This window comes from Arthrobacter sp. P1_B11, assembly GCF_056406715.1.
Window position 1 is genome coordinate 1 of the sequence record NZ_JBFTZQ010000035.1, and the last position, 46,308, is coordinate 46,308.

Sequence of the window (46,308 nt, forward strand, 5' to 3'; positions counted from 1 at the left end):
TCCGGGTGGAAGCCTTCGAGGCCTTCGAGGCCGAGCAGGATCGCGGTCATGGTGCCGTGGCCGTGGCCCGTGGCCGCCAGCGAACCGTACAGGTCCACCCGCAACGACGCCACCCGGTCCAGGTCTCCGGAAGCCTTAAGCTCCTCGGCAAACACCGCGGCAGCACGCATGGGGCCCACCGTGTGTGAACTGGACGGGCCTATTCCGATGGAGAAGAGGTCAAAGACTCCAACAGCCATTGTCGGTTCCTAACTAGGTCTTGCTGTGGCCCGGCAGATGGTCCTGCCGGATGACTGAGTGGCCGCGGGTCGCGGCTTGCAGCCGGTCAGTACGGCAGCGGGCGGCAGCTAGTGGCGGCCGCCCGCCGCCGTGCTGTTTTAATCCACGCTACGCGGTTTTTGCCGCGGCGAGGTCGAAGCGCTTACAGCTCGCCGCCGTTCTTTGAAGCGTATTCCTCGGCCGACAGCAGCGGGCCCTCCGATTCGGCGGCGACCTTGAACAGCCAGCCGGCGCCGTACGGATCGCTGTTGATCAGGGCCGGATCGTCGACGACGGCGGGGTTGATTTCCGTGACCTCGCCAGTCACCGGCGAGTACAGGTCCGAGACGGATTTGGTGGACTCCACCTCGCCGCAGGTTTCCCCCGCCGTCACCGGGAAACCAACCTCGGGCAGGTCCACGTACACGATGTCGCCGAGGGCGTCCGTGGCCACGGCGGAGATGCCGATGGACACAACGTTCCCGGCCTCGCGCGCAACCCACTCGTGCTCGTCGGAGTACTGCAGTTCACGGGCAACTTTTGCCATGTGTTTTTCCTTTACTCTTGAAATCTTGGTGCTAAATCAGTTGTGCTGGGCTGATGCGGACAGTGGCCGGGTTGGGCGGCGGATGAGCGAATTCCTCCGCGTGCTCGGTCGCGAGGGCGCCCGCTGAGCGGACGCGACGCTCCCTTAGACGCACGCTTCCGGAATCCCCTCACCCGCCGACCAGCACTTCAGTTTGGGGGCCAACAGTTCTCCGGAAAGAAACAGTGGCTCTACTAGATCGATCGGGTCCGAGCTACTTGTGGGCCTAAAGAGTTTCGACAGGCTCAAGCAGCGCTAGGTGACTTGCCCTCGAGGGGCCGGCTGGCCGGGGTTTTCGAAAGCGTGCGTCAAAGCGACGAAGGAGCAGCACGCGTGAAAACCGGGGCCAGCCGGCCACGGAGCCAACCACGGCCCCGGGACCAGGGGTTTCGACAAGCTCAACCAGCGGAGACGGGCCTACTTTGAGCGCTTGTAGAAAGGCAGTGCGACGACTTCGAACGGCTCCGTTTTGCCGCGCAGGTCGATGTCCAGGGCCGTGCCGGGTTCGGTGAACTCGACGTCGACGTAGGCCATCGCGACCGGGTAGCCGAGGGTGGGGCTGGGCTGGCCGGAGGTGACTTCGCCTATGACGTTGCCGTCCTTGAGCACCGGGTAGTGGCCGCGGCCGGCACGGCGCCCGAGCCCCTTGAGGCCCACCAGCTTACGGCCAGTGGTGGAACCGGTGCCGGCTGCCTTGAGCGCGCTCAGCGCCGCCTTGCCCACGAAGTCGCCATCCTTGGACAGCGCGACGACGGGGCCCAGGCCGGCGGCGAAGGGGTCCCCTTCGAGGGAAAGCTCGTTGCCGTACAGCGGCATTCCGGCTTCGAGGCGGAGCGAATCGCGGGAGGCGAGTCCCGCAGGCGTCAGCTCCCCTTCGTCCGCAATGGCGACGATGGCCTGCCAGAGGGCGGCGGCGTCGTCGTTGTTCACGAAGATCTCGAAGCCGTCCTCGCCGGTGTAGCCCGTGCGGGCGAGCAGAAGTTCCTGGCTCGCACCGCCCACCAGGAAAGGAACTTCCACGGCGGCGTAGTACTTCAGGCCGGTGACGAGCTCGTGCTGCGCGGCGGGAACCAGGCGGAGGAGGATTTCCTCGGCCTTGGGACCCTGGACAGCGATCAGCGACGTGGCGGCGGAGACGTCCTCAACCACGGCGTCGAACCCGGCGGAACGCTCGGCGAGGGCCTGGGCAACCACCTGGGCGTTGCCGGCGTTGGGCACCACAAGGAACCTGTCCGTACCGCCTTGTGCGGTGTCCGCAGTAGCGGGCCGGCGGTACACGATGAGGTCGTCGATGATGCCGCCGTCTTCCTTACAGATCAGCGAGTACTTGGCCTTGCCGACGGCCATCGCCGAAATCTTGCCGACGAGCGCGTAGTCCAGGAAGGCTGCGGCGTCCGGGCCGGTCACCCAGACTTCACCCATGTGGGACAGGTCGAAGATGCCTGCCGCGCTGCGGACGGCGCGGTGTTCGGCCAGCTCGGAGCTGTACTTGAGCGGCATCTGCCACCCGCCGAAGTCGGTGAAGGAGGCGCCGAGCTTCTTGTGCTCTTCGTAAAGGGCGGTGTAATTCTCAGACATCGGCGGATCCTCAGTTTTCAAATTCGGAAAGCGGCGGGCAGGAGCAGATCAGGTTGCGGTCGCCCAGAGCGCCGTCGATCCGGCCCACGGGCGGGAAGTACTTGTCCTGCTTGAGGGAGTGCACCGGGAACACTGCCTGTTCGCGCGGGTATTCGCGGGCCCAGTCGGAGCTGATGACGGCGGCGGCGGTGTGCGGGGAGTTGCGCAGCGGGCTGTCCGCCACGCTGAAGTCGCCGTTGGCCACCTGGTCGATTTCAGCCCGGATGGAGATCATGGCCGTGATGAAGCGGTCGATTTCGTCCAGGTCTTCGGACTCCGTGGGCTCCACCATCAGCGTGCCGGCAACAGGGAACGCCAGGGTAGGTGCGTGGAAGCCGTAGTCGATGAGGCGCTTGGCAACGTCCTCCGCCGTGACGCCGGTCCTGGCGGTGAGCTCGCGCAGGTCCAGGATGCACTCGTGGGCCACGAGCCCGCCCTCGCCCGTGTACAGCACCGGGAAGAAGTCGTTCAGGCGCGCCGCAATGTAGTTCGCGGCGAGCAGCGCGGACTTGGTGGCGTCGGTCAGGCCGCTGCCGCCCATGAGCTTCACGTAAGCCCAGGAGATCGGCAGGACGCCTGCTGATCCGTAGTTCGAAGCGGAGATGGGCACGTCATTACCTTCGGTCCAGGTCGCGGCGTTGCCGGGCATGAACGGCGCCAGGTGGGCCTTGGCAGCGACCGGACCGACGCCCGGGCCGCCGCCGCCGTGCGGGATGCAGAAGGTCTTGTGCAGGTTCAGGTGCGAGACGTCGCCGCCGAATTTGCCCGGCTGGGCGAGCCCCACGAGGGCGTTGAGGTTGGCGCCGTCGATGTAGACCTGCCCGCCGGCTGCGTGTATGGCGTCGCAGACTTCCCGGACATCGGCGTCGTACACGCCGTGGGTGGACGGGTAGGTGATCATGATCGCGGACAGTGCGTCCTTGTGCAGCTCGATCTTGGCGTTGAGGTCGGCGTGGTCGATCGTGCCATCTGCCGCCGTGGCCACAACAACAACCTTCATTCCGGCCAGGACGGCCGAGGCCGCGTTCGTGCCGTGGGCGGAGGCCGGGATCAGGCAGATGTTGCGCTGGTCATCGCCGCGTGAACGGTGGTAGCCGCGGATGGCCAGCAGGCCCGCGAGCTCGCCCTGGGAACCGGCGTTGGGCTGGATGGACACCTGGTCATAGCCGGTGATCTCGGTCAGCTGCGCTTCAAGATCTGCAATCAGTTCGCGCCAGCCCTCGGTCTGGGAATCCGGGGCAAACGGATGGATGGACGCGAACTCCGGCCAGGAGATCGCTTCCATTTCGGCCGTCGCGTTCAGCTTCATGGTGCACGAACCCAGCGGGATCATGGTGCGGTCCAGCGCGAGGTCGCGGTCGGACAGCCGGCGCACGTAGCGCAGCAGCTGGGTCTCGGAGCGGTGGGTGTTGAACACCGGATGCTGCAGGTACTCGGAAGAGCGTTCGACGGCGGCGTCCAGGGAAAAAGCGTCCGTCGCCTCAACGGCCGTGGCACCGAAGGCGCCGAGGACGTCCTCGACAATTGCCGCCGTCGTCGTTTCATCGGTGGAGATGCCCACGGTGTCCGCGTCGATGCTGCGGAGGTTGATGCCCTTGGCCTCGGCCGCGGCGATGATGTCCGCCGCCTTGCCCGGCACAGACACGCTCACGGTGTCGAAGAAGCTGGTGTGGAGGACGACCAGCCCGGCAGCCTTCAGCGAGGTGGCGAGGGTCCTGGCGTGGCGGTGAGCGGTTTCGGCAATCGCTTTCAGCCCGTCCGGACCGTGGTACACGGCGTACATCGAGGCGACGATGGCCAGCAGGGCCTGCGCGGTGCAGATGTTGGACGTCGCCTTTTCGCGGCGGATGTGCTGCTCACGGGTCTGCAGGGCCAGACGGTAGGCCGGAACTCCTGCAGAGTCCTTGGAGACGCCGACGAGGCGGCCCGGCATCGAGCGCTCGAGGCCTTTCTGGACTGCCATGTAGGCGGCGTGGGGTCCGCCGTAAAACAGAGGCACGCCGAGGCGCTGCGCCGAGCCGACGGCGATGTCCGCACCCTGCTCGCCCGGAGGGGTGATGAGCGTCAGTGAAAGGAGGTCCGCGGCAACCGTCACCAGTGCACCGCGCTCCTTGGCGGCAGCGATGACCTCGGAGTGGTCGAAGACGCGGCCGGAAACCCCGGGCTGCTGGAGGACAACGCCGTTAATGACGCCGTCAGGCAGTCCTTTGGAAAGGTCGGCGACCTCCACCTCAAAGCCGAGGGCCTCGGCGCGGCCCTTGACGATGGCGATGGTCTGCGGCAGGCAGTCGGCGTCGAGCACCGTCTTGCCGTCGTGGGCGGCCTTGTTCTTGTTGGCCCTGCGCATCATCAGCACGGCCTCGGCCACGGCGGTTGCTTCGTCCAGCAGCGAAGCGTTGGCGATGGGCAGCCCCACGAGGTCCTGCACCATGGTCTGGAAGTTCAGCAGCGCCTCGAGCCGGCCCTGGGAGATTTCCGGCTGGTACGGCGTGTAGGCCGTGTACCAGGCCGGGGCTTCGAGGATGTTGCGGCGGATCACCGGCGGGGTCACGGTGTCGTAGTAGCCCTGGCCGATCATCTGCACGGCCGTCTTGTTCTTCGCGGCAAGCTTGCGCAGCTCGGCGAGGGCTTCAACTTCGCTCAGGGCCGGGGCAAGCTCCAGCGGGGAGTCCTGCCGGATGTCTTTGGGAACTGCGGTATCAACCAGAGCATCAACGGTGTCGTAGCCGACAGCCTTGAGCATGGCGTCGACGTCGGCTTCACGGCGGGCGCCGATATGCCGGTCAACGAAGGACGTGGAGGCTGAATTGACAGTCAAGGGAACTCCATAACTAAGGCGGCGCAGGGTACGCCACATCGATCGGGTTCCTCCCCGCTCTGTATTGGACCTGAGAGTTTCCGCGTTGCTGTGGTTTGCGCACAGCCCCGCTTGCACCGTCGGTGAGCACAGCATGTCCTGATGTTTCGGGATGATCCCGGGACTCCAGACGGACAGCCTGCTACTTTCCAGAGTTGCCTTGCCGCGGCGGTACATGGGCCTGAGAGATTCCTGGGGAGGATTTGCTCCTACGGCGCCTGCTTGTACCTACTTGCAGAACTCTCCCGCCGCAGATCAAAGGCATATTCAGTTTGCGGTGACAACAGCCACAGAGGCTATTCTCCTATGTCCGGAACGCGTCCGCAAACTGTCTCGTAGCGGCCGGATGGTACTGCCGCCGGCGCTTTCAGCACCGGCCGGTCAGTCCCGGAGCCGCTCCAGCGCGGCAAGCAGGCTTTCGACGTCGGCGGCCGTCTCGGCAGCTGTCGCGGCCGGCCCGATCGACAACATCGCATTGAAATACAGGCCGTCCCCCATGTACAGGACCGCCTTCGCGAGCCCGGGCCCCACATCCTTGGCGATCTCATTGAGCCAGCGCTGCTGAATATGGGCGAAACGCCGCCGGGTCTCCTGATGGGCCACCTCTGCGAGCCGCGTTGCCGCCACAATGACGCGGTCCAGAGGGGTGTCTGCCCACACTGAGGATTTGATGAAGTAGGCGGCCGCACCTTCGGGTGCCGTGGCCATGGCCCGGGCATCGGCCTCGGCATGCTCGTCCAGGCGGTCCAGCAGGACCCCGATCAGGGCCTCCTTATTCGGGAAGTGGTAGAGCAGGCCCCCTTTGGAAACCCCAGCGCGCCCGGCCACGGCATCCAGGGTTGCTGCTCGCTCCCCTACTTCGATGAGGAGTGACTCAAAGGCGTCGAGGACGGCACTGCGCGCTACTGGTTTTCTGGCCATGGCTCCCATCATGCCTGTTCTGGTCATTCGCTTGATAACTATACCGTCCAGACGGTACAGTTAAGGCATGACCGCGTCCGCAGACCTCCAGCAGCAGAAGCCCATCACGCAAGCAGCAGCACAGCCCTCCCCCGCCAGCGGCGGAGCCCGCGACTGGCTTGCCCTGGGTCTGCTCATGTTTCCGGTCCTGCTCGTGGCCGTGGACAACACCGCACTGACCTTCGCCCTGCCGGCAATCGCGCGGAGCCTGGATACGTCCGGAGTGCAGCTGCTGTGGATCGTGGACGCCTACGCCCTGGTCCTGGCCGGTCTTCTGGTTGCCATGGGAAGCCTGGGTGACAGGATCGGGCGCCGCCGGCTGCTGCTGATTGGCACCATGGGATTCGCCGGAGTCTCGGCCGCCACAGCGTTCGCCCCAAGCGCCGAATGGCTAATTGCCGGCCGTGCCGCACTGGGCTTCTTTGGCGCCATGCTGATGCCGTCCACGCTCTCGCTCATCCGCAACATTTTTCCGGACCCCAACAGGCGCAGGCTGGCGGTCGCAATCTGGGCGGCAGGCTTCTCCGGCGGCGCAGCCCTCGGCCCGATTTTCGGCGGCTGGCTCGTGGAGCAGTTCTGGTGGGGCGCGGTCCTGCTCGTGGCCGCGCCCATCATGCTGCCGCTGCTCATCTTCGGCCCGTTCTTCATTCCGGAGTCCAGGGACCCCAGGCCGGGCCGGGTGGACATGCCCAGCATCCTGCTGTCAATGCTGACCATGGTGCCCATGGTCTACGGAATCAAGGAACTGGCCACCGAAGGACCGGGCGCACAGGCCCTGTCCATCATTGCCTTTGGCATGGCCATGGGCTTCGTCTTCGTTCGTCGCCAGCAGCGGCTCGCGTCCCCGCTGCTGGACCTGTCCCTGTTCAGGAACAGGGTGTTCAGCACGGCCATCACAGCCAACGTGCTGGCGCTGTTCTCCTTCAACGGCTTCATCCTCTTCCTGGCACAGCACCTGCAACTGCTGGAAGGGATGTCGCCCTCGGCGTCGGGGACCGCCATGCTGCCCGCACTGACGGCCACCGTGGTGGCGGGGCTTCTGGTGGTGCCGCTGGTCCGGAAGATTCGGCCCGGGTTCGTGGTGGCCGGCGGCCTGTCGCTGAGCGCGTCGGGCTACTCCCTGGTGGCTTTTGGCGACCACTCCGCCGGACCGGCCCTGCTGCTTGGTGCACTGCTCCTCCTTGCCCTCGGCGTGGGTGCCGCCGAAACAATCTCCAACGACCTGATCCTAGGCGCCGTGCCGCCCGCGAAATCCGGGGCCGCGGCGGCGATTTCCGAGACGGGCTACGAAGTGGGCTCACTGCTCGGTACGGCCGTTCTGGGATCGATCCTGACCGCCTCCTACCAGAGGCAGCTTGCACTGCCCGCAGCCGTAACCCAGGTGGCGCCCGCGGACTCCACGGACCGGGCCCGGGAAACCCTGGCGGGGGCCATGGAGCTTGCGGGAACGTTGCCGGCGCCGCTGTCCGAAGCCCTCGCCGCGGCCGCCCGGGCGGCCTTCGACTCGGGCGTCCACATCACGGCGGCCATCGCGCTGGTACTGATGGCGGGAGCGTCAGTCCTCTCCGCCGTCGTTCTCCGCCGGGTGCCGAGGGCCCGCTAAGGGACCGGCCGGTGGGCTGCCGAGGCCGCCTGCCGCCGGCCGGTCCCGCCGCCGGAAGGGCGACGGCGGAGGAGCGATGGCGGCCTGCCGCGGCCGCTGCTCAGTGGCCTTCGACGAAGGCCTGCAAGGCATCGAGCAGGCCGTCGGTTCCTTCCTTCCTCCCGGCCACCTGGTCAACCTCCGTGAAGTAGGCGCCCTGTTCGGTCAGCGTCAGCAGGGTACCGTCGCCCTCAGCCTGAAGCTCCACCGTGCTGAGCGAAACGGACGTGCGCTGGCCGTCCAGCAGCATCTCGTAGGTATAGACGATCCGCTCGTTGTCCACGATGTCGTAATAGAGGGCCTGCATGGTCGAAACGAAACCGCCCTCGGGCCCTCCGACGTCCGTCTCACGGCCGCCCTCCCGGAACTCGAGGCTTGATTCGCCCTGGTTCCACTCCGGCGGGCCGCCAAACCACTTCTTCTTGCTGGCGAAATCCGAGAACGCTTCAAAAACGCGCGACGGCGGGGCGTTGAGCGTGCGTGACAACGTGAAGCTGGCATGCGTGATGGGGGTGCTCATGGCGTACTCCTGGTTGTTGTTGTGGGTGGATCATCTGAATCAAGGAACGACTCGAGCCGGTCGAGGCGGCGTTCTTCAGCCGTCCGGCGCGCGCTGAGCCAGCCCTCCGCACGGCGGACGGCAGCGGGGACAATGGTGCAGCTGCGCACGCGTCCGATCTTTTCGCTGCGGACCAGGCCACTGCCCTCCAGGACCTGCAGGTGCTGGAGGATTGCCGGCAGGCTCATGGCAAACGGTCGGGCCAGCTGCGAGACTGACGCCGGGCCGTCGCAGAGGCGGATAAGGATCGCCCTCCGGGTGGGGTCGGCGAGCGCCTGGAACACGGAATCCAGGTCCGGATCCTCCGGCAGCTGATTGTTAAGCACATGCTTAAGTATTCTCCGCGGCGCCGGAAAGTCAAGGGTTCAAAGCACAAAACAGCCCCGGAGGAACTCCGGGGCTGTTCTGTCGGTTCCGCGGGCGTCGGCCGCCTGCGGATCTCAGATTTTTAGGCTGCGGTTACTTGCTGTCGGGCTGCGTGACGCTGGCCGAGGCCTTCATGTTCTCGGCACCCACCATCCAGGCGTACTGCTCCAGCTTTTCAATGAAGGCGTGCAGCAGGTCTGCGGTGGTGGGGTCCTCTTCATCCACCTCGTCATGGACCTTGCGCATGGTGCCCACTGCGGCCTCAAGCGCGGCGACGATCCGGTCGATCGCGTCCTTGGTGTTGATGAGGCCTTCCGGGAACTGGGCCAGGCTGGTGGACTTGGCCACCGTCTCGCTGCGGCCATCGGGCAGCGCGTGCAGGGCGCGCATCCGCTCCGCCATGTCGTCAGCAAACGCCCTGGCGGCATCGACAATCTCGTCCAGCTGCAGGTGAAGGTCCCTAAAGTTGGTCCCCACAATGTTCCAGTGCGCCTGCTTGCCCTGGATGTGCAGTTCGATCAGGTCCGCAAGCACGGCCTGCATGTTGTTGGTCAGTGTCGGTGAAGCTTTCATTCGTCCTCCTCGAGTGGTCCAGTAGCTCCGACGCTACCGCAGGCCGGGTCAGGGCAGGCAGGAGCAGGCCCAAAATTTCACGATCAGCTTACTTGCCATTTCTGTCATATATGAATGCTATTCAAATTGACCCTTGCCAGCCGGCGCCGGGCTGTGCATACTAAATGAACGTCATTCATTTAGTGACGGTCGTCTCTCTGGAGTAGTCATCATGATTGAAATCACCTGCCTCGATTCACCCTCCTCCCTGGCCCGGACAGTGCCGTCCGCGCGTCCGGCACTGCGGATCGGCGTCGTCCAGCACCGTTGGCACAGCAACGCCGCGGCTCTTCGCGCCGAACTGAACGACGGCATCGAGCGCGCAGCCCGCCTCGGCGCCACAGTTGTCTTCCTGCCGGAACTTACGCTGTCCCGCTATCCGGCGGACCAGATTCCGGACAACGATCTGTCCCTCGCCGGACAAACCAGGCCACGCCCCTCTGACGCGGCCGAGGACCTGCTCACCGGCCCCACCTTCCGCTTTGCCGCCGAGGCTGCCCGCAGGCACGGCATCTGCGTCCACGCCTCGCTCTACCAGCGGGCGGACAACCCCGACGGCTCGGACGACGGCTTGGGACTGAATACTTCCATCCTCGTGTCCCCCGGCGGCGAACTGCTCGCCAGCACGCACAAGCTGCACATCCCCGTCACCGCCGGCTACTACGAGGACCGGTTCTTCCGCCAGGGCCCGCCCGCGGGTGACGCCTACGAAGTCCACTCGCCTGCCGAACTCGGCGGCGCACGCCTCGGCATGCCCACCTGCTGGGACGAGTGGTTCCCCGAACTGGCCCGGCTGTACTCGCTCGGCGGGGCGGAACTGCTCGTCTATCCCACGGCCATCGGGTCCGAACCGCTGTTCCCGGAGTTCGACACCCAGCCCCTGTGGCAGCAGGTGATTGTGGGCAACGGCATCGCCAACGGCCTGTTCATGGTGGTCCCGAACCGCTGGGGCCAGGAGGGCAGCCTCAACTTCTACGGAACCTCCTTCATCTCCGACCCCTACGGCCGCATCCTGGCGCAGGCTCCGCGGAACGAGTCAGCCGTTCTCGTCGCGGACCTTGACCTGGACCAGCGCCAGGACTGGCTCACGCTGTTCCCGTTCCTGACCACCCGCCGCCCGGACACCTATGCCCGGCTCACCGAACCCGTCCGCCACGATGCACCGTTCGGGGACGAGGCGGGTCCCGCGATTTCGACCAGTTCAATCAGTGGTTATGCGCCTGCCGAGGTGACCGCATGAGCGCGTGGCGCATGCCCGCCGAAACGGCACGCCAGGACCGGCTCTGGATGGCGTTCCCCACGGGCGGCTACACCCTGGGCGACACAGCCGAAGAGGCGCACGCCGCGCGTTCCGTCTGGGCCGCCGTCGCCAATGCCGCCGTTGAGTTTGAGCCGGTCACCGTGGCGGTGGCCCCCGACGACGTCGATACCGCCGCGCGTTACCTCGATCCCGCCGTCGAGGTACTGACGGCGGAACTGAACGACGCCTGGATGCGGGACATCGGCCCCACCTTCGTGCTGGACGGCGCCGGCCGGCTTGGTGCGGTGGACTGGGTCTTCAACGGCTGGGGCGCCCAGGACTGGGCGCGGTGGGACAAGGACTCGCTCCTCGCCGCGGAAGTGGCCGGCCGGTCCGGCGCCCACCATCTCGTGTCCCGTCTGGTTAACGAAGGCGGCGGCATCCAGGTGGACGGCGAGGGAACCGTGCTGGTCACCGAGACCGTGCAGCTGGACCCGGGCCGCAATCCCGGGCTCACGAAACCGGAGATCGAAGCGGAGCTGGCCAGGACCGTCGGCGCCAGGCACGTTATCTGGGTTCCGCGCGGCCTCACCCGTGATTCGGAGCGGTTCGGCACCCGCGGACATGTGGACATCGTGGCCGCCATCCCCTCGCCAGGCACACTGCTGGTCCATTCACAGCAGGACCCGGCGCACCCGGATTTCGAGGTCAGCCGCGAGATCGTCAGCTTCCTGTCCACCACCCGGGACGCGGCCGGGCGTGAATGGAACATCATCGAGGTTCCGGCTCCCACGGTCCTCACGGACGCCGAGGGCTTCGTGGACTACAGCTACATCAACCATGTGGTGGTCAACGGCGGAGTCATCGCCTGCACCTTCTCCGATCCCAACGACGAGAAGGCCCTCCGCATCCTTGCCGACGCCTACCCCGGGCGCCGCGTGGTGGGCATCGACGCCCGCGAGCTCTTCGCCCGCGGGGGCGGCATCCACTGCATCACCCAGCAGCAGCCCGCTGCGTCCTGGAAAGGTCAGTCATGAGCCAAACCACCCGCGCCAGCGCACCGGCGGGCGATCCTGCCAGCGGCGCCGGCACAGACGCCCCGGGAACCGTGCACGGCATTACCGGGAAGGGACTGAAGGGCGGGCAGCTGGGCCTCCTCGCCGTCGTGGTTCTGGGCATTTCCACCATCGCGCCGGCCTACACGCTGACCAGCGCGCTGGGCCCCACCGTCAACGAGGCCGGGCTTCAGCTGCCGGTCATTTTCCTCATCGGCTTCATCCCCATGATCCTGGTGTCCCTCGCCTACCGGGAGCTGAACGCCGATTCCCCCGACAGCGGCACCACCTTCACCTGGGTGACCAAGGCCTTCGGCCCGTGGGTTGGCTGGATGGGCGGCTGGGGCCTGCTGGCCGCCAACATCATCGTGCTGTCCAACCTGGCCGGCGTGGCGGTGGACTTCTTCTATCTGTTCCTGGCCCAGCTGACCGGATCGCCGGAACTGGCGGACCTCGCGGCGAACAAGCCGCTGAACGTGGTCACGTGCTTCGTGTTCGTGGCGCTGGCGGTGTGGGTCAGCTACCGGGGCCTGCACACCACCAAGGTGGTCCAGTACGGGCTGGTCGGATTCCAGCTCCTGGTGCTGGGCCTGTTCGTGGGCATGGCGTTCGCGAACTGGTCCTCGTCCGGGACCGCCATCCCGTTCAGCTGGGAGTGGTTCGACGTCACCAAAATCGAGACGTTCGGCCAGATCGCCGCCGGCATTTCCCTGTCCATCTTTGTCTACTGGGGCTGGGACGTGTGCCTGACGGTGAACGAGGAGACCGCCAACGGCAAGAAAACGGCCGGGCTGGCAGGCACGCTGACCGCCGTCGTCGTCCTGGGCATCTACCTGCTGGTGACCATCGCAACCATGATGTTCGCCGGCGTCGGGGACACGGGCATCGGCCTGAACAACGAGGAGAACCACGCCAACGTCTTCACGGCCCTGGCCTCGCCCGCCATGGGTCCGTTCGCCATCCTGATGTCGCTGGCCGTGCTCTCCAGCTCGGCGGCCTCCCTGCAGTCCACGTTCACCTCGCCGTCACGGAGCCTTCTCGCCATGGCGCATTACGGCGCGCTGCCGGAGCGGTTCAGCCACCTCAGTAGGAAGTTTTCGACGCCGGGATTCGCCACTGTCGCCGCCGGCGCCTTTTCGGCGGTCTTCTACGCCGTGATGCATGTGATCAGCGAGAACGTCCTGAATGACACCATCCTGGCGCTGGGCCTGATGATCTGCTTCTACTACGGGCTCACGGCGTTCGCGTGCGCCTGGTACTTCCGCAACAGCGTCTTCAGCAGCGCACGCAACTTCGTCTTCCGGCTGTTGTGCCCGCTGCTGGGCGGCCTGGGGCTGTTGGTGGTCTTCCTGCAGACCGCCGCGGACAGCTGGGCGCCGGAGTTCGGCAGCGGTTCCGAGGTCTTCGGCGTGGGGCTCGTGTTCGTCCTCGGGATCGGCATCCTGGCCCTGGGCGTGGTGTTCATGCTGATCATGGCCAGGCTGCGGCCGGGGTTCTTCCGCGGCGAAACCATCCGCCAGGACACGCCGGCACTCGTGGTGCCCGACTAGGCGTGGCAGGAGCCGAGTGGTGCCAGTGGCCGGGTTCCACCCTCGTTCGGGCTTGGCGGGCACCGACGGAATCCGCTTAATGCGGGCTTCGGAGAAGGCAGGGCGGCGTTACAGCCACCCTGCCCTCTCCCCATGGGCGCTCTTCCCACGCCCGACTTTCGGGCTGCCTGTTGCGACGGAGTGCGGGAAGAGCGCCCATCTGTGCCGGTCATAGGGCCGGCGGTCGGTGATGATGGTCCAATCGGGGACCAGTTGTTCGTCCCTGGAACGCTAGTCCCGGGGCCTATCGCAAAAAGTGCAGTGAACCGTGCCCTACGCCAGGACTCCGGCTCGCCGCCCGAAGACACATCCGGCAGCAAGTCCGGTGCCGCCGGGGTAGTTGACGCTGAATAGTCCGCCGAGCATTTCACCTGCCACGAACAGGCCTTCGATGTGCTTGCCGTCTGCGTCCAGGACGCGGCCGTGGGTGTCGGACTTGATGCCACCGAAGGTGAACGTGATTCCGCAGGTGACGCCGTAGGCGTAGAAGGGTCCGGTTTCGATGGGGGCGGCCCAGTTGCTCTTGACCGGTTCGGTGGCGGCCTTCCGGCCATCCTTAATGTTGGGGTCGAACGGGATGGAGCGCTCGATCGAGTTGTTGAAGTCCGTCACGGTTTTGGACAGGCTTTCCGGGTCGATGCCGATTTTGACGGCCAGGTCCTCGAGGGTGTCGGCGACCTCAACGGAGATGCCGGGCATCTCGTATTCTTCGCTGCGCAGCATGGGCCGAAGGCCGGCGTCGAAGATCTGGTACGCAACCGAGCCGGGCTGCTTGAGGATTTCCTTGCCGTACTTGGCGTAGGTGTAGTTCCGGAAGTCCGCGCCCTCGTCCAGAAAACGCTTGCCGTCGGTGTTGACGATGATTCCAAACGGGTAGCTTTGCCGGGTGAGGCGGTTGGTGAGTTCGCGGTTGCTTTCGTTGGTGGCGGTGAAGGCATCCCACTGGACGCTGTGGCAGGTGCCCCAGTCTCCGCCCTTGGTGGCGCCGATCTCCAACGCTGCGGCGATCATGTCGCCGGTGTTGTAGGGCGTGCCGCGTACCTTGGCGTTTTCCCAGCCTTCGCCCAAGTACTCCCGCCGACGCTTCGGGTCGGCCTCGAAGCCTCCGGCGGTGAGGATCACGGATTCTGCCGTCAGGCGCAGCTTCCCTTCAGAGGTGTTGACGACGACGCCGGCTACACGGCCGTTCTCAACGATGAGGCTTTGGGCCGCGTGGCCGTACCTGACTTCGATGCCCAGCTCTGCAGCTACCCGGGTGTGGTCTTCGATCAGGCCTTCGCCGCCGCCCACGTTTCCCACGTGCAGGCCGCCCCAGAAGAGGTAGGACCCGTCGGCACGCTCGAAGGCCTGGCGTTCGTACATCAGGCGGTACTTCAGGCCCAGCCCGTTGAGCCAGCGAAGGGTGGACTGGCTCTCGGCAATGAGGACTTCCGTCAGTGCCGGGTCGTTCCGGCCTTCGGTGACCTTTGCCAGGTCTGATGCGTATTCTTCAGCACTGTAGGGCGGAACGACGGTCCGGCTGTGCCGTTCGTCCGGTTCCACGAGCCCTTGGAGGTCATCCAGGCCGTTGTGCACGATGCGAGTGGCGCCGGCGGTGTAGAAGCTGTTGCCGCCAGCCATGTCTTTGGTGCCCTTTTCGAGCAGGATGACTTTTCGTCCGCGGACGGCAGCGGCGTGGGCCGCTGTGAAGCCGGCGTTGCCGCCACCGACGACGATCACGTCGGCCTTTGTGAGGTTTGCAGCTGCGGATTCGTTCTGATCAGCCATTGTTCTTTGTCTCCTTAATTTGTGAATTCATAAGTATTCGTCTGTATACAGAGCCGGCCAAGCGTACTTGGCCCGTGTGTGGCGACATCGGGGTGTCAGCGGCGGGCCGGCACGGGGTCTGGTTCTGCTGCCGTTACTGGCAGCGGTTCCTGCTCGGCGAGGCGGTTTTGGCGGCGCTCCAGGGCCACGGCCAGGGCGCCCAAGGTGACGTTCACCACCAGGAACCCCAAGGCGGCAACAAACTGCGCCTGCAGCAGCGACCGGGTGTAGTACTGGCCGATGACGGTGGTCGACCTCAGCAGTTCCATGTAACCGCCGAGCACAAAGGCCAGCGCCGTTCCTTTGAAGAGGATGATGAGCTGGCTCACCAGGGCGGGACTCATGGACCTCAGGGCCTGCGGAAGCAGGACCAGGCGCAGCGTGCCGACCTGGGAGAAACCCAGCGCGAGGGAGGCCTCGGCCTGTCCCGGTGGCAGCGCGAGGATCCCGGATCGCAGCAGGTCACCGATGACGGCCCCGCTGTAGAGGGTCAGTGCGATTACCAGGAACCAGAAATCCCCGAGTTTAAGGCCATAGTTGGGCAACACCAGCGACGTGAAGTAGAGCAGCAGGAGCAGGGGGATGCTGCTGAAGACGTCCGTGTAGACCCGGCAGGTCCTGCGGATCAGGGTGTGGGTGGAGACCAGCCCGAACGCCAGGAGGCACCCGGTGATCATGGACAGCACCATGCCGACCGCTGCGGCCGCAATGTTGTTCCACAGGCCTTGGCCGAGAAGCGCCCAGAGCCCCGGCTCGGCGAACGGAGCCCACGCCGCAGCGCTCAGCTCGCCTTTGTCGTAGAGGACCCTGAAGACCAGATAGGCGCCGGCGGTCACGATGACGGCGGTGAAGATTTCCAGTAGCAGGTGGCGGCGTTTGCCGCGCGGACCGGCCGGGTCAAAAAGCGATACGGTACTCATCGGCTGAACGCCACCTTCTGATCGACTGCGGATACGAGCCGGCCGATGACCAGCCCGATAACGAGGTAGCAGACGGCGGCCCCGCCGAAGATAATGAACGGTTGTGCCTCATCCACCGCGATCTTGTCCGAGAGGAACGTCAGTTCGGATACCCCCACCAGGGCAGCGACCGATGTGTTCTTGACCATGGTGATGAAGACGTTGCCCAGCGGTCTGGTGACCGTGGCGAAGGCCTGCGGGAGGACGATGAGCTTCAGGGACGCCATTGGCCCGAAGCCCAGGGCGCGCCCGGCTTCAAGCTCGCCGCGGTCTACGGTGTTCAAGCCCGAACGCAGGGTTTCGGCCACGAACGGCGCCGTGTAGAGCACCAAGACGATCGCGGCCGAGGCGTAGAGCGAGTACTGGATGGCCAGGACCGGGAGGCCGAAGACAAACAGCACCATTTGTACGGGAAGCGGCACGTTCCGGAAGATCAGCACGTAGGCCGAGGAGACCGCCCGGGCCGTCCTGACGGGGCTGGTCCGTAGTGCAGCGAGCAGCGTCCCCAGGATCATCGAACCGGTGGCGCCCAGGAGAACGAGTCCCAGAGTCACCAGCACGCCCTGACCGAAATCGACGAGATGATTGACAAGGAATGACATAAGCCGATCCCTACAGGGTTACTTTGGGCGGGGTAACGTCGCCGGGCTTGACCTTGCCGATCGTGGAGTCGTAGGCCTTCTTCCAGTCCCCGTCCGCGATGGCCTTGTTCAGAAGCTGATCAAGGTAGTCATGGAATGCTGCATCGTCTTTCGCGGAACCGATGGCAAATTCCTCGGCATCGGCCAGATGGCCGTCCGCGATGCGGTAGGCGTCCGGATTCTGGGACTGGACACCGAGCAGGATGGCCTCGGTGGTGGTCACCGCATCGACCCTCTTGTCCTTCAGTGCCTGTGCGCATTCACTGTAGGTGCTGAACAGGACCACGTTGGCCGCGGGCACGGCCTCACCGATCAGCTGGGCAGCGCGGGCGCCGGTGGTGGAACACACGGTTTTGCCCTGGAGATCCTCGGGTTTGTTTACTGAGCTGTCGTCCTTGCGGACCAGCAAGGCCACGTTGCTCTCGAGGTAAGGTCCGGCGAAACTGACGACTTTCTTCCGCTCTTCCGTCACGGCGTAGGAGGCGATCACGACGTCGACCTTGTTCTGCTGCAGGAACGCTTCGCGGTTTTTGGTGACCGCTTCCACGAACTCGACATTGTCTGCACTGCCGGTGAGGTCCTTGGCCAGGATTCTGGCCATCTCAATGTCCAGGCCTTCCATCTTGCCGGTGACTGGATTTTTCACGCCAAAGAGCGGCTGGTCGAATTTGACCCCGACGATGACTTTGCCGCGTTTCTGGATCTTGTCCATCGTGCTGTTGGCCGGGAAGTTCTGGGCGGGCTGGCTGTCGGCGGCCGGGGCGGTGCCGGCGCAGGCTGTGGTGCCCAGGATCAGGGCGCCGGCGATGGCCAGTGCGGGCAGGAAGTGCTGGCGTTTCATGGTTACTCCTTAAGGTGGGTGCGTCTTTGCACAGGCGCTGTTAGTGGACCGAGGAGAGGAAGGCTTTGGCCCGGTCGCTGGAAGGGGAGGTGAAGAATGTTTCAGGCTCGGCAATTTCGACGATGGCTCCGGCGGCCATGAAGACGATCCGGTCGGCGAAAGCACGGGCGAAGGACATCTCGTGGGTCACGACGATCATCGTCGTGCCGCTCTGCGCCAGGTTCCGCATGGTTGCCAGAACCTCGCGGGTGGATTCCGGGTCGAGCGCGGACGTGGGTTCATCAAAGAGCAGGACCTTGGGTTCCATGGCCAGTGCACGGGCGATGGCTGCGCGCTGTTTCTGGCCTCCGGAAAGCTGGGACGGCCGGCTGTGTGCCTTGTCGGCGATGCCCACCATGGCCAGCAGCTCGAGGGCCCGGGTCTCTGCCGCCTGCTTGTTCAGGCCCAGGATCTTCCGTGGAGCGAGGGTGATGTTCTCGAGGATGGTCTTGTGCGAGAAGAGGTTAAAGGACTGGAAGACCATCCCCACCTCGGTACGGAACTTGTACAGGTCCCTGCCCTCGACAGGCTGTTCGTGGCCGTCGATGAGGATGTGACCCTCGTCGATGGCTTCCAGCCGGTTGATGCACCGGCACAGCGTCGATTTGCCCGACCCTGACGGGCCCAGTATGACGACCACCTCGCCACGGCGCACCGACAAATCAATGCCGGTCAGGGCCTGCATGCTGCCGAAGCGCTTGCCGACCCCGCGGAACTCAACGACGGTGTCCGTCTCTGTGATCGCTGTCATGATCTATCTCCTTTGATGGAATACGACTGTATACAGTGAAGTACAGTGTTGCATAGTGGCCGCAATCACGGCAAGTCTTGGGAGTCTCCGGTGGGTGCTCACGCCTGCACCCGCCCCGGCAACGGATACGAGAGCCAGCGGCGCCGCGGGCAATACTGGCATGCCAGGGGGACACGGACGGCTGGTACTCCGCGGAAGAAGGTTTAGCGGGAGAGCCGCTGGGGAATCTTAGTAGGAGGCCGATTTCCGCAGCAGGTCGAGCCTGATCATGCGGGCTGTCTCCATGTGTTCGCGCGCGGTGTTCCGCGCACCGGTTTCGTCGCCGGCGGTGATGGCCGCGACCAGCTTCGCGTGCTCGGCCAGGGCCTCATCCCAACGCTTTCCTACCGACAGAGTCGAGTGGGGGGTGCGAATCAGGTGGGTGGAAAGCCGCTGCAGGAGATCCTGGAGGACCGGATTATGCGCGGCCGCCCAGACAGCGGCGTGAAACTCCAGGTTCGTCGACGCCCGGGTCTGGTCATCCGGACCCGAAAGCGCGCGATCACGCTCCACCAGGCCTTCGAGCTGCATTATGTCAGTGATGCCGCGGGACAGGGCTGCCTGCCCGGCCGCCTCCTGTTCCAAAAGAATCCGCACGTCGTATACCTGGATGACCTCCTGCGGGGTCGCCTGATGGACTTGCAGACCGCGGGCGCCACGGTCCAGAAGCCGGTCGTGCTGGAGACGGCGAAGAGCTTCGCGTACCGGAGTGCGGGAGACGCCGAAGCGTTCCCCCAGGGTAACCTCCCGTAATGGAGTCGCCGGAGGAATTGCGCCGCCCAGGATTTCAGAGCGCAGCTGGGCATAGATCGAATCTCCGTCGTGCCGCATCGGTGCAGAACCAGTTGACACAGCATTCCTTCCACAGAGGCAACTTCGGATGGGAGACTTGTCCTGCTACTCGATCCCGCCAGGTTTCACAGACCTGAAGTCGTCGCCCGGGCACCTATTGTATTCACACGGACACGGCGGTGTCCAAGATGTGGCGTCCTTCCCCATCCTGGATGGTGCTTAGTCAGGCCGACGGTCCCACGCCGGGTCCGGCGTGGGACTTCGGAAACTAATCACCGTTGTACCCGGGCACGGCCGGCCCGAAACGCCGTCCCCTCGAAGCACAGCCCTTCTAGAACAGCAAAGCGATGCCCCGTTCCCGGGTTGCCGGGGGCGGGGCGTCGCTTGGTTAATCGGCGATTCGCGAGTTCAGGGTTTCAAGGGTTTGAACAACCCGGCTCGTCACCAGTGGTGGGCAACGTCGATGACGAGCCGTGTGCCCGAGCCCGGTCCGGCGAGGGTGAAGACCTTGTACGGCAGCCGGGCGCGGACGCCGAGTCCAAGGGTGGTGTAGCCCTCGAAGCTGCCTGCCCAGGCCACCTGCCTGAAGGTCTGGTATCCGGATACGTTAGTCACCTCTGACCGGTTGGCCGGAATGAATGTGGCCTTCCCGGTGACGTTGTCGTAGGCCGGTGAATGGACGGTGACCTGAAGGAACGCGCCGCCCCTCAGCTTGACGGGCAGGCCGGAGCCGTCCTGGACCACCTTGGAGACGTAGCGGACGTTGTAGCCTCCCGCTTTCCCCTTAATATCGATCACCATCCGGTCGAAGCAGTAATGCTGCCCCGTCCGAACGTTGGTTACTGCTGCGGTGCTCATGGCCTGGTTGGTTTTTGCCAACGAGCCCCAGACGAGTCCGCAATACGAGGCCGCGGAGGCGGACCCCGGAACAAGAAGGCCTAGTCCGACAGCCATAAGGATAGCTGTCAGCCAAGCATAGATTTTTTTCATTTTGGCCACCCCCTCGAGTGATTGGATAGCTCAAGCGTAGGAGTGCCGGAACCCCAAAACGAGGGTTGTATCCGGTTCGGGGCGGAACCGTTAGTCTCCTCGGCAACCGATTACGGGAACGTGATTCCAGGCTCGGAATTGGGGCGTTTGAGAGCTGTTCGTGCCGCTACCTCCATATTCCTGTTACCGCTGATAACGGCCGATATCAGCGGAAGCGGAAGCAGTATTTTCCGGCCGGTCCGCCACGTCCGGCAGATCGGCTGTGCGGGCGGAAAGGGCACAAAAAAGCGAGGCGCCAGCTTCCCTGTTGGGCTGCCGGCGTCTCGCGTTGCTTTGCTATGAAGAGCGCGCGCCTAAGGGCAGTATTAGCCTTCGCAGTCGCGGCAGTACTTCATGCCGTTCTTTTCGCGTGCGACCTGGGACCGGTGACGGACCAGGAAGCAGGAGGAGCACGTGAATTCATCGGACTGCTCGGGAACAACAATGACCGTCAGTTCTTCGCCGGAGAGATCTGCGCCCGGAAGGTCAATGCCTTCAGCGGTGTCGTTCTCGTCGACGTCGATAACAGCGGTCTGGGCGCCGCCGCCGCGGGACGCCTGAAGGGCCTCCAGCGATTCGGAGGGAGACTCTTCTTCTGTCTTGCGTGGGGCGTCGTAATCGGTAGCCATGTGGTTGTTCACTTTCGTTGCTGCGCAGCGCCATTTCAGGCACCTCAGTGAAGCAGTTTAGGTCATTATGCAGCAAATGGAAGACTAGTGTGTGCGACGCGACATCTATCGCCGATGTGAGGCTATTCCGCGGCCGCCCGCACGGCGGTTTCATGGGCCCTGCGGGCGTGGTCCCCGGACACGGCAACGCCGCTCAGGGCAGGCAGCCAGGCCCAGCGCGTCACCTCGCGCAGGGCGTCGGTGGCTTGCTCCGCGGTGCTGGGCTGGGCGGGGAACAACGCGTCAACGATGCTGTCGCGGATCCTGGCCATGGCTTCAAAGGTCATGCTGCCAAGCTAGGCACCCATTGTTGTGGAAACGTTTCGGCGGAGTCTCCGCGGGGTAAATCCCTGGGGCCGGATGGAAAACCGGGAGTCATCAGGCTGAGCTTGCCTCGATACTGGCGGGCCGCCGTCGACGGTTCTAGCCTAGAGATGGACTCGGCTCTGCCCGCCCAGCCCAACACCGGAACCCACTGCGGAGGCACCAGATGGCCACGAAACTGAACCGCAAGGCATTGGAACTCGCCCGCGAGCTCGTAAAACAGGGGAAGGTGCAGCAGGACATCCGCGATGACTGGAGCGAACACGCGCCGTCCACCGATGATGAAAACGCGTTCATCGACAAGCACGGGTTTGCTGAATTCTCGAAGTGGCACCTCGGCATTGACAAGGAACAATCCGAGGGGACCAAGGGAAGCGTCAGCTTTCCGTTCGGCGACTTCAAGAAGGTCCACCGCTGCGCGATCATTTCGCTCGAGAGTCGTGCGGCGCAGCATGATCACGAGGACATCCGCAAAGCGGCAAAGGATCTGCTGGAGGAAATCGACGCGGAGTAGCTTCCGCTTGCATGTTCAGGCCAGCTTCCGTTTCCCCCTCCAGGAGGAGGGGGAAAGACAGGTTCGAGCCCACTCCCTCCCCCAGCGCGGCGGCCCACTCGCCTCCTCATCCATCAACGGCCATGTCCCTTACCCAATGACCGGAATCTGGACACCCGAGGCGAGTTCCGCCGTCGTGCGTTGAAGAACGTCACTCACAACGCAACCTCATAATTATTTACGCCCGCCAGGTCGCGGCCGGCGATGTAACCGAACGTCAGCGCCGGGCCAAGGTTGATGCCGCCCGCCGGGTAGTGGCCACCCATGACGTTGGCTTGGTCATTGCCTGCGACGTACAGACCGTCGATGGGCTCGCCGTCGTTGTTGAGCGCCCGGCCAAGGCCGTCGGTGTCCAGGCCCGCGAACGTCCCGAAGCTGCCCGGCACTACGCGCACCGCATAGAACGGGCCCTTCTCGATAGGCCCCAGCGAGGGGTTGGGCTGGTTGCCGGCGTCGCCGCCGTAGCGGTTGAAGGCCGTCTCGCCACGGCCGAAATCAGGATCGACGCCGGAACGGGCGTGCGTGTTGAACGTCGCCACGGTTTCGCGCAGCCCGGCAGGATCGACGCCGCATTTCCTCGCCAGTTCCTCCAGCGTCTGCCCCTTGATCAGGTATCCGGAGCGCAGGTACGGGAAGAGCGGAACTGGCAGCGGCTTGGCCATGCCCAGCGGGAACTTGCGAACAAACCGGCTGTCAGCGATCTGCCAGGACTCCACGGTTTCACCCTCGGGCGTTGCTGCCAGAAGCGCCTCGACGTAGTCGTGGTAGCCGTTGGCCTCGTTCACGAACCGCTTCCCGTCTGCGCGGACGCCGATGCTGCCCGGCTTGGCGCGGTCCATGATGTGCGGGAACACGCCGGTCCTGCCGTTGCCGTATGGCACCAGCGACACCGGGCACCACGCCGCCGCCGACTTCACTGTTTTGAACCGGGCTCCCACGGCCTGGGCCAGGTTGATGCCATCACCGGTGGTCTCCCCCGGAGCGAGGGTCCAGTGCTCCCGGCCGGTAGGCGTTTTGGGGAACAGCTCCTTGCGCCGCTGCACGTTGTTGGGGAAGCCGCCCGAGGCGAGCACGACGCCGCGGGCAGTGTTGATCTGCAGCTCACCTTCAGAAGAATGTACGACGGCGCCCGTCACCTTTCCCCTCTCATCGGTAAGCAACGCTGTGGCACGCGTGGAGACGCGCAGATCGACGCCAAGATCGTCCGCGGATTTCATGAGCCTGCCGGTCAGGGCCGTGCCGTTGACCAGCTGCATGTTGCGGCGATGCATCAGCAAATCCAGCAGGTGGAAGCCGAAGCGCCAGCCCGCGTGGAAGATTCCGTGGAGATTGCCTTGCGACGCCGAAAGGAATTTGGAAAGGTCCGGTCCGGCCATGATGCCCATGCCCAGGAAGGAGGTTTCGTAGAGCTGGTGGCGCATTTTGGCTCGCAGGCCGGGCTTGATGTTGCGTGCATTGAAAGGCTTCGGGCCCACGGAGCGGTTGCCTCTTCCGGCGCCGGGAAGCTTGCCGTAAATGTCGTTGATCCGGCTGCCGGGGACAAACTGCAGGGAGGTCTTTTTGTGGAAGAAGTCCACCATGTGCGGAGCGGATTCGAGAAACGCGTCCACCTTTTCGGCTTGGTAGTCATCGCCAAGGACCTCGCGGAGATAGGTTCGGAACGTTTCCTTGTCCTCGTTGACGCCTTCCGCCTTCGCCAACGGGTTGCCCGGCGCCCAGGCCCAACCGCCGGACCACGATGTTGCGCCGCCGCAGACTGGAGCCTTCTCCACGACGATGACTTTCAGTCCGTGATAGGCCGCGGTCACAGCTGCGGACAGGCCGCCAGCGCCGGAGCCTACTACCAGGACATCGCAGTCCAGGATCCGGCGGGGGCTTGCAGTGGTGTTCAATTCTCGCTCCAACTAAGTGTTGTGGTGTCCTGGACGGCGCTGTTCAGGGTGGAATCGGCGGCTGCCTTGAGGTGTCTGGCCCACGCCAGTTCGCCCATGGCCGCCACCCGGCTGTCCGAGGGCGTTTCGACGCTGATGGGGGTACCCTCCGGGAACGCCGAGATCAAGGCTGCGAGATCAAAGTCGCCTTCCCCTGGAACACCGCGCTCTGAACGGGACTCGGCCACGAGTCCGTCCCTGTTGGCAGGTGCATTCGCCGGGCCGTCGCAGAGTTGGACCAATGGAACGACGTCCGCGGCTGCTCCCAGTTCCGCCAAGGTGCCGCCGAAACGGTTGAAGTGGAGGGCATCCACAACCACCTTGCAGCCGGCTCGGCGGGCCAACAAGGCTGCTTGGGGAATCGAGCGGACGGCTTGGTAGGCGATTGGCTCCAGCGCAGGCATGATGCCGTAAGCCTTGCCGTCCTGGGTCATCTGCGCGAGGTGGTCCCCGAATCTGTCCATGTCCGGATCCGAGCAAGCGACTGTCAGTGTGGAAGCCCCCAGCGCTTGGCCGGCCTCCATCATCTGCAACCAGGCGTTGCGTTGATCCTTGCCGTTCTGCAGGCCCGTTCCATCCAGGAGCAGGAACTCGATGTCTTCAACCGTGATTCCTGTGTCCTCCATTCTCACCAAGGTTTCCTGGAGCATGGGCGACCCCGGCTGGAGGTTGTAGGGCCGCTCCATTGCCGTGACGGGCCTGACCCGTGCACCGATGAAATCGAAGCGGGCCTCCGCTGCGATGGTGACCAGGTCCGGCGGCGCTGTGCCCACGAGGCATAGCTGTGCGAGGCCTAGGCGTCGGGCTTGTGCTGTCACTTGCGGGCTCCGTTCGGGGTGGGGTTGTTGCTGGCGTTCGTGACGGGGGCCAATGCGGCTGCGATCCTTTGCGCTGCGTCGTAGCCACTCTTAACGGCGTTGGACACGATGGCGGGATTCTGATCGACGACGCTTCCCGCAAGTGCCACGGGAAAGCCGGCTTCGCGGCCCAGTTCGGCCTCGCGCTCGGTGAGCGTGGGCGTTGCGTCAAGTGGCAGCAGCGAACGCGAGACCAACAGATCACCGGGCGCATCGATCCATTCGTCTGCAAGTCCCGTCCGGCTGACCCGTACCCGGCCGCCGTCGAATTCCTCGATGGTGCTGGACAGGAAGATCCGCACCCGCGGGTTTGACTCCAGCCGCGGCACGGCAAGAATCTTGGCACGGCGCCCGGACTCCGGAGCCAACGCTGCCTGCGGACCGACGATCAAGACAGCCGTGCCTTTGGCCGCGAGGGTGTCAGCCACGGACATGGCCACCGAATCTGCGCCCCAGATCGTCACGGCGGTCGGCACGGACGGTGACGTCCCGGCGTCGAGGATCTCCGGATGGGCCGCGAGCCAGTCCCGAATGTCGCTGACGCTCGGTGAGTCACCGCCTTCGACATCAGGGAAGTCGAACTCCATCGCCGGCCGGCGCCCACCGGTGGCAATCACCACGGCGTCGGCGCCGAAATCTCGGGCCAGCCTGCCGGCGTCGGACGTGTCAATGTGCGCTCCGACGCGGACCTCCACGCCCAAGCGGGCGTTTTCCGAACCCGACCAATCGGCGAAACGGTGGAAGTCCGGCGTGGACTTCATGCGTTCGGCGAGGGTGAACTGCCCACCGGGCCGCGCGCCGTCGTCGATCAACGTCACGCGGGCACCGGCCTCGGCGAGTTCGCGGGCGGCGGTGAGGCCCGCAGGTCCGGCACCGACCACCAGCACGCTGGAGTCGGAGCGGACGGTGGGCGTGGGCACGGTCACGCGGGAGCGGCCGACGGCAGGGTTGACGGTGCAGGTGACCTGGCCGAGGCCGAGGTTGTCGATGCAGACATTGCACGCGATGCAGGGACGGTAGCGTTCGCCGCGCAGCACGCCGCCCACGAACGCCGGATCGGCGTGGATGGCGCGGGCCAGGCTGACGAAATCGCAGGTTCCTTCGCTGAGGACTTCCTCAATGACCTGCGGGCTGTTGAGGCGCCCGGCCATGCCCAGCGGAAGTCCGAACTGGCGGTAGGCCTTGGCGTAGTCGGACAGGACTCCGGGCTTCCACTCCCCCGACTGCACAATCCATTCGCCGGCGTCGTAACTGCCTGCGGAAAGGTCCAGGAAGTCGAGCTTGTCCAAGTCGGCCTTGGCGACGATGGCCACTTGCTGCTCGGCGTTGATGCCATCGGCGGGGCCTTCCACCACGGAAACGCGCATGCCCAGGATCGTGTCCGGCACGGCCTCGCGGACGGCGTCGATCACGAGGTTCATGAACAACTCCGGCGCTGCGAACTCGTCCGTGCGGTGGTTGGAAATCGGCGACATGAACTGGTGAATCAGGTACCCGTGGGCGCCGTGCAGGTTGATGACGTCGAAGCCGGCTGCCACTGCGCGGCGAGCCGCCTGCGCGTAAGCCTCCACGAGTTCGTAGCACTCGGCGGCGGTGAGTTCCTGTGGAACTTCACCACCCGCCGTCGCGCATGACACCGGCGATGGCGCCACATTCCTGAGTCCGGACACCGAGGACTGCGCGGTGCGGCCGCCGTGATTAAGTTCGACGGCGGCAAGCGCGCCTTCGGCGTGCAGGGCATCGGTGAGGCGGCGGAGACCGGGAATCATGTCATCCGTATGCAGGCCCAGTTGGTGGGTGCGGCCTTTGCCGTCGGCCCGTATATAAGTGGCTTCGGTGGTCACCATGCCGAGGCCGGCCTTGGCCCTGGTCACCAGGTAGTCGATGTATTGCTCGGTGATGTAACCGTCCGTGGTGCCGTAATTGCGCTCCATCGGCGCCGAGGCGAGGCGGTTGCGTAGCGTCTTCGGGATCCGGCCGTTGCGGCCAAGGGTCAGGGGGCGCTCCGCGAAGCGTGAGTTGGCAACCATCGCTTAACCTGCCACCTTCTGGCCCACCCGCAGTTCCGGGATGCTCGTATGAGCGGCGTGGACCGGCGCGAAGCGAACGGGCTCGCCGGTGCGGGAGGACTCATAGACGGCCAGCAGGATCCGCAGGGACTTGAGTGCGTCCTTGCCCGTGATGGCAGGTTCGGTTCCGGTCTCCAAGGCACGGACAAAGTCCTTGACCTGAAGGGTGTGGAATGGAACCAGCTGGCCGTTGATGGCAGACAGATCGACGTTGGGCTCCGCCCCTTCCGGGTGGACAGGCTCGACGACGATCTTCTCGCCTACCGCCCACAGGTCCAGGCGGCCATCGCTTCCTTCAGGGAATTCCGTGAGGGAAGCCGAGGCTCCCGTTTCCCCCGTGATGCGGAGCTGGATGCCGAGGTTTGGCGATACCGCGGTGGAGGCCTCAAGCGTAGCCATGGCCCCGGACGTAAAAGTGATCACCGCCGTCGCGGAATCCTCTACCTCTATGTAGTCGCCGTGGCGGTAGGTGTTGACCTTGCCGTAGACCTCGGCCACGTCACCCAGGTACCACTGCAGAAGGTCGATCTGGTGGACGGCTTGGGACATCAGGACCCCGCCGCCGTCGTTCTCCCAGGTCCCGCGCCAGGCGTCGCGGTTGTAGTACTCAGGTGCCCGGTGCAGCATGACCGAGCACTGGGCCAATATGGCACGGCCCAGCGTGCCGTCGTCGATCGCGGCGCGGATCTTCTGCGAGGCGGGCCAGAAGCGGCGCTGGAACAGCACCCCGAGTTGGACTCCGGCTCCCTCGCACGCGGCCACCATGCGTTCGGCGGATTCCAGCTTTGTGGCGATGGGCTTCTCGCAGAGGGCATGGACGCCGGCTGCTGCCGCTTTCAGGACTACTTCTTCGTGCGTCGGATGCGGCGTGCAGACGGAGACGATGTCCAGGTCCAGGGTTAGGAGTTCATCCACGGTAGTCACTGCGTTGGGCACGGCCCACGCTTCAGCCGCGGCCAGTGCGCGGTCTGGATCCACGTCGCAGACTCCGACGATCTGGACGTTCTCCAGAGCACGGAACGCCGCCAGGTGGTTGCGGGAAATGGCGCCGCAACCCGCGATTCCAACGCGGAAGGTGCGGGGCGCTGCTGCTGACGAGGTCATGGGGTATCCAACTTTCGAGGCATTGGGTCGTTGTTTCGTGTGGTCCTGGCTGGGCGGCAGGTGGGTGCCGCCCAGCCTTCGGTGGCTAGCGCCGCGGCTTTCCCAGTTCTTCGAGGGGAACGTTGTAGGTCTCGCGGGCCGTCATGATGGCGATAGCCGAGGCCACCAGGCAAAGGATGGTGAAGCCGGCCACCGGCATCCAGCCGTCGTGTCCGGGCTGTGCAAGAAGCGTTGCGATGGCGGGTGCGAAGCCAGCCAGGATCAGACCGATCTGGCTACCGATCGCCATACCGGAATAGCGGACCGCCGCCGGGAACATCTCGGGGAAGAAGACCGTCCACACGCCATTCCAGCAGGAGTAGAAGACGGTCATGTTCAGGAAGCCGAAGAGGAATATCAGTGCGATGTTGTGCTCGCTGATGGCCCAGAAGTAACCGATGGTGGTCGCGGCGCAACCAACGGCTCCGACCAGGAGGACTTTCTTGCGGCCGATCCGGTCGGAGATGACGCCTGCCATGGGAATGGTGACCATGGACAGGCCGACCGTCACGGCGTTGACGGTGAGCATCAGAGTGCGGTCAATGCCGATTGCGGGGCCGGTGGCGTACGCCAGTGCGTAGACCGTGAAGGTGGTTTGCATGACGGAGAACAGCATGACCACGCCGACCCGCAGTACGTCGCGCCACTGGGTCTTGAGGACCACGGCCGCCGGGACGGACTTGGGCTTACCGTCTTCGACGATTTCTTCGAAGACAGGCGGCTCGTCCAGCCGCGTGCGGATCCAGTACGCCACGGCGAGGACCACTACGGAGAGCCAGAATGGCACGCGCCAACCCCAGCTGAGGAGTTGATCTTCCGGAAGTGCGGCGAGGGGGATGAAGACGATGGTGGACAGCACCATTCCGGAGGCGTACCCGGTCATCACAAAGCTCGTGAAGAAGGCGCGGCGGCCCTCGGGTGAGTGCTCCATGGTGAGGGTTGATGCCCCGGCGGACTCAGCGCCTGCGGAGAATCCCTGGGCCAGGCGGCCTACCAGCAGAAGCGCTGTCGCCCAGTAGCCCATCTGCCCGTAGGTCGGCAGGAAACCGATGCCGATGGAAGCGACGCCCATGATGACCAGCGTGATCATGAGTGCCTGCTTTCGGCCGATCCTGTCGCCGAAGTGGCTCATGACGACGCCACCGAGGGGCCTGGCCAAGTAGCCGACGCCGAACGTCGCCATGGCTCCGAGGAGCGCGACCACGGGATCTCCGCCAGGGAAAAAGACCTTCGGGAAGATCAGCGCGGCAGCGGTGCCGTAGATGAAGAAGTCGTAGTACTCCAGGGTGGACCCCAGGAAGGAGGCGAGCGCCGCCTTCCTGGGCATTTTGACGTGTTCCCCCGGCGCTGCCGGGTTGTGAACATCCGAGGGCGAGTGCTGCTGCACGGGTCCCATACTGTCTCCTCATTGAGTGCGCCGGTGGTGGCACCGCCATGGTGCCTTGCCCGGCCAAGAATTGGGGTGAGTTGTTATCGCCAGCCAGTGCTTTGTTGTGCAGCCCATTCGGCAGTCGTTGATGACGACTGCGGGATGTGTGCTCCAGATCACAAGCGATCTTTCCTCTGAAAACGACTGTAGGGCTGCCGTCACACAGCGCGGGGAAACTTCCCGTTCAACGGGACGATGTGCTTTCCAGCCACGGGCGGGAGCCATACGGACGGCGCTCAGCACCCATGGTCCGTGATAGGCCGCGTCCCGCGGCCACCAATACCGGGAGGATGACCTGGGGGTCCTCGTGCAGGGTGGGAAGCACGACGGCAATCGCACCGATCACAGTGTTGCCCTCGCCGAAAACCGGGACTGCATAGGCGGTGTTCTCCGGCACCAGCACTCCGGCCATGCGGACGTAGCCGCGCTCGCGGATCAGGGCCAGATGCGCCCGGATCCGCACCGGATCGGTTTCCGTGGCGGCCGTGGTTTTCTCCAGCGGTCCGGTGAGGAAGCGCTCCTGCACGGCGCGGGGCATGTGCGCCATCATGGCCATGCCCGGCGTCGTGTTGTGGATGCCGAGCCTGCCGGCCACGGCGGCGAGATTGGTTGCGGTGCCGTGCTGGTCCAGCTGCTCGAGGTACAGCACCGTGCCGGATTCGACGTCGGGGATCGCAAGCGCGACCTGCTCGCGGACGGCGGCGTGGACGCCTTCCAGGAACGGCAGGCCGCGGCGGCGGAACTCTTCGAGGGGGTTACTCCGGGACGCCAGTTCCCACATCTTCATCCCGACGCCGAACTCCCCGGCCTCGTTGCGCTCCAGTAGCCCGCTCACGGCCAAATCCGTGGCCAGACGATGCACTGTGCTGCTGGACATTCCGGTGATCCGGACCATCTCCCGCAAGGGAAGCCACGGTTGGCCCTTGGAAAAGGCCTCCATGATCTTCACGACCCGCTCGATGACGGATTCCCCCGACGCCGAGTTTGCCATGATGCCTCCATCGAACTTCCGGAGCCCGGCCTTCCCGGCCCCAAAACCCAATATAGCCTTGCACTGAACACCAGGACCGTGCAGCTGGGACATGCAGGCCGGACCCCGAGAACCTAGGAGCGAAAGTGGAACTGCGGCAGATTGAGGCCTTCCTGGCCGTGGCCGAAGAGTTGCACTTCGGGCGGGCGGCAGAGCGGCTCAGGATAGCGCAGTCACCCCTGAGCCAGACCATCCGGAAGCTCGAAAGGGACCTGGGCGCGCCGCTGTTTGAACGCAACACCCGGTCCGTCACCCTGACCACGGCGGGGCACTCATTGCTGCCGCACGCCCGGAAGATCCTCGAAGAAGTCGACCTGGCGCGCAGATCGATCCAGGCGGAAAGCGGAACGGTCTACGGGAAGCTCGCCATCGGCTTTTCCGGCGCTCTGAACCACACCACTCTTCCAGCCCTGACGCGGGCACTGCGCCAGCACTACCCCCAGCTCGACGTGTCCCTGCATGGCGGTTTGCTCACCCAGGAAGCCCTGCAACAACTGATCCACGGCGCATTGGACCTTGCCTTCATCGGCCTGCCCATCGACGCACCCACGCTGGCCACCCGCAGAATCGCCACTGAGCGCCTTGGAGCTACCGTGCCGGCAGACCACCGGCTTGCCGGGAGGGAATCGGTGGAGGTAGCGGAGTTAGCCGGGGATCCATTCGTCACCATGCCCGCGGCTCAGGGTTCCACCCTCCGGGAGGTCACGTTCGCCGCCTGTGCTGCCGCCGGATTCCGACCAAGGATCAGCCAGGAAGTCGCAGATCCCTACACCGCGCTTTCACTGGTTGCCGGCGGGATCGGCATCAGCCTCATGCCGGAATCCATCGAAGGAATCATGCCCGCAGGCACGGTCTTTCTGCCACTGTCCGGGGATGAAGTCCTGCTCTTTTCGGGGCTCGCCTGGAACCCCGGCGCAATGTCCCCGGCCCTGCTGGCGGCCCTTAACCTGGCCGAAGAGGTGCTGCCCACGCCCGCGGAGTGATCCGACTATGTGCAATTTTCACATAGTCGATGACGTATTAAGTATTGGACAAGTCCTAATTCGTTGCCCAGCATTGAGGAAAGCCCAACCACCCACTCAATGAAGAGGACAACTCCATGCCCACTTTCGCCGTCACCTACGCGTACTCCTACTCCAGTTCCGCCGAGCGGGACGTGGCCCGGCCCGGGCACGTCGAATTTCTTAAGGCCCAATTCGAGACCGGCCGGCTCCTCAAGAGCGGCCCCTTCGGCTCCGAGGAAGCTCCCGGCGCCCTGCTGATCATCGCCGGGGATTCCAAGGCGGATGTCGAGTCGCTCATGGACCAGGACCCGTTCCAGCAGGCAGGCCTCATCGAGGAACGCACAGTGCGCCAGTGGAACATCTTCTTTGGCGTCGACGCTGGCCGGACCGCCGTGAACACAGTGCAGAACTGAGGCCCGGGATGCTGTCCGCGCTCACGGCTTCGAAAGAGATCATCGACTTCCAGGAATCAGCTGAACCCGCCCTCGAATCAGGGCACGCCCTGGTCCGGATCCACAACGTCACGCTTTGCGGCACCGACCTCCACATTTGGGAGGACGACTACCCCACAGAGCTGCCCATCATCCAAGGCCACGAGTTCTCCGGCATCGTCGAGGCCATAGGCCCAAACCAAGCCGTAGCCCCCGGCGAAGCCCGCATCAATATAGGCGACAGGGTTGCCGTCAACCCCATGATCTACTGCGGTGCATGCCAACCCTGCCTCACGGGCAGGTACAACGTCTGCCAAAACGTCGGCTGCCTCGGTTGCTACTCGGACGGAGCACTCGTGGAGCTGATAACAGTTCCGCTGGACAAACTGTGTCCCGTGCCCGACGAACTGCCCCTGGACATCGCCGCCATGGGAGAGCCCACATCCATCGCCATCCAGGCAGTCAACCGCGGCCGGCCCGTTGCCGGTGAAGTTGCGCTGGTGCTGGGAAGTGGACCCATCGGTCTGCTCGCCACGCTTTACCTGACGGAGTTGGGCGTCCACGTGGTATGCGCCGATAGGGAGCAGCACCGCTTGGATCTCGCCGTCCAATTCGGAGCTGCCGACACCTTGCTGGTGACGCCAGGCGGCGATTTCCCTGACGCCGAACAGGTGCCTCGGCTGGACGCGCTGACTGGCGGCTACGGTCCGCAGCTGGTCATCGAAGCCACGGGCGTGCCGTCCTCCCTTGAGAACGCCATCAGGCTTGTTGCCAGCGCCGGGAGGATCGTCCAAGTCGGCATCTCCCCGCGCCAAGCCTCCGTCTCCATGAAAGACATCCCCTATAAGGAACTGGACTTGATGGGAAGCCGCATGAGCCTGAACCTCATCCCGGACGGACTGGCATTGCTGGCACGCCACCCGGAACAGGCCCGGGCTCTCATGACCCACCGCTTCGCGTTCGCAGACCTTCAACAGGCGTTCCGACTGATGCAGGGGCGCACGGAGAAGATCGGCAAGATCCTCATCCAGATGCCCGCAGGAAGCGTCGCATGAGTACCTCAATCCTCACTCGACCCGAAAAGCTCGCCAGCGAGTACGACGTCGTGGTTATCGGCAGCGGGGCCGCAGGTCTGGTTGCTGCGGTCCGCGCCGCCGATGCCGGCCTGAGCGTCCTTGTCGTCGAAAAGGCCGCCCTTCTGGGCGGGACGACAGCCGCCGGTGGCGGCGTGATGTGGGCGCCGAACAACCACCTCGCCAAAGCCGCGGGGTACCAGGACAGCCATGCCGACGGCGTTGCCTACCTTTCAGAGGCGGCCGGCCACGTGATGGCGGCTGAGGAAATCGACTGGTACGTGGGCATTGCGCCCCGGGCCGTGGACTACCTCAACCGCAACACCAAAGTGTCCATGACTCCGATCGCCCGCCCGGACTATCACATGGAGTGGAAAGGTTCCGCGAACGGCGGCCGGGGCTTGGACAACAACGCTTTCGATCCCCAGGACTACCCGGGGTTGTCGGAACTGATCCGGCAGTCCTCCTACTTCCCGCTGCTCACCATGACCGAGCGGGACGAACTCAACGGCCGCGCCGCAGACCCGTCGCTCCTGGAGCATCGGGCTTCCACCGGGATACGGACCATGGGAGGAGCGCTGGTCGGGAGCCTGCTTGCGAGCGCCCTGGACCGCGATGTGCAGATCGCGGCATCTACTCCCGTGGAGGAGCTGCAGCCCGCCGATGCCGGATGGAAGGTGAGCCTTGGCGGTGCCGCGGCCGGCGCGCACGTGGCCGCGACCGCCGTCGTACTGGCCTCCGGCGGGTTCGAATGGAATTCGAGGCTCCGCAACGCTTTCCTGCCTTTCCCGGTGACGCCGATCAGTGCGCCGTCGAACGAGGGCGACGGTTTGGAGCTCGGGCTGAAGGCCGGCGCGGCTGTGGAGGACATGTCAGCCGTGTGGGGCGTTCCGGTGATTTCGACGGCGGCCCATCAGTACGACGGGCAGCGGTCCGGCCGGATGGGCAACGTCGAAATGACGCTGCCCGGCTCGATCACGGTGAACAGCGACGGGAAGCGCTTCGTGAACGAGGCCCTTAACTATCACGATGCCAGCAGGGTCTTCGCCTCCATCAACCCGCACACCGGCAGGCAACAGAACAGTCCCGCGTGGCTGGTTTTCGACTCCCATTACCTGGCCAAGTACCCGGTGGCGGGGTCGACGCCGGGTAAGCCCGCTGAGTGGATGGCGTCCGCTCCTAGTGTCGAGCTCTTGGCTTCGGAGGCGGGCATCAACCCGGCCGGGCTGGTTTCGACTGTCACAAAGTTCAACGCGGATGCGGCCCTTGGCATGGACACGGAGTTCGGGCGGGGCGCAACACCGCAGGACCGGTTCCTCGGTGACGCCGGAAACACGCCAAACCCCTGCCTGGCACCGCTGGCTGCAGGACCGTTCTACGCCGTTCCCATCCACGCCGGCGTACTGGGGACTTCGGGCGGGCTGGCCACGGACTTCAACGGCCGCGTGCTGGATCGCCGCCAGCAACCCATCCCGGGACTCTACGCCGCCGGCAACGTCTCGGCCGGCGTCTTCCGCAACAACTACCCGGGCGGCGGCGCCACCCTCGGCTCGGCGATCACTCGGGCCTTCGCGGTTGGCGAGGATCTGGCGGCCCGGCTGTCGCCGACAAGCTGAAAAGGTGACGAAACGCCCGACGGTAACTGCCCCTATGGGGCGCTTAGATCACTAAACGACACGCTCCGGACTAAAAGCGAAGGTAAGCGCCACGTTCAATCCCCCGAAGGATTCGAACCGGGGATCCCTCCGAGTGAAGGCTGTAATCCTCCCGCGCCGGGCCGCCTACGGAACGAAAGCCGCAAAGCCACAATGAGAGCCTCCTGTCGGATTCGAACCGACGACCCCCGCTTTACAAGAGCGGTGCTCTGGCCAACTGAGCTAAGGAGGCGCGCCCGTCAGGGCGTGCGCCACAACGGCGCTAGACAAGGTTAGCCCACGGACTGCCCGCAGGTAAAAACGGCGGTGGCCCGCTTCCCGGAAGAATCCGGGAACGGGCCACCGCCGTAAAGCCTGGCTGGCGCGGGCTAGGCCTTGGCCTTGATGGCTGCGTCGACGAAGGCCGGGAATTCTGTCTGGGCGCTGTCTCCCTTGCCCCACTGCTTGCCGTCCACCAGGACGGTGGGGGTGCCGGTGACGCCCAGGACCGCGGCTTCCTGGGTGGTGTACTTCACCCAGGGGCGGTAGGTCTTCTCTTCGACGCACTTGTCGATGCTCTTCGCGCCCACTTCGGTGGCCATCTTCTTCAGCTCATCGTCGGACAGCCCCGCGCTGCCCTCGGCAGGCTGCTTGTCGAACAGGGCGTTGACGTAGTCCGAGTACTTCTCCGGGGACTCGTTGACAACACAGGCCGCGGCGTTCGCTGCACGGGAGGAGTAGTTGGTGGTGGACCGGCTGTCCAGGAACCCCATGGCGCGGTATTCCACGGTGATCTTGCCTTCGTCGCGAAGCTTCGTGAGGGTCTCGTTGTACGTTGCTTCGAAGTTCTTGCAGACGGGGCAGATGAAGTCGATGTAGAGCACCACCTTCACCGGCTTGCCGGCCTCAGCCTCGGCTCCGGGGGCCTTGACCGTGGCGGGAGCCGATGCGGGGGCTTCCGGAAGGTCCGTGATGTTCACGGTCGCGGGATCGGACTTGGCGACCTCGGAGCCCTTGAGCAGGGTGATGCCGCCATGGGCGTTTCCGTTGGCCGGCGTAGGGCCCTGGTCCGCTACGGGCGCATTACTCCGGAGGCTTGAGCTGACGATGATCGCCACGACTGCAAGGATGGCGACCACCACAACAACGATGCCCCATCCGATGAGCAACTTGTTCCGCTTGTCCTTCTTCAGCTGCTCTTCACGGATCTGGCGGGCTTTCTCGCGGGCCTCTGCCGTGCGTTCTGCTTTGGACATGCGGGGTTCGTTTGCGGGGCTCATTAGTTCCTCGTGTCGATCGGACAGGTGCGGACCACCCAGGGGCAACTCTCCCATTTTAGGGGGAAACCCCGGAGCTTGCGCTTTCAAGTATTCCTTCAGCCTGCCCAACGGACGAATAGCCCGGAAGATTCCGGCCCGTTAGGGTTGGCTTAGAGCCACAAGCAACCCCAGGGGGCGCAATGCAAGGACCTGACAGCGACAAACCGAATACGGGAACGGACGGCGGGGCTACGTCTGCAGACAGCTCCCACGCCACAACGTACGACTTCATGGTGGTGTCCAACCGCCTGCCAGTGGACCGCTGCGCCCCGGGAGAGCACGGAGACGACGGCTCCGGCTGGCGCCGTTCGCCCGGCGGCCTGGTGACCGCGCTCGCTCCGATGATGACCAAGACCGACGGCGCGTGGGTCGGCTGGCACGGCGCCCCCGACGAAACGGTCAAGCCGTTCAGCCACGGCGGCATGGACCTGGTCCCGGTCCAGCTGAGCAACGATGACGTTGAGCTGTATTACGAGGGCTTCTCCAACGCCACCCTCTGGCCGCTTTACCACGATGTCATCGCCCCGCCGGAGTTTCACAGAACCTGGTGGGAGTCTTACCGGAAGGTCAACAGAAGGTTCGCCGACGCCGTCGTGCGCCATGCCGACCACGGCGCAACAGTGTGGGTCCAGGATTACCAGCTCCAGCTCGTGCCGCGGATGCTGCGCGAGGCCCGGCCCGACCTGCGGATCGGATTCTTCAACCACATCCCCTTCCCCCCGCCCGAGATCTTCGCCCAGCTCCCCTGGCGCCACGCCATCATCGACGGGCTGCTGGGCGCCGACCTCGTGGGCTTCCAGCGCAGCAGCGACGCCGGCAACTTCATGCGCTCGGCCCGCCGGTTCCTCGGCGCCAGCGTCAAGCAGCAGCAGGTCCACGTCAAGGGCGCCGACGGCGGCATCACCCATATCGCCCGCGCCCAGGCCTTCCCCATCTCGATCGACGTCCGGCAGATCACGGAACTGGCAAGAAAACCGGAAATCATTGAACGGTCGCGCCAGATCCGCCAGGACCTCGGCAATCCCAAGACCATCCTGCTGGGGGTCGACCGCCTCGACTACACCAAGGGCATCCGGCACCGGCTCAAAGCCTACGAAGAGCTACTCAAGGAGGGAAAGCTCAACGTTGGCGATGCAACGCTGATCCAGGTGGCCAGCCCGAGCCGCGAGCGCGTGGAGCAGTACCGCCTGCTGCGCGAAGAGGTGGAGGGCACCGTGGGCCACATCAACGGAACCTACGACACCATCGAGAACACGGCCGTGCGCTACCTGCACCACAGCTACCCCATTGAAGAGATGGTGGCGCTCTATCTGGCAGCGGACGTCATGCTGGTCACGGCCTTGCGCGACGGCATGAATCTCGTGGCCAAGGAATATGTCACTGCGCGGACCAACAACGACGGCGCGCTGGTCCTCAGCGAATTCGCGGGCGCAGCAGACCAGCTCAAGCAGGCGCTGCTTATGAACCCGCACGACATCGACGGGCTCAAGGACACTGTCATGCGGGCCGTAGGGATGTCTCCCAAAGAATCGGCCCGCCGCATGCGTTCCATGCGCAAACAGATCCTCGACCACGACGTCGACCATTGGTCCGCCGAGTTCCTGCACGCCCTTAACGAAAAGGTGGTCCGCGATGACTCCTGAGGCAGACCCCGCCCGCGCCCGTGAAAGCACCCCGCTGACGCTCCCGCCGGAGCTGCTGGAGGCCGTCCGGCGCATCGCCGGCACTGAACACCTGCTGGTCGCCATGGACTTCGACGGCACCATCTCGCCGCTCGTGGACCACGCGGGCGACGCGCGCCCGCTGCCCCGTTCCGCGGCCGCCTTCGCGGAGCTCGCTGTCCTTCCGCGCACGACGACGGCACTCATCTCGGGGAGGGCCCTCGACAGCCTGCGGGCGGTCGCCTCACCCCCCGAAGAGACTCTGCTGATCGGCAGCCACGGAGCCGAGGCCTGGCTCGGCCCGGGTTCGGCGCCCCTCACCCTGGAGCCCGAACAGCGGGAACTCCTGGCTGAGGTCCGCAGCATTCTGGAAGGCATCGTGGAGCTCGCCCCCGGCACACTCCTGGAGGACAAGCCCGCGGGCGTCGTCCTCCACACGAGACTGGCCGCGGATGACGTGGCCGAAGACGCGGTTTCCGCCGCCCGCGCGGCACTAAAGGAGCGCAAGGGACTTTATCTCAAGAACGGAAAGAGGGTTCTTGAAACGTCAGTGGTCCACGCCTCGAAGGGCGAGGGCGTCGACTTCCTCAGGCAGGCCTCAGGCGCCACGGCCGTGATATTCGCCGGCGACGACACCACTGACGAAGACGCCTTCGGACGCCTCACGCCGGGTGACGTGGGTGTCAAAGTGGGCCTCGATTTCACACAGGCCCAGTTCCGCGTCGAGGCGCCCGTGCACGTCGCCGAACTGCTGGAAGCCCTGCTGCGGGAGCGGCGCAAGACCGTGGAAGTGCCATCCTGATCCGGCCCGCGTGTGGCATCTCACGTGTGAGCTCCGTAACATTTGCAACCATTCGGGATAAATCTGACATACTCTCTATGTGATGTGGCGCACAGGAACCGTGCGGCGTCACGCGATACTCCTCGGCTTAGGCCGGGGAGTACATAAAGCAGTACATAACTGAATTACATGAACCATTCACTACGGATCGTCCGGCACGTACCTGCCGGTGAAGGGATTGATAACTGTGGCTACAGTTACTTTTGATAACGCTACGCGTCTGTACCCGGGCACAGAGAAGCCCGCTGTTGACAAGCTCAACATCGAAATCGCTGATGGCGAATTTCTGGTCCTCGTAGGACCCTCCGGCTGCGGCAAGTCCACTTCCCTGCGAATGCTCGCAGGCCTCGAAGATGTGAACGCCGGCCGTATCCTCATTGGCGACCGCGATGTCACCGACGTTCCGCCGAAGGACCGCGACATCGCGATGGTTTTCCAGAACTACGCCCTGTACCCCCACATGACCGTGGCGGACAACATGGGCTTCGCTCTGAAGATCGCAGGCGTCAGCAAGGAAGAGCGCGCCGAGCGCGTCCGCGAAGCTGCCAAGCTCCTGGACCTCGAGCCGTACCTGGACCGCAAGCCGAAGGCCCTTTCCGGCGGTCAGCGCCAGCGTGTTGCCATGGGCCGTGCTATCGTCCGTAACCCGCAGGTCTTCCTCATGGATGAGCCGCTGTCCAACCTGGACGCCAAGCTCCGTGTCCAGACCCGCACCCAGATTGCGTCCCTGACGCGCCGACTGGGCGTCACCACCGTGTACGTGACCCACGACCAGGTGGAAGCTATGACCATGGGCGACCGCGTCGCCGTGCTCAAAGACGGCCTGCTGATGCAGGTGGACACCCCGCGCAACCTCTACGACAAGCCCAAGAACGTCTTCGTTGCCGGCTTCATCGGCTCCCCCGCCATGAACCTGCTGGAACTCCCCGTCGTCGACGGCGGCGTCCAGTTCGGCGGAACCGTCTACCCGGTTCCCCGCGATGTCCTCGAAGAGGCACACGGCGCCACTGTCACCCTGGGTTCACGCCCCGAGGACCTCGAGCAGGTCGCTGCAGGTGAAGGTCTTCAGGTTGAGGTTGACGTCGTCGAAGAACTCGGCGCCGATGCCTACGTCTACGGTCACACCACGCTGGACGGCAAGAGCCACGACATCGTGGCCCGTGTCGACGGCCGCCGGCCCCCGATGAAGGGTGAGTCCATCTACGTTCGCCCGCAGTCCGGACACGTACACCTGTTCGACACCAAGACCGGCCTGCGCCTGGGCGACTAGTCCCCACCGGCGGTTGAGCCTGTCGAAACCGCCAGAGCATCTCCGGAATAAGCAACCGACGGCGGCCCTCCCAACCGGAAGGGCCGCCGTCGGGCGTTAAGCACCGGCACCCTGACTCTGTTTAGGCACGCCGACCCTACGTACGGAAGAATTGAGCCATGACCGAGGAATACAGCGCCCAGTGGCATGACGAACCCACCGACTACGGGCAGATCGGCAAGCTGCCGCGGTTCGAAGCCGCCAGTGCGAACGATGAAAAAGCGTCCTTGGTCTCCAGTTCCCTGAATATCACTGCGGCCGCCGCGGATCCGGAACTGCTGGACCTGCCGTGGCACATTGCGCTCGAAGACTGGCCGGCCGAGAACCTGGCCGCCCTCCCCCGCGGCATCTCGCGGCACATCGTGCGCTTCGCACACCTGGGCGGGTCCGTCATCGCCATCAAGGAAACCTCCGAACACGTTGCCCGCCACGAGTACCACATGCTCCGGAAGCTGGCCCGGCTGGATGTCCCTTGTGTGGAACCCGTCGCCGTCATCACCGGCCGCACCACCCCGGACGGCAGGCCCCTTAACCCTGTACTCGTCACACGCCACCTCAAGTTCTCCATGCCGTACCGCGCTCTCTTCTCCCAGATGCTGCGCAAGGACACCCTGACCCGGCTCATCGACGCGCAGGCCCTGCTGATGGTTCGGCTGCACCTCATCGGCTTCTACTGGGGCGACGTCTCGCTTTCCAACACCCTGTTCCGCCGGGATGCCGGCGCCTTTGCCGCGTACCTCGTGGACGCGGAAACCGGCGAACTCTATCCGGACCTCTCCACCGGCCAACGGGAGTATGACCTGGAGATTGCCCGCGTGAACATCGCCGGCGAGCTCATGGACCTCCTCGACGGCGGCCTGATCGAGGAGAAGGTGGACCCGGTGGCCACGAGCGAGCTCATCATGGAAAGCTACCGCCGCCTCTGGATGGAGCTGACCGAAAAGGAATCGTTCGAACTTGGCGAACGCTGGCGGGTGGGCGCCCGCATCCGGCGCCTCAACGAGCTGGGCTTCGACGTCGAGGAATACGCGATCAAGACCACCCAGAACGGCTCCACCATCCAGCTGCAGCCGAAGGTCGTGGACGCCGGCCACCATATGCGGCGCCTGTTGCGCCTCACCGGGCTGGATGCCCAGGAGAACCAGGCCCGCCGCCTGCTGAACGACATGGACTCGTTCCGCGCGGACAACAATCCGGAGATGGACGAGGAATACAGCGCGCACCTCTGGGTGAGCCAGATCTTCGAACCCATCGTGCGCTCGATCCCCCGCGACCTCTCAAGAAAACTGGAACCCGCCGAAGCCGTGCACGAAGTGCTCGAGCACCGCTGGTACATGTCCGAAAAACAGGAACGCCACATTCCGCTGGCCGAAGCGGTGCAGTCCTACATCGATTCCATCCTGCGCCACCGCCGGGATGAGGCAGCCATCATGCTCAACCCCGACACCGGGCTCCTGAAGATCCTGGAAGTGGAAACGGAAGAGTCCCGGTACGGCGACGAAGAATCCGTTGACGAGTACCCGGACTCAGACGACTGATCCTGAGCGCACGGCCAACGCGCCGCTGCCAGTGGCACGGCCGGTTGTGGCGCTGCTTATTGCGGCACTGCTTGTTGTGCCACTGCTTGTTATGGCACAGCTGCGTTAAATCGCTTTGCCCGGGTTCAGTATGCCTGCGGGGTCGAAGAGCTCTTTGACCCGTCGCTGCAGTTCACGGATGGGTTCCGGCTGCTCCAGGCTCAGCCAGCGCAGCTTGTACTGCCCGATGCCATGCTCCCCCGTGATGGTGCCGCCCATGTCCAGTGCAACCGCGATTGACGCATCCAGTGCCTTGTTCAGGCGTTGCATCGCATCAGCGTCCACAAGGTCATTCACGCGGTCCACCCAGAACGTGGGATGCAGGTTCCCGTCGCCGGCGTGGGCCACCACCTTGAGTTTCACTTCGTGGACCTCAGCCAGCGATTCGAGAGCTGCCACGTAGTCCACCAGCCGCGAACGGGGCACTGCCACGTCCTCGCCCACCCGGTACTGATCGTCCACTTCGACGCCGCGGCTGTTGCGCCGCAGTTCCACCAGCTGCTCGGCTTCCTCGCTGGCTTCGGTGGTCACCACCGCGCCGCCCGCGGCAAGCACATCCAGCACGACGGCGGCCTCCGCCGCTGCCCCGAAGCCGTCGGTCTGGATCAGCAGGAGGGAGGCCCCCCTCGACGCCAGGTCCGAGCCGTGGATCTCATCCAGCTGCGTGAGCGACCCGCCGTCGAGCAGTTCCATGATGGCCGGCTGTACGCGGGCCCTGCCCACGGCTAGCACGCCGGCGGCTGCCTGCCGAAAGTCAGGGTAGAAGGCTGCGATAGTGTGCACCTCCCGCGGCAGGTACTTGAGCCGCACTGTTGCGCCCACCACGATCCCGAGCGTCCCCTCCGATCCGACGAACAACCCGGTGAGGTCGTAGCCTGCCACGCCCTTGAAGGTCTGGTGGCCGGTGCGGATGAGCGAACCGTCGGCGAGCACCACATCCAGCGCCAGCACAGAGTCGCGTGTCACTCCGTACTTGGCGCAACGCAGCCCACCGGCGTTCGTGGCTACATTCCCGCCGATCGTGGACATCCTGAAACTCGCCGGGTCCGGCGCGAACATCAGGCCGTGTCTGGCGGCAGCATCGTTCAGGTCTGCGTTGACCACTCCCGGTTCCACGACGGCGGTCTCGTCGTCCGGGTTCAGGTCCAGTATCCGATTCATCCGCTCGAGGCTCAGAACGACCGACCCCTCGGTGGCGTGGGCTCCTCCGGAGACCCCCGTTCCGGCACCCCGCGCCACAAGTGGAACCAGGTGCGCGGCGCAGCTCTTCACGGTTGCCTGTACGTCCGCCACCGACGCCGCAAAGACCACAGCGAGCGGCTGCTGATAGTCCAGCACCGGCGCCTGGTCCACCGCGTAGGCGGCCAGGACGGCCGGGTCCTGGACTACTTTTCCTGGCCCCAGGTTTGACGTGAGTTCGTCAGCAATGCTGCTCATTGGGTCTCCCGTTTCCGTCACACGTGCCTCCCAGTCTAGATGTCGGCCCAGTCCCGTGAGTTACGTCTCACCTACCGGAATGCAAGCGCTTCCAATCCAGTGAAGGTCCTGACGCTTCTACACGGGAGTATTACCGAAACTGTCAACGTACTACGCACTGGAAGCGCTTTCATTCTGACCTGCGCTGCCTCTAAACTTGCCCAATGTCTGTTGACTCATTACTGCATTCCCCTTCGCCGCTGGCCGGCTCCCTGACACCCGTCCACGCCGCTGACAATGCCCACGGCTGGTGGCGATCGGCCGTCATCTACCAGGTGTACCCGCGGTCCTTCCGGGACATGAACGGCGACGGGATCGGCGACCTCGCCGGCATCACGGCGGAACTGCCGCAGCTGGCCGAACTGGACATCGACGCGGTGTGGCTCTCACCCTTTTACCGCTCCCCCCAGCGCGACGCAGGCTATGACGTCAGTGACTACTGCGATGTGGACCCGCTGTTCGGCTCGCTCGGCGACTTCGACGGAATGGTGTCCGAGGCCAACCGGCTCGGCATCAGGGTGATCGTGGACCTGGTCCCCAACCACTGCTCTGACCAGCACCGCGATTTCCAGGCTGCGCTGGCCGCAGGGCCGGGCAGCCCGCAGAGGGACATGTTCATCTTCCGGGACGGCACAGGCCCCGCGGGCGAGGAGCCGCCCAACAACTGGGAGTCGCACTTTGGAGGTCCGGCCTGGACACGGATCACCGAGCCGGACGGAACACCGGGGCAGTGGTACCTGCACCTCTTCGACTCTTCCCAGCCTGATTTCAACTGGGACAACCAGGCCGTCCACGACGAGTTTGAGCGCGTGCTGCGCTTCTGGCTGGACCGCGGCGTCTCCGGCTTCCGCGTGGACGTGGCCCATGCCTTGGTCAAGGCGCCCGGGCTTCCTGCTTGGGGCGGACGCGCCGACGGCACCAGCATCGATGGCTTCCCGGGGCATGCAGCCCCCATGTTCGGCCAGCCGGCCCTGCACGACATCTTCCGGAACTGGCGCCGCATCCYTGAAGAGTACGGCCCCGACCGCATCCTGTGCGCCGAGGCCAATGTAGAGCCGTTGTCCCGCCTGGCCGAGTGGGTCCGGCCGGACGAGATGCATCAGGCGTTCAACTTCCCCTACCTGCATGCCGGCTTGGACATCCACCGGCTGCGGCACGTCATCACCGAGTCCCTGACGTCGCTGGACGCCGTGGGCGCGCCCAGCACCTGGGTACTGTCCAACCACGACGTCGTGCGGCACGCCACCCGCTTCGGCTACTACTGGTCGTCACCGCGCGAAGGCGACGGAATCGGGCCCCAGGACCCCCAGCCGGATCACGACCTGGGCAGAACCCGGGCCGCAGCTGCCACCCTGTTCATGCTGGGCCTGCCTGGCGGTGCCTACATCTACCAGGGCGAGGAGCTTGGCCTTCCCGACGGCATCGACATCCCCGCCCACCAGCGGCAGGATCCTACGTTCGCGCGGACCGGAGGCGCCCGGCTGGGCCGCGACGGTTGCCGCGTCCCGCTGCCGTGGCGTGCCTCCGAGCCGCACCACGGCTTTGGTTCCGGCCAGGACCCCTGGCTGCCGCAGCCGGCGAGCTTCGCCGAACTGGCCCGGGACGCCCAGGCCGGGGACCCGTCGTCGCACTTGAACCTGTACCGGCGCATGCTGGCGGTCCGCCGCGAACTCGGCCTCGGCCGCGGTTCACTGTCGTGGGCCGAAGAGTGGTGCACCGGCGCCTCGTTGGGTTTCCTCAACGGCAACATCCTGGTGGTCATGAATGTCGGCCAAGACGCCCTCGAACTGCCTGCGGGTGCAGTGCTGCTGCGCAGCTCCGCCAGGGACTACGGAACCGAGGGCTGGCATGGATTAGGCTCTGGGGAGACCGTTTGGTTGAGGATTTCAGCAGAGGATACGGAGACCTAACAACATGGCCGGCATCAAGGACGTCGCGGAACGTGCCGGGCTCTCCATAGCCACCGTTTCGCGGGCCTTGAGCGGCAAGGGCAACGTGTCGCCGAAGAGCCGCGAACGTGCCCAGGCGGCGGCTTCCGATCTCGGTTTCGTGCCGTCTTACCAGGCTTCGAGCCTGGCCTCCGGCCGCAATTACAACATCGGGCTCGTGGTCCCCTCCGTCCACCGCTGGTACTTCTCGTCGGTGGTGGAGGGCGTTTCTGCGGCGCTGCTGGACGCCGGCTATGACCTGACGCTGTACAACGTCAGTGAGGGCTCAGCGCGCCGGCAGAGCGTCCTCAAGGACTTCCTGCTCCGCCAGCGCGTAGACGCCGTGATAGCCGTTTCGCTGGCCCTGACGGAGTCGGAGATCGGGCAGATGCTGGCTGTGCACCGGCCCATCGTGGGCATTGGCGGCCCGCTCCAAGGCGCCTCCACCATCCGGATCGACGACCACGGCCTGTCCGAAGCGGCGGTGAACCACCTCATCCGGCTGGGCCACTCCAGGATCGCGCATCTGACCGGAGATTCAGTCTATGAACAGGACTTCAAGATCCCGCGCACGCGGCTCGCAGGTTTTGAAATGGCCATGCGGGATGCAGGGCACGACGTCCGGCCGGAGTGGATTGCCACCGCTGATTTCACCATGCAGGGCGGCTACGCCACGGCTCGTCAGCTCCTCGGCAGCCCGTCTGAGCGTCCCACCGCGGTCTTCGCCGCTTCCGATGAAATGGCCATCGGCGCCATCCTCGCTGCCCGCGACTTCGGCCTCAGGGTCCCGGAAGATCTGTCCGTCATCGGTTTGGACGGGCACGAGCTCGGTGAACTCTTCGGTCTCACCACCATTGACCAGGATCCCCGCGGCCAGGGGGCGCTGGCGGTGCGCCTCTTGCTGGAGGGGCTCGACGGCGGCGCCGGCCGGCCGGCAGTCGATACCGAGTACCCCACGAAGTTCGTTATCCGGTCGAGTACCGCCGTACCGCCATCGATCAGCTAGCTGGCACGCCCATGAAGCGGGCAAACCTTGCGAGGACATCCGGCCAACCCTTGTCGTAGCTGGCGCGCGTCGCGGACGGGTCCTCCGCGCCCTCCCAGCCGTCATGGACCAGGCGCACCTCGGTGCCCCCATCCACGGCTCTGAACGCGACCCTCAGCTCCGTAGACCACAACGCTGTGGTTCCCGGATACCAGGACGCGTGGAACGACAACGGCGGCTGCCAATCATCGATGGTTCCCCACGAAGTGGTCTTGCCATCGTCCGCCGTCTCAAGGATGAGGTTTTCCTCAAACTCAACGTGCGACCCCGTACCGAAGACACTGTGCTCCTCCATGGGCCACCACAAATGCGTATGGTCCGTAAACCCCATGAAGGCCCGGGATACAGGTCCAGGCACAACCACGGTGCAGATCACCGGATCCAATTCGACGGAGGGATCAGGCTGATTGGCGCCGGGGCCGGCAGCGTGGCTGAAGAGGTTTTCCATGGGCACCAACTCTACAACCTCGAGACCGACAGGATCGCTGGTGCGGGCTGGTGGTTGAGCCCGTCGAAGCCCGAGCCGGGCTCTGGTTGTGCTCGCCGAAAATAGGGGCCGGTGCATGCGGCGGTGTGGTTGGTTTCCGGGTTAAAGAGCGAAGGCCCCGACATTTGCTGTCGGGGCCTTGGCCGTAAATAGTGTCCGGCGGTGACCTACTCTCCCACACCCTCCCGGGTGCAGTACCATCGGCGCTGTGGGTCTTAGCTTCCGGGTTCGGAATGGGACCGGGCGTTTCCCCCACGCTATGACCGCCGTAACCCTTGTAC

The 46,308-nt window shown here is 64.9% G+C and carries 41 protein-coding genes, 1 tRNA gene, 1 rRNA gene and 1 riboswitch; of the genes, 15 read left to right on the plus strand and 28 right to left on the minus strand.

All coding sequences use genetic code 11. The annotated features are described in order from the left end of the window. The 5 genes from AC1D14_RS20100 to AC1D14_RS20120 form a co-directional block, all read right to left on the minus strand. Positions 1-239 (minus strand): serine dehydratase beta chain (locus AC1D14_RS20100; protein ID WP_476969086.1); only part of this gene is annotated, 239 nt, incomplete at its 3' end. A gap of 182 nt (positions 240-421) precedes the next feature. Beyond that, positions 422-805, minus strand: coding sequence for a glycine cleavage system protein GcvH (gcvH, locus tag AC1D14_RS20105; protein WP_230119778.1), 384 nt, complete (start codon positions 803-805; stop codon positions 422-424). 456 nt (positions 806-1,261) lie between these two features. Beyond that, complete coding sequence (gcvT, locus tag AC1D14_RS20110; RefSeq protein ID WP_230119777.1) at positions 1,262-2,422, minus strand: glycine cleavage system aminomethyltransferase GcvT; 1,161 nt, start codon at positions 2,420-2,422, stop codon at positions 1,262-1,264. Positions 2,423-2,432: 10 nt separating this feature from the next. After that, positions 2,433-5,279: an aminomethyl-transferring glycine dehydrogenase gene (gene gcvP, locus AC1D14_RS20115; protein ID WP_230119776.1), complete on the minus strand. Its 2,847-nt coding sequence runs from the start codon at positions 5,277-5,279 to the stop codon at positions 2,433-2,435. A gap of 198 nt (positions 5,280-5,477) precedes the next feature. After that, a riboswitch (glycine riboswitch) is annotated at positions 5,478-5,576 on the minus strand. 123 nt (positions 5,577-5,699) lie between these two features. Next, positions 5,700-6,239 (minus strand): TetR/AcrR family transcriptional regulator, encoded by a 540-nt coding sequence (locus tag AC1D14_RS20120; protein ID WP_230119780.1) that lies wholly within the window; start codon positions 6,237-6,239, stop codon positions 5,700-5,702. A 67-nt stretch (positions 6,240-6,306) separates the two neighbouring features. Between AC1D14_RS20120 and AC1D14_RS20125 the strand changes: the two genes are divergently transcribed. Then, entirely contained in the window at positions 6,307-7,881 is a 1,575-nt protein-coding gene (locus AC1D14_RS20125) for an MFS transporter (RefSeq protein ID WP_230119775.1), read from the plus strand. A gap of 100 nt (positions 7,882-7,981) precedes the next feature. Here AC1D14_RS20125 and AC1D14_RS20130 read toward each other — a convergent pair whose 3' ends face one another. The 3 genes from AC1D14_RS20130 to AC1D14_RS20140 form a co-directional block, all read right to left on the minus strand. Then, on the minus strand, positions 7,982-8,440 hold the full coding sequence (locus AC1D14_RS20130) for an SRPBCC family protein (RefSeq protein ID WP_230119774.1): 459 nt from the start codon (positions 8,438-8,440) through the stop codon (positions 7,982-7,984). Further along, entirely contained in the window at positions 8,437-8,805 is a 369-nt protein-coding gene (locus AC1D14_RS20135) for an ArsR/SmtB family transcription factor (RefSeq protein WP_230119773.1), read from the minus strand. Before AC1D14_RS20135 ends, AC1D14_RS20130 begins: the two co-directional genes overlap by 4 nt. A gap of 133 nt (positions 8,806-8,938) precedes the next feature. Further along, positions 8,939-9,418 carry a Dps family protein gene (locus tag AC1D14_RS20140; protein WP_230119772.1) on the minus strand — a complete coding sequence of 160 codons (480 nt, stop codon included), beginning with the start codon at positions 9,416-9,418 and terminating at the stop codon, positions 8,939-8,941. Between the two features lie 211 nt (positions 9,419-9,629). On the opposite strand from AC1D14_RS20140, the gene AC1D14_RS20145 reads away from it, so the two are divergent. From AC1D14_RS20145 to AC1D14_RS20155, 3 genes are read left to right on the plus strand one after another with little or no spacing between them, the layout of a single operon-like run. Beyond that, positions 9,630-10,697: a nitrilase-related carbon-nitrogen hydrolase gene (locus AC1D14_RS20145; protein ID WP_230119771.1), complete on the plus strand. Its 1,068-nt coding sequence runs from the start codon at positions 9,630-9,632 to the stop codon at positions 10,695-10,697. After that, positions 10,694-11,734 carry an agmatine deiminase family protein gene (locus AC1D14_RS20150; RefSeq protein WP_230119770.1) on the plus strand — a complete coding sequence of 347 codons (1,041 nt, stop codon included), beginning with the start codon at positions 10,694-10,696 and terminating at the stop codon, positions 11,732-11,734. The genes AC1D14_RS20145 and AC1D14_RS20150 overlap by 4 nt, the downstream gene beginning before the upstream one ends. Further along, on the plus strand, positions 11,731-13,302 hold the full coding sequence (locus AC1D14_RS20155; protein WP_230119769.1) for an APC family permease: 1,572 nt from the start codon (positions 11,731-11,733) through the stop codon (positions 13,300-13,302). Before AC1D14_RS20150 ends, AC1D14_RS20155 begins: the two co-directional genes overlap by 4 nt. A gap of 312 nt (positions 13,303-13,614) precedes the next feature. On the opposite strand, the gene tcuA is transcribed toward AC1D14_RS20155, so the two are convergent. The 9 genes from tcuA to AC1D14_RS20200 all read right to left on the minus strand — a co-directional run bounded on the left by tcuA (position 13,615) and on the right by AC1D14_RS20200 (position 21,193). Then, entirely contained in the window at positions 13,615-15,108 is a 1,494-nt protein-coding gene (tcuA, locus tag AC1D14_RS20160; protein ID WP_230119768.1) for an FAD-dependent tricarballylate dehydrogenase TcuA, read from the minus strand. A gap of 95 nt (positions 15,109-15,203) precedes the next feature. Then, on the minus strand, positions 15,204-16,067 hold the full coding sequence (locus tag AC1D14_RS20165) for an amino acid ABC transporter permease (protein WP_476969087.1): 864 nt from the start codon (positions 16,065-16,067) through the stop codon (positions 15,204-15,206). Then, a complete protein-coding gene (locus AC1D14_RS20170) occupies positions 16,064-16,708 on the minus strand; it encodes an amino acid ABC transporter permease (RefSeq protein ID WP_230119766.1) in 645 nt (214 codons plus the stop codon). Before AC1D14_RS20170 ends, AC1D14_RS20165 begins: the two co-directional genes overlap by 4 nt. Before the next feature lie 10 nt (positions 16,709-16,718). Beyond that, a complete protein-coding gene (locus tag AC1D14_RS20175; RefSeq protein ID WP_230119765.1) occupies positions 16,719-17,588 on the minus strand; it encodes a glutamate ABC transporter substrate-binding protein in 870 nt (289 codons plus the stop codon). Between the two features lie 40 nt (positions 17,589-17,628). Continuing rightward, positions 17,629-18,378: an amino acid ABC transporter ATP-binding protein gene (locus AC1D14_RS20180; protein WP_476969088.1), complete on the minus strand. Its 750-nt coding sequence runs from the start codon at positions 18,376-18,378 to the stop codon at positions 17,629-17,631. A gap of 228 nt (positions 18,379-18,606) precedes the next feature. Continuing rightward, positions 18,607-19,269 (minus strand): GntR family transcriptional regulator, encoded by a 663-nt coding sequence (locus AC1D14_RS20185; protein WP_476882374.1) that lies wholly within the window; start codon positions 19,267-19,269, stop codon positions 18,607-18,609. A gap of 381 nt (positions 19,270-19,650) precedes the next feature. Then, entirely contained in the window at positions 19,651-20,199 is a 549-nt protein-coding gene (locus tag AC1D14_RS20190; RefSeq protein WP_230119762.1) for an AMIN-like domain-containing (lipo)protein, read from the minus strand. 365 nt (positions 20,200-20,564) lie between these two features. Then, complete coding sequence (locus AC1D14_RS20195; RefSeq protein ID WP_056627517.1) at positions 20,565-20,867, minus strand: DUF4193 domain-containing protein; 303 nt, start codon at positions 20,865-20,867, stop codon at positions 20,565-20,567. Positions 20,868-20,989: 122 nt separating this feature from the next. Continuing rightward, positions 20,990-21,193, minus strand: coding sequence for a hypothetical protein (locus AC1D14_RS20200; protein ID WP_476882372.1), 204 nt, complete (start codon positions 21,191-21,193; stop codon positions 20,990-20,992). A 203-nt stretch (positions 21,194-21,396) separates the two neighbouring features. Here AC1D14_RS20200 and AC1D14_RS20205 point away from each other — a divergent pair, with 203 nt between their 5' ends. After that, on the plus strand, positions 21,397-21,744 hold the full coding sequence (locus AC1D14_RS20205; protein ID WP_476877623.1) for a hypothetical protein: 348 nt from the start codon (positions 21,397-21,399) through the stop codon (positions 21,742-21,744). Between the two features lie 194 nt (positions 21,745-21,938). On the opposite strand, the gene AC1D14_RS20210 is transcribed toward AC1D14_RS20205, so the two are convergent. From AC1D14_RS20210 to AC1D14_RS20235, 6 genes are all read right to left on the minus strand, one after another. Next, on the minus strand, positions 21,939-23,675 hold the full coding sequence (locus AC1D14_RS20210; RefSeq protein ID WP_476882371.1) for an FAD-dependent oxidoreductase: 1,737 nt from the start codon (positions 23,673-23,675) through the stop codon (positions 21,939-21,941). Next, on the minus strand, positions 23,672-24,532 hold the full coding sequence (locus AC1D14_RS20215; RefSeq protein ID WP_230119758.1) for a sugar phosphate isomerase/epimerase family protein: 861 nt from the start codon (positions 24,530-24,532) through the stop codon (positions 23,672-23,674). The genes AC1D14_RS20210 and AC1D14_RS20215 overlap by 4 nt, the downstream gene beginning before the upstream one ends. Then, positions 24,529-26,601, minus strand: a complete 2,073-nt coding sequence (locus AC1D14_RS20220; protein ID WP_476882370.1) for an FAD-dependent oxidoreductase — start codon at positions 26,599-26,601, stop codon at positions 24,529-24,531. Before AC1D14_RS20220 ends, AC1D14_RS20215 begins: the two co-directional genes overlap by 4 nt. Positions 26,602-26,604: 3 nt before the next feature. Continuing rightward, complete coding sequence (locus AC1D14_RS20225) at positions 26,605-27,744, minus strand: Gfo/Idh/MocA family protein (RefSeq protein ID WP_476969089.1); 1,140 nt, start codon at positions 27,742-27,744, stop codon at positions 26,605-26,607. Between the two features lie 85 nt (positions 27,745-27,829). Beyond that, positions 27,830-29,179, minus strand: a complete 1,350-nt coding sequence (locus tag AC1D14_RS20230) for an MFS transporter (protein ID WP_476969090.1) — start codon at positions 29,177-29,179, stop codon at positions 27,830-27,832. A gap of 217 nt (positions 29,180-29,396) precedes the next feature. After that, the gene (locus AC1D14_RS20235; RefSeq protein WP_230119754.1) at positions 29,397-30,203 is read right to left on the minus strand and encodes an IclR family transcriptional regulator; all 807 of its coding nucleotides are present in this window, start codon (positions 30,201-30,203) and stop codon (positions 29,397-29,399) included. 125 nt (positions 30,204-30,328) lie between these two features. Here AC1D14_RS20235 and AC1D14_RS20240 point away from each other — a divergent pair, with 125 nt between their 5' ends. The 4 genes from AC1D14_RS20240 (at position 30,329) to AC1D14_RS20255 (ending at position 34,366) form a co-directional block, all read left to right on the plus strand. Continuing rightward, positions 30,329-31,225 carry a LysR family transcriptional regulator gene (locus AC1D14_RS20240; RefSeq protein WP_230119753.1) on the plus strand — a complete coding sequence of 299 codons (897 nt, stop codon included), beginning with the start codon at positions 30,329-30,331 and terminating at the stop codon, positions 31,223-31,225. A 116-nt stretch (positions 31,226-31,341) separates the two neighbouring features. Continuing rightward, complete coding sequence (locus tag AC1D14_RS20245; protein ID WP_476882368.1) at positions 31,342-31,659, plus strand: YciI family protein; 318 nt, start codon at positions 31,342-31,344, stop codon at positions 31,657-31,659. 8 nt (positions 31,660-31,667) lie between these two features. Then, complete coding sequence (locus AC1D14_RS20250) at positions 31,668-32,732, plus strand: alcohol dehydrogenase catalytic domain-containing protein (RefSeq protein ID WP_476969091.1); 1,065 nt, start codon at positions 31,668-31,670, stop codon at positions 32,730-32,732. Beyond that, positions 32,729-34,366 (plus strand): FAD-dependent oxidoreductase, encoded by a 1,638-nt coding sequence (locus AC1D14_RS20255; RefSeq protein WP_476969092.1) that lies wholly within the window; start codon positions 32,729-32,731, stop codon positions 34,364-34,366. Before AC1D14_RS20250 ends, AC1D14_RS20255 begins: the two co-directional genes overlap by 4 nt. A 197-nt stretch (positions 34,367-34,563) precedes the next feature. Here the strand turns inward: AC1D14_RS20255 and AC1D14_RS20260 are convergent. Both AC1D14_RS20260 and AC1D14_RS20265 read right to left on the minus strand, forming a co-directional pair. Further along, a tRNA-Thr gene (locus AC1D14_RS20260) sits at positions 34,564-34,637 on the minus strand. A gap of 136 nt (positions 34,638-34,773) precedes the next feature. Further along, on the minus strand, positions 34,774-35,664 hold the full coding sequence (locus AC1D14_RS20265) for a DsbA family protein (RefSeq protein ID WP_230119749.1): 891 nt from the start codon (positions 35,662-35,664) through the stop codon (positions 34,774-34,776). Between the two features lie 179 nt (positions 35,665-35,843). Between AC1D14_RS20265 and AC1D14_RS20270 the strand changes: the two genes are divergently transcribed. The 4 genes from AC1D14_RS20270 (at position 35,844) to AC1D14_RS20285 (ending at position 41,052) form a co-directional block, all read left to right on the plus strand. Beyond that, positions 35,844-37,346 carry an alpha,alpha-trehalose-phosphate synthase (UDP-forming) gene (locus AC1D14_RS20270; protein WP_290369781.1) on the plus strand — a complete coding sequence of 501 codons (1,503 nt, stop codon included), beginning with the start codon at positions 35,844-35,846 and terminating at the stop codon, positions 37,344-37,346. Continuing rightward, positions 37,336-38,166, plus strand: a complete 831-nt coding sequence (gene otsB / locus AC1D14_RS20275; RefSeq protein ID WP_230119748.1) for a trehalose-phosphatase — start codon at positions 37,336-37,338, stop codon at positions 38,164-38,166. Before AC1D14_RS20270 ends, otsB begins: the two co-directional genes overlap by 11 nt. 226 nt (positions 38,167-38,392) lie before the next feature. Next, on the plus strand, positions 38,393-39,475 hold the full coding sequence (locus AC1D14_RS20280; RefSeq protein ID WP_230119747.1) for an ABC transporter ATP-binding protein: 1,083 nt from the start codon (positions 38,393-38,395) through the stop codon (positions 39,473-39,475). A gap of 158 nt (positions 39,476-39,633) precedes the next feature. Beyond that, positions 39,634-41,052, plus strand: a complete 1,419-nt coding sequence (locus tag AC1D14_RS20285) for a DUF4032 domain-containing protein (protein WP_476877609.1) — start codon at positions 39,634-39,636, stop codon at positions 41,050-41,052. 105 nt (positions 41,053-41,157) lie between these two features. Here AC1D14_RS20285 and AC1D14_RS20290 read toward each other — a convergent pair whose 3' ends face one another. Next, positions 41,158-42,528: an FAD-binding oxidoreductase gene (locus tag AC1D14_RS20290; protein ID WP_476969093.1), complete on the minus strand. Its 1,371-nt coding sequence runs from the start codon at positions 42,526-42,528 to the stop codon at positions 41,158-41,160. A 203-nt stretch (positions 42,529-42,731) separates the two neighbouring features. On the opposite strand from AC1D14_RS20290, the gene AC1D14_RS20295 reads away from it, so the two are divergent. Both AC1D14_RS20295 and AC1D14_RS20300 read left to right on the plus strand, forming a co-directional pair. Then, positions 42,732-44,477 carry a glycoside hydrolase family 13 protein gene (locus AC1D14_RS20295; RefSeq protein ID WP_476969094.1) on the plus strand — a complete coding sequence of 582 codons (1,746 nt, stop codon included), beginning with the start codon at positions 42,732-42,734 and terminating at the stop codon, positions 44,475-44,477. A gap of 4 nt (positions 44,478-44,481) precedes the next feature. Continuing rightward, positions 44,482-45,501 (plus strand): LacI family DNA-binding transcriptional regulator, encoded by a 1,020-nt coding sequence (locus AC1D14_RS20300; RefSeq protein WP_476969095.1) that lies wholly within the window; start codon positions 44,482-44,484, stop codon positions 45,499-45,501. Here the strand turns inward: AC1D14_RS20300 and AC1D14_RS20305 are convergent. Then, entirely contained in the window at positions 45,494-45,988 is a 495-nt protein-coding gene (locus tag AC1D14_RS20305; protein WP_476969096.1) for an SRPBCC domain-containing protein, read from the minus strand. The two genes, AC1D14_RS20300 and AC1D14_RS20305, sit on opposite strands and share 8 nt — an antisense overlap. A gap of 193 nt (positions 45,989-46,181) precedes the next feature. Further along, a 5S ribosomal RNA gene (gene rrf / locus AC1D14_RS20310) occupies positions 46,182-46,298 on the minus strand. Positions 46,299-46,308: the final 10 nt, after the last annotated feature.

Excerpts from the sequence above, each read along its gene's own strand:
- gcvH (WP_230119778.1), bottom strand. The coding sequence starts at position 805 with ATGGCAAAAGTTGCCCGTGAACTGCAGTACTCCGACGAGCACGAGTGG.
- gcvT (WP_230119777.1), bottom strand. The coding sequence starts at position 2,422 with ATGTCTGAGAATTACACCGCCCTTTACGAAGAGCACAAGAAGCTCGGC.
- AC1D14_RS20120 (WP_230119780.1), bottom strand. The coding sequence starts at position 6,239 with ATGGCCAGAAAACCAGTAGCGCGCAGTGCCGTCCTCGACGCCTTTGAG.
- AC1D14_RS20125 (WP_230119775.1), top strand. The coding sequence starts at position 6,307 with ATGACCGCGTCCGCAGACCTCCAGCAGCAGAAGCCCATCACGCAAGCA.
- AC1D14_RS20130 (WP_230119774.1), bottom strand. The coding sequence starts at position 8,440 with ATGAGCACCCCCATCACGCATGCCAGCTTCACGTTGTCACGCACGCTC.
- AC1D14_RS20140 (WP_230119772.1), bottom strand. The coding sequence starts at position 9,418 with ATGAAAGCTTCACCGACACTGACCAACAACATGCAGGCCGTGCTTGCG.
- AC1D14_RS20145 (WP_230119771.1), top strand. The coding sequence starts at position 9,630 with ATGATTGAAATCACCTGCCTCGATTCACCCTCCTCCCTGGCCCGGACA.
- AC1D14_RS20150 (WP_230119770.1), top strand. The coding sequence starts at position 10,694 with ATGAGCGCGTGGCGCATGCCCGCCGAAACGGCACGCCAGGACCGGCTC.
- AC1D14_RS20155 (WP_230119769.1), top strand. The coding sequence starts at position 11,731 with ATGAGCCAAACCACCCGCGCCAGCGCACCGGCGGGCGATCCTGCCAGC.
- tcuA (WP_230119768.1), bottom strand. The coding sequence starts at position 15,108 with ATGGCTGATCAGAACGAATCCGCAGCTGCAAACCTCACAAAGGCCGAC.
- AC1D14_RS20165 (WP_476969087.1), bottom strand. The coding sequence starts at position 16,067 with ATGAGTACCGTATCGCTTTTTGACCCGGCCGGTCCGCGCGGCAAACGC.
- AC1D14_RS20170 (WP_230119766.1), bottom strand. The coding sequence starts at position 16,708 with ATGTCATTCCTTGTCAATCATCTCGTCGATTTCGGTCAGGGCGTGCTG.
- AC1D14_RS20175 (WP_230119765.1), bottom strand. The coding sequence starts at position 17,588 with ATGAAACGCCAGCACTTCCTGCCCGCACTGGCCATCGCCGGCGCCCTG.
- AC1D14_RS20180 (WP_476969088.1), bottom strand. The coding sequence starts at position 18,378 with ATGACAGCGATCACAGAGACGGACACCGTCGTTGAGTTCCGCGGGGTC.
- AC1D14_RS20190 (WP_230119762.1), bottom strand. The coding sequence starts at position 20,199 with ATGAAAAAAATCTATGCTTGGCTGACAGCTATCCTTATGGCTGTCGGA.
- AC1D14_RS20195 (WP_056627517.1), bottom strand. The coding sequence starts at position 20,867 with ATGGCTACCGATTACGACGCCCCACGCAAGACAGAAGAAGAGTCTCCC.
- AC1D14_RS20200 (WP_476882372.1), bottom strand. The coding sequence starts at position 21,193 with ATGACCTTTGAAGCCATGGCCAGGATCCGCGACAGCATCGTTGACGCG.
- AC1D14_RS20205 (WP_476877623.1), top strand. The coding sequence starts at position 21,397 with ATGGCCACGAAACTGAACCGCAAGGCATTGGAACTCGCCCGCGAGCTC.
- AC1D14_RS20220 (WP_476882370.1), bottom strand. The coding sequence starts at position 26,601 with ATGGTTGCCAACTCACGCTTCGCGGAGCGCCCCCTGACCCTTGGCCGC.
- AC1D14_RS20225 (WP_476969089.1), bottom strand. The coding sequence starts at position 27,744 with ATGACCTCGTCAGCAGCAGCGCCCCGCACCTTCCGCGTTGGAATCGCG.
- AC1D14_RS20230 (WP_476969090.1), bottom strand. The coding sequence starts at position 29,179 with ATGGGACCCGTGCAGCAGCACTCGCCCTCGGATGTTCACAACCCGGCA.
- AC1D14_RS20235 (WP_230119754.1), bottom strand. The coding sequence starts at position 30,203 with ATGGCAAACTCGGCGTCGGGGGAATCCGTCATCGAGCGGGTCGTGAAG.
- AC1D14_RS20245 (WP_476882368.1), top strand. The coding sequence starts at position 31,342 with ATGCCCACTTTCGCCGTCACCTACGCGTACTCCTACTCCAGTTCCGCC.
- AC1D14_RS20250 (WP_476969091.1), top strand. The coding sequence starts at position 31,668 with ATGCTGTCCGCGCTCACGGCTTCGAAAGAGATCATCGACTTCCAGGAA.
- AC1D14_RS20255 (WP_476969092.1), top strand. The coding sequence starts at position 32,729 with ATGAGTACCTCAATCCTCACTCGACCCGAAAAGCTCGCCAGCGAGTAC.
- AC1D14_RS20265 (WP_230119749.1), bottom strand. The coding sequence starts at position 35,664 with ATGAGCCCCGCAAACGAACCCCGCATGTCCAAAGCAGAACGCACGGCA.
- AC1D14_RS20270 (WP_290369781.1), top strand. The coding sequence starts at position 35,844 with ATGCAAGGACCTGACAGCGACAAACCGAATACGGGAACGGACGGCGGG.
- otsB (WP_230119748.1), top strand. The coding sequence starts at position 37,336 with ATGACTCCTGAGGCAGACCCCGCCCGCGCCCGTGAAAGCACCCCGCTG.
- AC1D14_RS20285 (WP_476877609.1), top strand. The coding sequence starts at position 39,634 with ATGACCGAGGAATACAGCGCCCAGTGGCATGACGAACCCACCGACTAC.
- AC1D14_RS20290 (WP_476969093.1), bottom strand. The coding sequence starts at position 42,528 with ATGAGCAGCATTGCTGACGAACTCACGTCAAACCTGGGGCCAGGAAAA.
- AC1D14_RS20300 (WP_476969095.1), top strand. The coding sequence starts at position 44,482 with ATGGCCGGCATCAAGGACGTCGCGGAACGTGCCGGGCTCTCCATAGCC.
- AC1D14_RS20305 (WP_476969096.1), bottom strand. The coding sequence starts at position 45,988 with ATGGAAAACCTCTTCAGCCACGCTGCCGGCCCCGGCGCCAATCAGCCT.